The sequence below is a fragment of the Streptomyces sp. NBC_01283 genome (genome assembly GCF_041435335.1).
Classification (GTDB): domain Bacteria; phylum Actinomycetota; class Actinomycetes; order Streptomycetales; family Streptomycetaceae; genus Streptomyces.
The window spans coordinates 8,637,630-8,693,999 of record NZ_CP108430.1 but is presented as its reverse complement, the minus strand read 5'-3'; the positions used below and the strand labels follow the sequence as shown (position 1 = coordinate 8,693,999).

The 56,370-nt window shown below is 70.5% G+C and carries 52 protein-coding genes and 1 pseudogene (1 of these 53 cut by a window edge); 23 read left to right on the top strand and 30 right to left on the bottom strand.

What is annotated here, in order from left to right:
* Positions 1–101: the start of a LysR family transcriptional regulator gene (locus OG302_RS39270; protein WP_371749524.1), read on the bottom strand. The gene continues 781 nt to the left of window position 1, outside the view; only the first 101 of its 882 coding nucleotides appear in the window; its start codon is at positions 99–101; its stop codon lies off the left edge, out of view.
* An 81-nt stretch (positions 102–182) separates the two neighbouring features.
* Here OG302_RS39270 and OG302_RS39265 point away from each other — a divergent pair, with 81 nt between their 5' ends.
* The 3 genes from OG302_RS39265 (at position 183) to OG302_RS39255 (ending at position 3,240) form a co-directional block, all read left to right on the top strand.
* Positions 183–1,397 (top strand): MFS transporter, encoded by a 1,215-nt coding sequence (locus OG302_RS39265; protein WP_371749523.1) that lies wholly within the window; start codon positions 183–185, stop codon positions 1,395–1,397.
* Between the two features lie 32 nt (positions 1,398–1,429).
* Positions 1,430–2,071 carry an NAD(P)-dependent oxidoreductase gene (locus tag OG302_RS39260; RefSeq protein WP_371749522.1) on the top strand — a complete coding sequence of 214 codons (642 nt, stop codon included), beginning with the start codon at positions 1,430–1,432 and terminating at the stop codon, positions 2,069–2,071.
* Between the two features lie 140 nt (positions 2,072–2,211).
* Positions 2,212–3,240 (top strand): hypothetical protein, encoded by a 1,029-nt coding sequence (locus OG302_RS39255; RefSeq protein WP_371749521.1) that lies wholly within the window; start codon positions 2,212–2,214, stop codon positions 3,238–3,240.
* Between the two features lie 29 nt (positions 3,241–3,269).
* Here the strand turns inward: OG302_RS39255 and OG302_RS39250 are convergent, their stop codons facing one another.
* Both OG302_RS39250 and OG302_RS39245 read right to left on the bottom strand, forming a co-directional pair.
* Positions 3,270–3,725: an iron chaperone gene (locus OG302_RS39250; protein ID WP_371749520.1), complete on the bottom strand. Its 456-nt coding sequence runs from the start codon at positions 3,723–3,725 to the stop codon at positions 3,270–3,272.
* Positions 3,726–3,790: 65 nt separating this feature from the next.
* Complete coding sequence (locus tag OG302_RS39245; protein WP_371749519.1) at positions 3,791–4,246, bottom strand: carboxymuconolactone decarboxylase family protein; 456 nt, start codon at positions 4,244–4,246, stop codon at positions 3,791–3,793.
* 228 nt (positions 4,247–4,474) lie between these two features.
* Here OG302_RS39245 and OG302_RS39240 point away from each other — a divergent pair, with 228 nt between their 5' ends.
* A complete protein-coding gene (locus OG302_RS39240; protein WP_371749518.1) occupies positions 4,475–6,922 on the top strand; it encodes a tetratricopeptide repeat protein in 2,448 nt (815 codons plus the stop codon).
* Between the two features lie 3 nt (positions 6,923–6,925).
* On the opposite strand, the gene OG302_RS39235 is transcribed toward OG302_RS39240, so the two are convergent.
* The 11 genes from OG302_RS39235 to OG302_RS39185 form a co-directional block, all read right to left on the bottom strand.
* Entirely contained in the window at positions 6,926–7,717 is a 792-nt protein-coding gene (locus OG302_RS39235) for an ATP-binding protein (RefSeq protein ID WP_371749517.1), read from the bottom strand.
* Positions 7,718–7,784: 67 nt separating this feature from the next.
* On the bottom strand, positions 7,785–8,489 hold the full coding sequence (gene fabG, locus OG302_RS39230; protein WP_371749516.1) for a 3-oxoacyl-ACP reductase FabG: 705 nt from the start codon (positions 8,487–8,489) through the stop codon (positions 7,785–7,787).
* Complete coding sequence (locus OG302_RS39225) at positions 8,489–8,710, bottom strand: hypothetical protein (RefSeq protein WP_371749515.1); 222 nt, start codon at positions 8,708–8,710, stop codon at positions 8,489–8,491. Before OG302_RS39225 ends, fabG begins: the two co-directional genes overlap by 1 nt.
* A 4-nt stretch (positions 8,711–8,714) precedes the next feature.
* Positions 8,715–9,155 (bottom strand): hypothetical protein, encoded by a 441-nt coding sequence (locus tag OG302_RS39220; RefSeq protein WP_371749514.1) that lies wholly within the window; start codon positions 9,153–9,155, stop codon positions 8,715–8,717.
* A 277-nt stretch (positions 9,156–9,432) separates the two neighbouring features.
* Positions 9,433–10,443, bottom strand: coding sequence for an AvrD family protein (locus OG302_RS39215; protein ID WP_371749513.1), 1,011 nt, complete (start codon positions 10,441–10,443; stop codon positions 9,433–9,435).
* A 192-nt stretch (positions 10,444–10,635) separates the two neighbouring features.
* Positions 10,636–11,121 (bottom strand): MarR family winged helix-turn-helix transcriptional regulator, encoded by a 486-nt coding sequence (locus OG302_RS39210; protein ID WP_371749512.1) that lies wholly within the window; start codon positions 11,119–11,121, stop codon positions 10,636–10,638.
* Positions 11,122–11,317: 196 nt separating this feature from the next.
* Complete coding sequence (locus tag OG302_RS39205; protein WP_371749511.1) at positions 11,318–12,982, bottom strand: MFS transporter; 1,665 nt, start codon at positions 12,980–12,982, stop codon at positions 11,318–11,320.
* 137 nt (positions 12,983–13,119) lie between these two features.
* The gene (locus OG302_RS39200; RefSeq protein ID WP_371749510.1) at positions 13,120–14,970 is read right to left on the bottom strand and encodes an FAD-dependent oxidoreductase; all 1,851 of its coding nucleotides are present in this window, start codon (positions 14,968–14,970) and stop codon (positions 13,120–13,122) included.
* A 61-nt stretch (positions 14,971–15,031) separates the two neighbouring features.
* Positions 15,032–16,432 carry a hypothetical protein gene (locus OG302_RS39195; RefSeq protein WP_371749509.1) on the bottom strand — a complete coding sequence of 467 codons (1,401 nt, stop codon included), beginning with the start codon at positions 16,430–16,432 and terminating at the stop codon, positions 15,032–15,034.
* A complete protein-coding gene (locus OG302_RS39190) occupies positions 16,429–17,133 on the bottom strand; it encodes a FadR/GntR family transcriptional regulator (protein ID WP_371749508.1) in 705 nt (234 codons plus the stop codon). The genes OG302_RS39195 and OG302_RS39190 overlap by 4 nt, the downstream gene beginning before the upstream one ends.
* Positions 17,134–17,252: 119 nt before the next feature.
* Positions 17,253–17,675 (bottom strand): secondary thiamine-phosphate synthase enzyme YjbQ, encoded by a 423-nt coding sequence (locus OG302_RS39185; protein WP_371749507.1) that lies wholly within the window; start codon positions 17,673–17,675, stop codon positions 17,253–17,255.
* A 101-nt stretch (positions 17,676–17,776) separates the two neighbouring features.
* On the opposite strand from OG302_RS39185, the gene OG302_RS39180 reads away from it, so the two are divergent.
* The 6 genes from OG302_RS39180 (at position 17,777) to OG302_RS39155 (ending at position 23,174) form a co-directional block, all read left to right on the top strand.
* Positions 17,777–17,860 (top strand): putative leader peptide, encoded by an 84-nt coding sequence (locus OG302_RS39180; protein WP_349817350.1) that lies wholly within the window; start codon positions 17,777–17,779, stop codon positions 17,858–17,860.
* A 120-nt stretch (positions 17,861–17,980) separates the two neighbouring features.
* Positions 17,981–18,922 carry an ABC transporter permease gene (locus OG302_RS39175; protein WP_371749506.1) on the top strand — a complete coding sequence of 314 codons (942 nt, stop codon included), beginning with the start codon at positions 17,981–17,983 and terminating at the stop codon, positions 18,920–18,922.
* Complete coding sequence (locus OG302_RS39170; protein ID WP_371749505.1) at positions 18,895–19,692, top strand: ABC transporter ATP-binding protein; 798 nt, start codon at positions 18,895–18,897, stop codon at positions 19,690–19,692. The genes OG302_RS39175 and OG302_RS39170 overlap by 28 nt, the downstream gene beginning before the upstream one ends.
* Before the next feature lie 56 nt (positions 19,693–19,748).
* Complete coding sequence (locus OG302_RS39165; RefSeq protein WP_371749504.1) at positions 19,749–20,792, top strand: ABC transporter substrate-binding protein; 1,044 nt, start codon at positions 19,749–19,751, stop codon at positions 20,790–20,792.
* Positions 20,793–20,794: 2 nt separating this feature from the next.
* Positions 20,795–22,003 (top strand): LLM class flavin-dependent oxidoreductase, encoded by a 1,209-nt coding sequence (locus tag OG302_RS39160; protein ID WP_371749503.1) that lies wholly within the window; start codon positions 20,795–20,797, stop codon positions 22,001–22,003.
* Between the two features lie 61 nt (positions 22,004–22,064).
* Positions 22,065–23,174, top strand: coding sequence for an NAD(P)-binding domain-containing protein (locus tag OG302_RS39155; RefSeq protein ID WP_371749502.1), 1,110 nt, complete (start codon positions 22,065–22,067; stop codon positions 23,172–23,174).
* Between the two features lie 47 nt (positions 23,175–23,221).
* Here the strand turns inward: OG302_RS39155 and mltG are convergent, their stop codons facing one another.
* Complete coding sequence (gene mltG / locus OG302_RS39150) at positions 23,222–24,046, bottom strand: endolytic transglycosylase MltG (protein ID WP_371750367.1); 825 nt, start codon at positions 24,044–24,046, stop codon at positions 23,222–23,224.
* 46 nt (positions 24,047–24,092) lie between these two features.
* Positions 24,093–25,910 (bottom strand): ABC transporter ATP-binding protein, encoded by a 1,818-nt coding sequence (locus OG302_RS39145; RefSeq protein ID WP_371749501.1) that lies wholly within the window; start codon positions 25,908–25,910, stop codon positions 24,093–24,095.
* Positions 25,911–26,067: 157 nt separating this feature from the next.
* Between OG302_RS39145 and OG302_RS39140 the strand changes: the two genes are divergently transcribed.
* From OG302_RS39140 to OG302_RS39130, 3 genes are all read left to right on the top strand, one after another.
* On the top strand, positions 26,068–26,511 hold the full coding sequence (locus tag OG302_RS39140; RefSeq protein WP_371749500.1) for a MarR family winged helix-turn-helix transcriptional regulator: 444 nt from the start codon (positions 26,068–26,070) through the stop codon (positions 26,509–26,511).
* A gap of 9 nt (positions 26,512–26,520) precedes the next feature.
* Positions 26,521–29,439, top strand: a complete 2,919-nt coding sequence (locus OG302_RS39135; protein WP_371749499.1) for an FAD-binding and (Fe-S)-binding domain-containing protein — start codon at positions 26,521–26,523, stop codon at positions 29,437–29,439.
* 154 nt (positions 29,440–29,593) lie between these two features.
* Positions 29,594–31,054: a Gfo/Idh/MocA family protein gene (locus tag OG302_RS39130; RefSeq protein WP_371749498.1), complete on the top strand. Its 1,461-nt coding sequence runs from the start codon at positions 29,594–29,596 to the stop codon at positions 31,052–31,054.
* Here OG302_RS39130 and OG302_RS39125 read toward each other — a convergent pair.
* From OG302_RS39125 to OG302_RS39115, 3 genes are all read right to left on the bottom strand, one after another.
* Positions 30,993–32,438 (bottom strand): cation:dicarboxylate symporter family transporter, encoded by a 1,446-nt coding sequence (locus tag OG302_RS39125; protein ID WP_371749497.1) that lies wholly within the window; start codon positions 32,436–32,438, stop codon positions 30,993–30,995. The genes OG302_RS39130 and OG302_RS39125 overlap by 62 nt on opposite strands.
* Positions 32,439–32,595: 157 nt before the next feature.
* Positions 32,596–34,200: a peptide-N4-asparagine amidase gene (locus OG302_RS39120; protein WP_371749496.1), complete on the bottom strand. Its 1,605-nt coding sequence runs from the start codon at positions 34,198–34,200 to the stop codon at positions 32,596–32,598.
* Between the two features lie 82 nt (positions 34,201–34,282).
* Positions 34,283–35,011: a L,D-transpeptidase family protein gene (locus OG302_RS39115; protein WP_371749495.1), complete on the bottom strand. Its 729-nt coding sequence runs from the start codon at positions 35,009–35,011 to the stop codon at positions 34,283–34,285.
* Between the two features lie 265 nt (positions 35,012–35,276).
* On the opposite strand from OG302_RS39115, the gene OG302_RS39110 reads away from it, so the two are divergent.
* From OG302_RS39110 to vph, 3 genes are read left to right on the top strand one after another with little or no spacing between them, the layout of a single operon-like run.
* Positions 35,277–37,127, top strand: coding sequence for an ABC transporter transmembrane domain-containing protein (locus OG302_RS39110; protein WP_371749494.1), 1,851 nt, complete (start codon positions 35,277–35,279; stop codon positions 37,125–37,127).
* Complete coding sequence (locus OG302_RS39105; protein WP_371749493.1) at positions 37,124–38,905, top strand: ABC transporter ATP-binding protein; 1,782 nt, start codon at positions 37,124–37,126, stop codon at positions 38,903–38,905. Before OG302_RS39110 ends, OG302_RS39105 begins: the two co-directional genes overlap by 4 nt.
* 1 nt (position 38,906) lies before the next feature.
* Positions 38,907–39,845 carry a viomycin phosphotransferase gene (gene vph, locus OG302_RS39100; RefSeq protein ID WP_371749492.1) on the top strand — a complete coding sequence of 313 codons (939 nt, stop codon included), beginning with the start codon at positions 38,907–38,909 and terminating at the stop codon, positions 39,843–39,845.
* 74 nt (positions 39,846–39,919) lie between these two features.
* On the opposite strand, the gene OG302_RS39095 is transcribed toward vph, so the two are convergent.
* On the bottom strand, positions 39,920–40,714 hold the full coding sequence (locus OG302_RS39095) for a metal-dependent hydrolase (RefSeq protein ID WP_371749491.1): 795 nt from the start codon (positions 40,712–40,714) through the stop codon (positions 39,920–39,922).
* A gap of 121 nt (positions 40,715–40,835) precedes the next feature.
* On the opposite strand from OG302_RS39095, the gene OG302_RS39090 reads away from it, so the two are divergent.
* Together OG302_RS39090 and OG302_RS39085 are read left to right on the top strand one after the other, a co-directional pair.
* A complete protein-coding gene (locus tag OG302_RS39090) occupies positions 40,836–43,349 on the top strand; it encodes a DEAD/DEAH box helicase (protein ID WP_371749490.1) in 2,514 nt (837 codons plus the stop codon).
* Positions 43,350–43,408: 59 nt separating this feature from the next.
* Positions 43,409–44,314, top strand: a complete 906-nt coding sequence (locus tag OG302_RS39085; protein ID WP_371749489.1) for an acyl-CoA thioesterase — start codon at positions 43,409–43,411, stop codon at positions 44,312–44,314.
* Between the two features lie 312 nt (positions 44,315–44,626).
* Here the strand turns inward: OG302_RS39085 and OG302_RS39080 are convergent.
* Positions 44,627–44,871 (bottom strand): annotated as a pseudogene (locus OG302_RS39080) (MMPL family transporter); the annotation flags it as partial.
* A gap of 100 nt (positions 44,872–44,971) precedes the next feature.
* On the opposite strand from OG302_RS39080, the gene OG302_RS39075 reads away from it, so the two are divergent.
* The gene (locus OG302_RS39075) at positions 44,972–45,469 is read left to right on the top strand and encodes a tetratricopeptide repeat protein (RefSeq protein ID WP_371749488.1); all 498 of its coding nucleotides are present in this window, start codon (positions 44,972–44,974) and stop codon (positions 45,467–45,469) included.
* 37 nt (positions 45,470–45,506) lie between these two features.
* Here OG302_RS39075 and OG302_RS39070 read toward each other — a convergent pair whose 3' ends face one another.
* Together OG302_RS39070 and OG302_RS39065 are read right to left on the bottom strand one after the other, a co-directional pair.
* Entirely contained in the window at positions 45,507–46,511 is a 1,005-nt protein-coding gene (locus tag OG302_RS39070; protein WP_371749487.1) for a DUF6397 family protein, read from the bottom strand.
* A gap of 110 nt (positions 46,512–46,621) precedes the next feature.
* On the bottom strand, positions 46,622–47,035 hold the full coding sequence (locus tag OG302_RS39065; RefSeq protein ID WP_371749486.1) for a roadblock/LC7 domain-containing protein: 414 nt from the start codon (positions 47,033–47,035) through the stop codon (positions 46,622–46,624).
* A 93-nt stretch (positions 47,036–47,128) separates the two neighbouring features.
* Between OG302_RS39065 and OG302_RS39060 the strand changes: the two genes are divergently transcribed.
* Positions 47,129–47,557: a PPOX class F420-dependent oxidoreductase gene (locus OG302_RS39060; protein ID WP_371749485.1), complete on the top strand. Its 429-nt coding sequence runs from the start codon at positions 47,129–47,131 to the stop codon at positions 47,555–47,557.
* 46 nt (positions 47,558–47,603) lie between these two features.
* Here OG302_RS39060 and OG302_RS39055 read toward each other — a convergent pair whose 3' ends face one another.
* From OG302_RS39055 to OG302_RS39035, 5 genes are all read right to left on the bottom strand, one after another.
* On the bottom strand, positions 47,604–48,206 hold the full coding sequence (locus OG302_RS39055; protein WP_371749484.1) for an ATP/GTP-binding protein: 603 nt from the start codon (positions 48,204–48,206) through the stop codon (positions 47,604–47,606).
* On the bottom strand, positions 48,187–48,600 hold the full coding sequence (locus tag OG302_RS39050) for a DUF742 domain-containing protein (protein WP_371749483.1): 414 nt from the start codon (positions 48,598–48,600) through the stop codon (positions 48,187–48,189). Before OG302_RS39050 ends, OG302_RS39055 begins: the two co-directional genes overlap by 20 nt.
* Before the next feature lie 19 nt (positions 48,601–48,619).
* Positions 48,620–49,054: a roadblock/LC7 domain-containing protein gene (locus OG302_RS39045; RefSeq protein ID WP_371749482.1), complete on the bottom strand. Its 435-nt coding sequence runs from the start codon at positions 49,052–49,054 to the stop codon at positions 48,620–48,622.
* Positions 49,051–51,603 (bottom strand): nitrate- and nitrite sensing domain-containing protein, encoded by a 2,553-nt coding sequence (locus tag OG302_RS39040; protein ID WP_371749481.1) that lies wholly within the window; start codon positions 51,601–51,603, stop codon positions 49,051–49,053. Before OG302_RS39040 ends, OG302_RS39045 begins: the two co-directional genes overlap by 4 nt.
* Positions 51,604–51,675: 72 nt before the next feature.
* Positions 51,676–52,449: an MHYT domain-containing protein gene (locus tag OG302_RS39035; RefSeq protein WP_371749480.1), complete on the bottom strand. Its 774-nt coding sequence runs from the start codon at positions 52,447–52,449 to the stop codon at positions 51,676–51,678.
* 151 nt (positions 52,450–52,600) lie between these two features.
* On the opposite strand from OG302_RS39035, the gene OG302_RS39030 reads away from it, so the two are divergent.
* On the top strand, positions 52,601–53,200 hold the full coding sequence (locus OG302_RS39030) for a class I SAM-dependent methyltransferase (RefSeq protein ID WP_371749479.1): 600 nt from the start codon (positions 52,601–52,603) through the stop codon (positions 53,198–53,200).
* Positions 53,201–53,364: 164 nt separating this feature from the next.
* Here the strand turns inward: OG302_RS39030 and OG302_RS39025 are convergent, their stop codons facing one another.
* On the bottom strand, positions 53,365–54,120 hold the full coding sequence (locus OG302_RS39025; RefSeq protein WP_371749478.1) for an alpha/beta fold hydrolase: 756 nt from the start codon (positions 54,118–54,120) through the stop codon (positions 53,365–53,367).
* A gap of 102 nt (positions 54,121–54,222) precedes the next feature.
* On the opposite strand from OG302_RS39025, the gene OG302_RS39020 reads away from it, so the two are divergent.
* The gene (locus OG302_RS39020; protein WP_371749477.1) at positions 54,223–54,744 is read left to right on the top strand and encodes a PadR family transcriptional regulator; all 522 of its coding nucleotides are present in this window, start codon (positions 54,223–54,225) and stop codon (positions 54,742–54,744) included.
* Here the strand turns inward: OG302_RS39020 and OG302_RS39015 are convergent.
* Positions 54,733–55,638 (bottom strand): oxygenase MpaB family protein, encoded by a 906-nt coding sequence (locus OG302_RS39015; protein ID WP_371749476.1) that lies wholly within the window; start codon positions 55,636–55,638, stop codon positions 54,733–54,735. The two genes, OG302_RS39020 and OG302_RS39015, sit on opposite strands and share 12 nt — an antisense overlap.
* A 101-nt stretch (positions 55,639–55,739) precedes the next feature.
* Here OG302_RS39015 and OG302_RS39010 point away from each other — a divergent pair, with 101 nt between their 5' ends.
* The gene (locus tag OG302_RS39010) at positions 55,740–56,018 is read left to right on the top strand and encodes a hypothetical protein (RefSeq protein ID WP_371749475.1); all 279 of its coding nucleotides are present in this window, start codon (positions 55,740–55,742) and stop codon (positions 56,016–56,018) included.
* Positions 56,019–56,370 lie beyond the last annotated feature (352 nt).

Here is a 56,370-nt window from a genome sequence, read left to right as displayed (position 1 = left end):
TGGCTGAGCGCGGACTGCACCACCAGACACCGCTCGGCGGCCCGGGTGAACCCGCCCGTCTCGGCGACGGCGACGACATAGCGCAACTGCTGCAACTCCATGCCATCCATCGTGCTGCGCGATCGTTCGCATGACAAGGATGTGTTGGACTCATCAGTCAGGTCCGCCGCAGGCTGACTGCCATGACACAGACGGGACTTCACCACTCCGGCGCCGCGGAGCCGGCGGAGCACGACGGCCCGCGCCGCGGCCTGCTGCTCCTCATGGCCGTCGCCACCGGTCTGTCCGCCGCGGGCAACTACATCGCCCAGCCGCTGCTCGACCTCATCTCCCACGACCTCCGCCTCGGCAGCGTCCTCGCGGGACTCGTCGTCACCGCCTCACAGGCGGGGTACGCGCTCGGTCTTCTGCTGCTCGTCCCACTCGGCGACGTCATCGACCGGCGCCGCCTCGCGGTGACCCTCTTCCTGGCCACCGCAGGCTTCCTCGGCGTCTCGGCCCTCGCCCCCAGCGGCCCGGTCCTCCTCGCGGGCACCGTCCTCGCGGCCCTCACCTCGGTCGGCGCCCAGGTCGTCGTCGCCCACGCCGCCGCTCTCGCCTCCGCCACGACCCGGGGCCGTGCCGTCGCCACCGTCATGTCGGGCGTCCTGCTCGGCGGGCTGCTGGCCCGCACCGCCGCGGGCGGACTGTCCGAACTGGGCGGCTGGCGCACCGCGTACTGGGTGCTCGCCGCCCTCATGACGGGCGCCGCCGTCGTCCTCCACCGCCGCCTGCCCTACCTCGCGGTCACCGCCGACCTGCGCTACCCCGCCCTGCTTCGCTCCACCCTGTCCTTGCTGCGCGAGGAGAGCGTGCTGCGCCGCCGGGCCCTGCTGGGCGCCCTCTCCTTCGCTTCCTACAGCGTCCAGCTCACCGCGCTCACCTTCCTGTTGGCCGGGGCGCCCTTCCACTGGTCCGCTCCCGCGATCGGCGGGTTCGGCCTGGTCGGCGCCGTGGGCATCCTGTCGATGACCCTCGCGGCACGCCTCAGCGACAGCGGCCATGTCCAGCTGGTGACCGGCGGCGCGACCGCCCTGCTGCTCACCGGCTGGCTGATCCTGCTGGCGGGAGAGCGTTCCCTGGTCTGGCTCGCGGTCGGTGTCGTCGCCCTGAACATCGGCCAGCAGGCGGTGCTCAACAGCAGCCAGACCATCCTGTTCGCGCTCAACGCCGAGGCCCGCAACCGCATCAACTCGGCGTTCGCGACGAGCCTTTTCCTCGGCGGCGCCCTCGGGTCCGCGCTCGCCTCCGTCGTCTGGGCGGCCGCCGGCTGGCCCGGCACCTGCGCCCTGGGCGCCGCGCTGGCCGCCGGAGCCGTCGCCGTATGGGCCTGGGACCACACCCGCCCCTCCACATGACCTGCCGTTCAACCTACTTGAGGAGCACCCCCATGAACATCACCGTCTTCGGAGCCGCGGGCAACGTCGGCCGCCGCGTCGTCGCCGAGGCCGTGCACCGCGGGCACGAGGTCACCGCGGTCGTCAGGGACCCGGCCCGCGCGGCCGGACTGCCCTCCGTCACCGCGATCCGCACCGGCGACGCCGCCGACCCGCGCACCGTCACGGCACTGGCCGCGGGACAGGACCTGGTGGTCTCCGCAACTCGCCCCGCCCCCGGCCGCGAGCCCGAACTGGCCGCTGTCACCCGGGCGTTGCTCTCCGGGCTGCACGGAACCGGCGTACGGCTCCTGCTCGTCGGCGGCGCCGCAGGTCTCACCGTCCCCGGCACCGGCGGCACGATGGTGGTCGACGCCCCCGATTTCCCGCCGTCCCTGCGCCCCATCGCGCTGGCCTGCAACGAACAGCTCGACGCCTGCCGCACCACCGGGCACGACGTCGACTGGGCCTACGCCAGCCCGCCCGCCCTCCTCGAACCGGGCGTGCGCACCGGACGCTTCCGGCTGGGCACCGACGAACTGATCGTCGACGCCGACGGTGTCTCCGCGCTCTCGATGGAGGACTTCGCGGTGGCCCTCCTCGACGAGGCCGAACGCCCCAAACACCACCGCGCCCGGTTCACGGCTGCGTACTGAGTCCTGAGGGGCTGTGGCGGTACGGCGGGCTGTCGCAGTGGGTCGGATGCGTTTGGCGGCGATGAGGGGTGCTCCATCGAGTAGCCCTCCCCGCGCTCGCCCGCACGGAACGCGCGGCCGGCATCCGTAACGTGACGGCCATGGTGAGGAACACACCCAACGCGGCCGACCGTCACTTGATCCGCGTCGCGGCCGCCTCGGGGCTGGAGCTGAGCGCGGCCCGGCTGGAGCGGTGGCGGGCCGCCGGACTCATCCCCCGGCCAGGACCGGACACGCTGATCCGGATCGGCAGCGCCCGGGTCTATCCCCTGGAGACCGCTGCCCTCGTGATGGGTCTGCTGGAATGTGCCAAGCGCTGCCGTACGGTCGACGACTTGGTGCTGCTCGCGTTCTTCAACGGCGTCCCCGTACCGGCTCCTCCCGTACGGGTCGCGCTGGCCAGGACCTACTTCGGGTCCTACCTCCAGCAGCGGGACGAGGAGCAGACTGTCCTGGACAGCGTTCCGGCGCAGCACCGCGAGGCGGACCCGCCCGAGTACAACTGGGCGGAGGTCGCCGCCGAGCTGGACATGGCCCGGCACCGGTACGCCGTACGGCAGATGAGGGCGAACCTGAAGCGGCGGCGTGACCTCGCCACGGCCACGCGCGCGGAACTCGACGAACGGGTCCGCGGTGTACTGATCTGGCTCAACGCGCCCGCACTGCCCACTCACGACGCCGTCTTCATGGCGGACCTGCGCAGCGCGATGGCCTTCGACGCCGCGCCCGAACGCTCCCGCGCCGCCTGGCTGCTGGCCGCCCTGTGCCACGGGCAGCAGCGGGCGGAACGCCGGGAGACTTGCGGGGAGGAACGGCTCGCGACACTGCTCTCCGTCCCGGACGACGACCTGACCGGCCTGCGCGAGCAGGTGAGCGAATCGCTTGACGCCATGTGGTTCATGGCAACCGAGGGCCGGCGCCGCCACTACGACATCGAGTCGGCCGCGACGGCCCGCCTCGCGGGCGGCATGCTCGTGGAGTGGGTCAGCGCCCGCCAGGTGTATCCCCGCGGCTCCCGGCCCGCTCAGGTCCTGGTGGACAGCCTGCGCAGCCTGTGGCTCATCGCGGCCGAGACGCACGGCGAGGGCCGGGCCGCGTTCCAGCGAAGGACACGCCGACCCGGCCACTGAGGCCCCCCACAACCCCCGTGGGCCTCCCCTCAGTTCACCGCCTTCTTCACCAGCTCCGCGATCCTCGCCTCGCCCTCGGGGGTCAGCTCCTTCAGGGCGTACGAAGCCGCCCACATGGTGCCCTCGTCGAGGTTCGCCTTGTCGCTGAAGCCGAACGTCGCGTACCTCGCACCGAACTTCTCCGCACTCTGGAAGAAGCAGACGACCTTGCCGTCCCTGGCGTACGAAGGCATCCCGTACCAGAGCTTCGGGGACAGCTCCGGCACGTTCTCCTTGATCACGGCGTGGATCCGCTCGGCCATGACGCGGTCCGCCTCCCGCATCTCGGCGATCTTCGCGAGCACGGCCGTCTCCTCCGCCGCCGCCTTCTCGGCACGTGATCCGCGGCGCGCGGACGCCTTGAGCTCCTGGGCGCGCGCCTTCATCGCGCCTCGCTCCTCGTCCGTGAATCCGTCGAACTTCGCGGGCTTCTGCGTGGTCGTCATGGCGGGGTTCCTCACATGTGTGATGTGGCTCGGGAGAGGCAGGGGAAGCGGCGTGCGACGGGAGGTCAGCCCCACGCACCGGCGATCTGGCGGGTCGTGGCGTTGAGTCGGTTGAACAGGTTGGTGACACCGATCATGAGGACGATCGCGGCCAGCTGCTTCTCGTCGAAGTGGGTGGCGGCGGCGTCCCACACCTCGTCGTTCACCGCGTCGGCGCGGTCGGCGAGGCGCGTCGCGGCCTCGGCGAGTTCCAGGGCCGCCCGCTCGGGCTCGGTGAAGTACGGGGTCTCGCGCCAGGCGGCGACCGTGGCGAGCCGCTCGTCGCTGACGCCCGCCTTGCGGGACGACTTCACGCCGCCGTCGACGCAGGCGCTGCACCCGTTGATCTGGCTGACCCGCAGGTGCACCAGCTCCAGGGTCTGCCCTTCCACCCCGCCGGAGTGCACGGCCTTGAAGAGGTTCTGGATGGCCGGCATGGCGTCGGACAGGACGACTGCGGGGTTCTGCATACGGGACTGCATCTCGGTGTGCTCCTTATTTCGGGGGCTCCCGGTTCCTTCCGGGGGCTGCCTTGGTGTTCCTTGGTCTTGCTTGGTCGGCCCCCGTTCCCTCGGGGCGTGACTCCATATCAGCCGGATCCGCTCGCCACGACCACGGCGGTGGGACACCGTGGGACAGCTGAAACAGCCTTGAGCAGCGACGACATGGCCCGGTAGATTTCCGGCGACACGGGACACGGGGGGTATCTGGTGGACGAGCCACACCGCACAGGGACGACGGACCCGCAGAACGAGCTGGCGGCGCGGCTGCGCCTGATCCAGGAACTGTCCGGACTCGGCGTACGGGCCCTCGCGCGGGACGCGGGCCTGAGCTCCTCGTCCCTTTCGCGCTACCTCGGCGGCCAAACCGTGCCGCCCTGGCCCGCGGTGATCGCGCTCTGTCGCCTCGTCAAGCGCGACCCCCGCCCCCTGCGTCCCCTGTGGGAACGGTGCTCCAGCCCGCTCCCCGCGCCCCCGAAGTCCAGCCGCCAGGGCAGGCCGAGGCCCCGCAACGACCTCCCGCGCGACGTGCCCGACTTCACCGGACGCGAGGCCCAGCTCGCGGCCGTGCTCGGCGCGGTGGAGAGCCACCGGGTGGTCGCGATCGACGGCATGGCGGGTGTCGGCAAGACCTGTCTGGCGATGCACGCCGCTCACCGGCTTGCCGCCGACTTCCCGGACGCCCAGCTCTACGTGGACCTGCACGGGTTCACCGAGGGCCGGGAGCCGCTCGACCCCGACTCGGCGCTGCGGATGCTGCTCGGCGCGCTCGACGTCCCCTCCGAGAAGGTGCCGCGGGAGGGTGTCGAGCAACTGGCCGCCTGCTGGCGGTCGGAGCTGGCCGACCGGAAGGTCGTCGTGGTGATCGACAATGCCGCCGATGCCGACCAGGTCCGCCCCTTGCTGCCGGGCGCCGGCCCGTCCGTCGCCCTGATCACCAGCCGGAACAGGCTCCTCGGTCTGGACGAGGTGCCGCCGGTGTCGCTCGACGTGCTGAGCCCGCAGGAGAGCGCGGAGCTGCTGGCCCGCGCGAGCGGCGAACCGAATGGCCCCGAGGGCCGCCTCGCCCGCGACCCGGATGCCGCCGCCGAGGTGCTGCGGTTGTGCGGTCATCTGCCGCTGGCCCTGCGTCTCGCCGCGGCCCGGCTGCGGCACCGGCCCGGCTGGACCGTGGGCATCCTCGTCGAGCGGATGGCGGAGGGGGCGAGCGAGTTCGACACCGCGTTCGCCATGTCCGTACGGCAGTTGGACCGGTCACAGGCGCGGCTGTTCCGGCTGCTCGGTCTGCTGCCCGGGGGTTCCTTCGACGAGTACCTGGCGGCGTCCCTGGCGGACGTGCCGCTGAACGCCGCGCGGTCGACGCTGGAGGACCTGGTCGACGCGCACCTCGTACAGGAGTCGACGGCGGGCCGCTACCGCCTGCACGACCTGGTGCACCAGCACGCGCGCCGGGCGGGCGAGGAGCAGGACTCACCGGCCGAACGGCAGCGCGCACTCGGCCGCTTCCTCGACTACTACGTGCACGCGGCGGCTGCCGCCGACGCGGCGATGCCGTTCCTGTCGCCCGGCCGACCGCCCTCCGCGGGACGGCCACCGGCCGCGCTGCCGCGGTTCGCGGACAAGAACGCGGCGTTCTCCTGGCTCGTCGCGGAGTACGAGAACATGGTGGCCGCCTTCGAGACGGCGGCCGCCGTCGGGGCCGACGCGCACGTGTGCGAGCTGCCGCGCTTCCTGCGGTCGTACTTCGCGCGGCGCTGCGGCACGACGCACCTCAACGTCCTGTTCGAACGGTCGCTGGCCGCCGCCGAGCGCCTGGGCGATCCTCTCCAACTGGCCGACGCCCACAGCGATCTGGGCTTCGCGCGCTACAACGCGGGCCGCATGGCGGAGGCCGCCGCCTCGTACGAGGCGGCGCAGCCACGCTTGTCCCAGGCGGGCGACCTGGGATCGGAGGCCGAACTGACCCTGCGGCGCGGCTACCTCAAGTGGGACGAGGGGTACGTCGAGGAGCCGCTCGAACTCTTCAGGCTGGCCGGGAAGTTGTACGAGCGGGCCGGCTGCCCGTCGGGCACGGCCAGTGCCGCCGCGGCGGAGGCCTGGGCGATGCTGCAGCTCGGACACCGCGAGGAGGCGGCGCAGCGGGCCCGGGAGGTCCTGGACATCCCCCACACCGACCCCGCGTCGCCGCCCACGCTGACGGCTCGGATCACCCTCGGCGTGGCCATCGCCGACGAGGAGCCCGACGAGGCGGCGGACCACCTGCATCAGGCGTTGGCGCTCGCCCGCGAGGACGGGCACCTCCACAACGAGGCGTGGTGCCTCAACTGTCTGGGTGTCGCCCTCCGGCGCATGGGCCGCTACGAAGAGGCTCTGGCCAGCCACCGCAAGGCGTTCGCGCTGCTCGACGAGCTCTTCGAGGAGCACTGGAAGATCCACTTCCTCAACGGCTACGCCGAGACGTGCCGCCTCGCGGGCCTGCCCGACGAGGCCCTTCGCCTGCACCGCCAAGCTCTGGAGATCGCCCCGCGCCTGGGGTACCGCACCGAGCAGGCCCTGGCCCACGAGGGCATCGCGATCGTCCTAGACGCGGCGGACCCGGCCACGGCCGCCGAACACCGCGCGGCGGGCCGGGCCGTCCTGCGGGAACTCACCGCGTGACGTTCAGAAGCGCACCGCGTACGAGACGCGCCGCCGCAGGGACTTCTCCCGCTGGGCCTGGTGGAAGCGTGCGTCCTGTTCCAGGGTCTCGGCGGCCTCGCGCACCTTCGCGCCGGCCCGTTCGATCGCTTCGTCGAGCGGCATCACCAGGGGCAGGCCGAAGATATCGACGATCCGCTCCACGCGTTCACGGACGCTGCCGCCCACCACGTGGTACGGGATCTCCAGCTCGTCCAGGGTCTCGATCAGCAGGTCGTCGGACATCTTCCGGAACTTCTCGGAGACCGGCCGGTGACCGTCGGCCTTCATCTCGAATTCGACCGGCAGGTGCACATAGGCGTCGTAGATCCGCTTGGCGCGGGCCTTGGTGACCGCGCCGTAGGCGTCCATGTACTGGCGGTAGAACCGCTTCACCGGGAGCCCGGCGACGTTCTTCACCGCTCGCTGGAGCACGTTCGCCCCGGGGTTGATGCCGACCCGCATGCGTGCCTCGCCGTAGATCCACTCGTGGATCACGGAGCCGTCCGAGATGAACGACCCCTCGCCCGCCTCGTGATGGATCCGCTCCTCTAGGCGGCGTAAGCCGAGCATCGTCAGTTCCATCGCGCTGAGTTCCTCGACCTGCTTGCCAGGGACGAGGTCCCTGAGGATCTCCCGGGCCGTCATCGCGTGCGTGCGGGGGACGCCCGTCGCCATCGACAGCGTCTCGGTCGTGGTGCTCTTGCCGCTGGAGTACGTACCGGAGATCGCCAGGTGCAGACCGCGGTGTGGTGTAGGGGCGCTTGTGTTCCCCATGGGGTGTGCTCTCTTCCCGTCGTGGGTGGCCCGGCCGGGGCCGGGTGTGGGGTGATCGGTGATGTGGTCAGCCGCCCAGGCCGAGGCCTCCGCTGACCGGCAGGACCGCTCCGGTGATGAAGCGGCCCGATTCGCCGGCGAGGAACCGCACGGCGGCGGCGACGTCGTCCGTTTCTCCGACGCGGCCGAGCGGAGTGATGGACAGCAGGTGTTCGCGTCGCTGATCGGTGATCTCACGGCTCATGTCCGTGTCGATCAGGCCCGGCGCGACGATGTTGATCGTGATGTTCCGGGGACCGAGCTCCCAGGCGAGGGAGCGGGCCATGCCGAGCATTCCGGCCTTGGCGGCCGCGTAGTTGACCTGGCCGGGCGCTCCGTACGCGAAGGTCATGGAGGAGATCAGCACGATCCGGCCCCAGCGCGCCCGCACCATGCCGCGCACAGCACGTCGCACGGTACGGAAGGCGCCGTGCAGGTTCACGTCGACGACGTCCGTGAAGTCCTGCTCGTCCATGCGCAGGATCAAGGTGTCCCTGGTGATGCCCGCGTTGACCACGAGCACCTCGACCGGGCCGTGAGCGGCCTCTGCTTTCCCGAAGGCTTCGTCGATGCTGCGGGAGTCCGTCATCTCGGCGCGTACGCCGAGCAGTCCATCGGGTGGTGCGGTGGCCCGGTGGGTGACGGCGACACGGTCGCCGTCCGCCGCCAGGGCGGTCGCCACGGCGAGTCCGATGCCGCGGTTGCCGCCGGTGACCATGACCGAACGTCCCATCACTGACTCCTCGGGGCGGTGGCGCCTTGAGTCTGCCGATCGCGGCCCCGCGCCGTCGGTCGACCGGTGAGCGCCAGGTTCTGGGTGGCTGTCGCGATGATCAGGAGGCCGATCTGCCCCAGGCTGGGGAAGGGATCGCAGCCGCCCGCGGGGTCCGTGTGCGGCTGCCCGGTCTCCGCGGCGAGCGGCGGCGCGTGGTCGGCGGGCCGTATCCGGTTCATCGGATCACCTCGCCGAGCCGGTCGCCGCCGCGCAGGGGTGCGGAGCGTCGGCGAACAGATGCTCCACGGCCGTCGCGAGGCGGTCAGCCGTCAGTGCGTTCGGCAGCAGCCGCCGGGCGAAGCGCGGGCTCAGCGGCGTGCCGTCCCGCCGTTCCTCGGTCAGCAGCGGCGGCAGGAACGCCATCGGCGTATGGGCCAGTTCCGCGTCGCTCTCCGCGAGGAAGCGCGCGGCGCGCTCCCTGTGTGCCTCCGGCAGCCAGTCGAGGAATGGCAGACCGATCTCGACGACCTCGTCGTCCGCGGGCTGTTCGGTGCCTGCGCCCGCCTGGTCGCGCAGCAGCCGGCAGGGCGCGGCCTGCCACTCCTCGCGCAGCATCGGTACGCGGCAGCGGGCCTCGTCGAGCAGGACGAGCAGCGGCCTTTCCCCGTCCAGATGCTCGCGCACCTCGGCACGCTGTTGTTCGTCCGGCCATAGTCCCGTCGGTGTCCAGTGCCTCGTTTCGGAACCGGACGTGTGCTCTTTCCAGAGCATGCGAGCCGGCCCTTCGAGTACGACGAGCACGTCGCCTAATCGGAGCGTGGGCGTAAAGCGCATGATCTATTTCCCCCGTGTGTCTCTTGCATGTTCCTTGCCTGTTTCCTGCCTGTCCCTTGCATGCAATTCTCGCCTTGGAATACATATGAGACCGCGAGAAACTCGGCAGGAATTGGTACGGCGTTCGCTACGCGGCGGCGGGCAGCCGGTGCGCCAGCCAGCAGCGGCCGTCGATCCCCGCGAAATCCTCGACCGCCAGTTCCGCGGTGCGCCAGCGGGCGTCACCCATGGAGAGGAGCCGGGAATTCGCGGTGCGCACGGTCGGCGTGAAGCTGTGCCCCAGGGGGCGCACCGGCGTGCCCGCGCTGATGACGAAGCGCCGCATCCAGAGCGTGTCGGTGTTTCCGCGGGACAGCCCGTCCTGTGCGTAGAGCAGGATCTGGGCCAGCTGGGCCACGCCCACGAGCGCGTCTACCAGGGAGACCGAGGGTCCGTACGCCGCTTCCGCTCCGCAGGTGAGCGCGTCCTCGTCCGTGGCCACGACGCGCTGCAGCCCGCGGACTTCTTGCCGGTCGAGGTCGACGCGGACTTGCTCGGCGGACTGTTCGCGCTGCTTGTAGCCCACGCCGTAGTGGCGGGCCCGGGCCGGCCCGAGTGCCTGCTTCTCGTCGGCGTACGTCGCCGGTGACGCCGCCCCGCCGACCTGTTCGTGCACGAGCGTACAGCGCACTTTCAGGCCCCCGACCCTGCAGGCGAACGTACTGGCCAGCGTGCCGTGTTCGCCCGTCGGGCCGTCGACGGAGATCAGTCTGCCGTGCACCGGAAAGTCCGCGAGGTCTTCGTGCGGCGTGCTGCCGGCCCGTACGTCGGCGCTGCGGAGCCAGATCCTGCGCCGCTCGGCGGCGCCGAGTCCGAAGGCCCGGCCGAGGTGCGTCTCCGCCAGGTTCGCGGCAAGCACCAGCGCGTCGATGCTGCTGAGGTGCGGCCGCAGCTCGTCGGCACCCGACTTGCGGGACCAGTCGCGTGGATAGGTGAGTGTGCCGCGCGCGGTGACGAGCGCACCCGGTGCGGCGGAACCGTCGGTGGTGATGTCCCTGAGGCCTTGCGTGACGCGCTTGTACCCGCTTCCGAAAAAGCGTGAACTGCCAGGACCGAGGCAGCTATCCAGAGATCCGTATAATAATTCCTTGTTTCCCATTCCCCGTTCACCTTCCCCCGTGTCGCGAGCCACGCGGCCCGGACAGAAAAAACACTATCCGGCACATCAAGGGGAAAGCAATTAGTCAAGGGAATCTGTGACGGCCTGCACAGATCGACCCAAAGTAAAGCTCAAATAGGGATTCTTTAATTCCAGTTGCACCGGATCAATTCCGAAATTCAACCGGCGTCGTCACTCGCAGGCGATCACACGCGGCCAGCGGTCGGCGAGCAGATCACCGAGCAGTGCCCGCAGCCGGTCACGGTCCTCGACGGGAACGGCGGAGAGGAAGTCCCGCTCCACGGCGTCGACGGCGTGCCCGGCGCGTTCGAGTGCCTCGCGGCCGCCGTCGGTGAGACTCAGGATGTAGCGCCTGCGGTCCGACGGGTTGCGCCGCCGCTCCACATGTCCGGCCCGCTCCATCTCGTCGATCAGCGCCACCATGGTGGTCGGGTCGAGGTGGAGGAGTCTGCTCAGATCCTGCTGGGACAGGCTCAGGTCACTTTCCAGCGCGGCGAGTACGTAGAAATAGCGCAGGCGCATGCCCTGCGCCATGAGCACCCGCTCCGCGTCCTCCATCAGGATCGATCCGGCCTTGTTCAGCAGATAGCCGGTCCTGCGGACGAGGGGGAAGTCGAGTGCGGCGGGTTGCGCCGGGACGGGCGTCGCCTCTGTCATCCGGGCCGTTCCCCTTTGCTGCTGAGATCTCGGTGAAGCGACCGGACCAGGGGGTGTTTCTCGGTGAAGCCGAACATCCCCCGCGCCGATCGTCGATCACGTCAAGGGTACTGGCGGTGGCACCGGCCTCCAAGGCCGGTGCCACTCAGGGTGCCGCGTCCGATCGGGGCGGGTAGCCCGGCCGTATCCGACCGGGTTACCCATCTCCCCCGGCATGAACGGACTGTGCCACGACCGGCGCACCGGCACTCTCGTCGTCCAAGTGCCCTTGTCCGCCAGTGCTGTTCAGCACACCCCGGGTCTCTGCGTCCACGGTGTCCGCGGTGTCGCCCCGTGCGCTCTCGTGCAGGTCGCGCGTACGGATGAAGACGAATCCCACGACCGCGCCGACGGCGGCGACGGCCGCGCACACGAGCATCACGTCCGTCAGTCCGTCCACGAAGGCGGCGCGGGCCGCCGCTTCCAGTGCCGGGCCCATCCCCGAGGGGGCACGGCCGGCGGCTTCCGCACCACCGCCCGCCGCCACGGCGTCTCCGAACTCATGGGCTGACGACCCCAGTTGCCGCCCCGCGCCGGACCGCGCGAAGAGGTCGCTCACCCTGCCCTGGAAGGCCGCACCGAATCCCGCGATGCCGATGGCGACACCCACCTGCTGGAACGTCTCGTTGATCCCCGATGCCATGCCCGCCTTGGACGGTTCCACGACGGCGATGGACAGCGAGGCGCGCGGCGGATTGAACAGCCCCATGCCCAGGCCGATCCCGAACATGCTCGGCAGCAGCGCGGTCCAGGAAGTGTCCGGGCCGGTGAGCGCGACCAGGGCGAGCCCGATCGCGATGAGCGCGAGGGACGTTCCCATCAGGAGCCGCTGCGGCACCCGGGTGGTCAGTGATCCCGAGATCGCGGCCGCGACGAACAGCGTCCCGGTCAGCGGAAGGAAGCGCAGGCCGGTCTCCCACGGCGAGTACGCCAGCACGTTCTGCACGTACGACACCAGGAGGAAGATCGCGGACATGGTCGCGGCGGCGCACAGCAGCGTCACCACCGACACCCCGTTGAACGTCCGGTTCCTGAACAACGACAGCTGGAACATGGTCCGTTCGCCTCGCTGCCTCTCCACGACACCGAACACGCCGAGGAGCAGCACGGAGGCCACGAACATGCCGACGATGGGCGCGCTGCCCCAGCCCTCGGACTCGCCGCGCAGCAGCCCGAGGACGAGCAGGGTCAGCGCGCCGGTGAAGAGCACCATTCCCCACCAGTCCACGGCGGGGGCCGACTCCGCACGGGACTCGCGCATCCGCAGGGTGCTCACGGCCATGGCGAGCAGCCCGACCGGAACGTTCACCAGGAAGATCCAGCGCCAGCTCAGCCCGTCGGTGAGCGCGCCCCCGATGAGCGGCCCGAAGGCGATGGACAGACCGACCACGCCGCCGAAGACGCCGAAGGCCTTGCCCCGGTCCTTGCCCTGGTACTCCTGCCCGATCAGCGCGGGCCCGACGGCGAACAGGACCGCTCCCCCGAGTCCTTGGATCCCCCGGGCCACGGACAGGACAGCGGCGTCGTTCGCGAGGCCACAGGCGAGCGAAGCCACCAGGAACACGACGAAGCCGACGTTGAAGACCCGCTTGCGCCCCAGGCGGTCGGCCAGCGATCCCGCTGTCAGCAGAACGGCGGCGAGACCCAGGGCATACGCGTCGAGCACCCACTGCAGCGAGGTGAAACTCGCGTCGAAGGCGTCCCTGATGTCGGGCAGCGCCACATTCACCACGGTCAGGTCGAGCAGCAGCATGAACGTGGCCACACACACCACGGCCAGGGTCCACCCTCGCCCGCCTGCCGTCGTCGTTCGTCCGGACATCGCTCCCCCGAGATCGGAATGATCTATTTCTCAAATCATCGATGTTTCCAACGATTTGAGAATCTACGAAGGCCCCGGAGACCTGTCAACGGACCGCCCATGTCTCGGCCATGATCCGAACGCGATCCGGCCGGAATTCACCGGACGTGCGCCTCGGTGACCGCCAATGCCCCGGCCATGATGGACAGTTGCGGATTGACTTCGGGGCAGCCCGGGAGGAGTGACCCGTCGGCGATCAGTACGCCGTGGACTCCGCGCAGCCGGCCCTGCGGGTCGGCGGGCGCACGCTGCGGGTCGCCGCCCGCGGCCACGGTTCCGGAGGGATGAAACGCCGACAGGTGCAGCTGACGGGCACTCACCCCCGCCAGCAGGGCGTCGAGTTGGGCCAGCGAGCGGGCGCGCGGCGCCGTCGGGATGCCGGTCAGCACCTCCTCGGCACCGGCCGCGAAAAGGAGTCGGCCCATGGCCCGTACGGCGGTCATGAGGCGGCCCGCGTCGCGGTGGTCCAGGTCGTAGCGGAGCAGGGTGCGGCCACTGCCCAGGACGCGCCCCGACGGCCGGTCGGCGATTATGGCGCCCAGCGTCGCGAGATGTCCCGCGAACTCCAGTTCCCCCCGCAACTCCCGCCCCACTCCGGGCAGCACGAAGCTGCCCATGCCCGGCGGTGTGGCGGTCGCCTCGATGAGGATGCCCGCAGAGTGCAGCTCCTCCACACCGGCACTCTGCAGCACGCCTTCCCAGGCGGTGACCTCCTGGGTGAACCGCCCGGCCACGCTGGTGGCCGGGTGTACGGAGAGGTTGCGGCCGAGCCGGGGATGGCGGCCGAGCCCGGACCTGCGCAGCAACTGGGGTGACTGCAGGGCGCCCGCGGCGACCACCACGCAGGAGCTCAGGATCTCCAGCTCGGTGCCGTCGGGGCGCCGGACGCGCACCCCGGCGGCATGCGGCACACTGCCGGGCCGGTCCGGGTCCGTGAGGATCCGCAGCACCCGCGCACCGGTGACGATGCGCGCCCCGGCCGCGCATGCGTCAGGCAGCACCGACAGCTGCACGCTCTGCTTGGCACCCGTCGGGCAACCCACCACGCACTGACATGAGCCTCTGCAGCCGGGGGCGTTACGGCGCAGCGGGCTCGCCCGCCAGCCGAGCCGCTCGGCACCGGCCAGGGCGAGGCGACCGTTGTTGCCCAGGACATCGAGCGGCTGGGTGGCCACGCGCAGGGTGCGTTCGACCTCGTCCAGGCAGGGACCGAAGCGATCGGCGAGACCGAAGCCGAAGTGGGTGCGCCAGTGCTCAAGGACATGCTCCGGCGTGCGGTAGCAGGTACCGGAGTTGACCACCGTCGTGCCGCCCACGGCCCGTCCCACCGGCAGGACCAGCGGAGGTTGTCCCAGGGCCACGCTCGCGCCGCCGTCCCGGTACAGCTCCCCGAACCGGTCAAGCGGTGCCCGGCGCCCGAACGACGCCGTCGAGTGGTGCTCTCCCTCTTCGAGCACCACCACGCTCAGTCCGGCCCGTGCCAGGGTGCGTGCGGCCATGGCGCCGCCGGCTCCGGAGCCGATGACCACCGCGTCGGCCGTGGACCGGGCGGGCCAGTGGTGGGCCGGAGTGCAGTCCAGCGGCGGATCGTCCGGCGCGGCGAACGGCAGGGAGCGTACGCCCTGTTCCAGTATCCGCTCGGTCCCGGCCGCGAGCAGCACCGGGACCTTGAGCACGTCGAGCAGGGGAAGCAGGGCCGGGCGGGCGGCGAGCGAGGTGATGACGGACTCGCGCTCGCCCGCACCGAGCGCGCCGATGCGGCGCCCGGTGCGGGCGAGTGCGTAGCCGTCCACGGCGGTGGCGGCGACACGGACGCCCGCGCGGGCGGGGGCGGGCATGGTGGCCAGTACTGATTCGAGTCGCCTGGGTACGCCCCTGGTCCATGGCGTGGTGCCGTCGTCGCCGAGCAGTGCGGCGACCAGACCGGTCAGGGCGGTTGAGCTCGGCACAGGGAAGTCCTTTCGGGGATCCGGATCGGCGGATACACAAGGGGGCCCGTGGGCCGCCGGTTCAGCGGGCTGCCGGGCGCTGCCCGACCTCGGCATGCGCCGTTCCGTCCAGCTCCCAGCGGGCCTCCGTCCGCCACTGCCCCCACCACCGCTCGACGAGCACCACCGCGTCCGCCGCCTCGCTGTTGCGGCACACGGAAGGCGCTCCGTCCGGGTCGGTGTAGTCCAGGGACAGGGTGCGCTCGGCGGGCTGGGTGACCTGGACGCGGATCCGGCGCAGCCCGGCACGGCCGTTCACCGTCCAGACGGGCAGCCCGATCCGTGCCGTGAAGCGCCCGGCGCCCGCCCACCCGAGCGCGGTCCGCTCGGCACGCCGGGGCCAGGTCCGCCCCGCCGTGCGCAGGCGCAGGAAGACCAGCGGCGGAAGGCGGCGCAGGCCCGGCCGCATGGACACGGCGGCGACGATCTCCAGTGCGTCCCCGCCACCGAGGTCGGCGTGCAGCCAGGCCCACCGGCGGGCATGGCCGTGCCCGTAGATCCGGGCGGAGGCCCCCGGCGCACCTCGGAGCGTCAATGTCCGCTCTCCATAGGTGAGATGACCGTCGTACGTGGCCGTGACCGCGGGCAGGATCTGGCTGGCGGGCAGCAGCGCCCGACGCCACGACCAGCGCGGAAAGGTGTAGAGCGGCTCACCTGTGGGGTGCTCGGTCAGCTCCCAGTGGAAGGCGCCGGCCGATCCGCTCAGCCGCTCGGGGCCCGCCACGATCCCCCGCGCGGCGAATCCGGCCGAGGGGCGGGTCCACGGCTCGGGCCCGAAGCGCACGTGTTCCACCGGGCCGTCCTTGGGGAACACGGCCGCCCAGCCGTGCGCGAAAGGCGGGGATCCGTCGTGCGGAGCGGTGAGTTCATGGTGCAGCCACACGCCGGTCCCGGTGTCCGGGTCGGTCAGCGTCGAGTACCAGACCTCGGTCCGGCCCGGTTCGCCCTTCCAGCGGGGCGCGGAGAGTCCGGCGGTGTCCTCCCGGCGGGGAAACCGGAAGCTCGCCAGGAACGGCACCAGGCTTGTGGCCACGCGGAACCGCAGGGTGCCCTCGCCGACCCGCGCCCCGTCCTCGTACAACACGAACGGCAGTACGGTCATCGAGCTCAGCGGGCGGCGTGCCGACACCGACTTCCATCCGTCGAGTTCGATCCGGCGCCCCTCCCCCGTGAAGGTGAGCCGGTAGCGGATCCGGCGGCGGGCCACGGGGGATATCTCCAACTCGCCCTGGGAGTCCCGGTCGTCGACCCGCCCGGCTATGCGCACCCGGCCGGTGAGTCGTGCCCCGGTCGTGCGCAGGGGGTGCATCCCCCGGTCCGCGTCGGCCCGCAGATCGAGGCGGACCGCACGGTCCCGGTTCTCGCCCTTCAGCCGTACGTGGCCGGACATCGCCTCCGCGAAGACCGCTCCCCTGCCGCTCACTTGCCGCCCCCGTGCGCCCCGAGCCCTTCGAGCATGATCCGCTCGGTTGCCGTCAGATACGCGTCGGCCGCCGCATGCGCTGCCTCCGCATCGTGCGCGGCGACCGCATCGACCACCGGCCGCAGTCGCTCGTACGCGGCCTTCGGGTCGGCGAACGGTTCCACGAGTGCGGCCCGCATCGGCAGATACGCGTTGAAGAGCGTGTTGGTCAGCAGGGCGTAGACCCGGTTGCCGGTGGCCCGCGCCAGGGCCCGGTGCACTTCCACGTCGGCCAGTTGCGCGGCGTCGCCGTCCTGGGCCTCCGCCACGGCGGCAAGGAGTTCGCGCAGCTCGCCGACCTGGGAGGTGCTCGCCTTCGCCGCGGCCCGCGCGGCGATCAGGGCGCCGATGCTGCGCCGGACCTCGAAGACCTCGCTCATCCAGTCGGGGCTGTGGCGCACCAGCATCGGCAGCAGGTCGGCGCCGCCGAGGCGTGCGTAGTCGCGCACCCGGGTTCCCACCCCGTGCCTGGTCTCCAGGAGTCCCGCCTGGATCAGCCGGCCGAAGGCGTGCTTGAGGGTGTTGCGGGTGACGCCGTAGCCCCCGGCCAGCTCGCGCTCCGACGGGAGGTAAGTGCCCGCCTTATGGCGGCCGCTGAGGATGTCCTCTCGCAACCGGCCCTCCAGGACGTCGACGATGCTTTCGCGCGGCAGTGTCTCCACGTCGGCCCCTTTGGTGGCTCATTGGTTGAGTGGATCAGTGGATCACCCACTCAACCAGCAGGCGTGTCACCGGGTCAAGAGCCGGGGCAGCTCCGGGCGGCGAGGCCGCCCGGACACCATCACCCCAGGAACGACAGACGGACCTCCCGCCGCGGATTGTCCTTGTTGGTGTCCACCAGGCACACCGACTGCCACGTCCCCAGCTCTAGGCGGCCCCCCAGCACCGGCAGCGTGGCGTGCGGCGGCACCAGCGCCGGCAGGACGTGGTCACGGCCGTGGCCGGGGCTGCCGTGGCGGTGCTGCCAGCGGTCGTCGGCCGGGAGCAGGATGTGCAGCGCGGCCAGCAGGTCGTTGTCGCTGCCCGCCCCCGTCTCCAGGATCGCGACACCGGCGGTCGCATGGGGGACGAAGACGTTGAGCAGGCCGTCGCGGCCTGCCGCCGCCTCGCCCAGGAAGTTCTGGATGTCGTCGGTGAGGTCGAAGACCCGCTCGGTCGAGCCGGTGGTGACGTTCAGGACACGTGTGGTGAAAGCATCGGACATGGGCCCATCCTCTCTCAGGTCGCTCCCATTCTCTGATATGCGGCGTCCGCCTTTCGAGACGGCATTGACCGTACGCAGACGATCTGGCTACGTTCAGCGGCATGTTGCGTTCAGCTCTGCTCACCACGCGCGGTCACATCGACCTGCTGCGGGTGGCTTCTGCTGCGTGTCGTCGCGGCTGCTGACGTCTCCTCAGCGCGCTTCTCTCCTTTCGCACTTCTCTGCCCCGCTGCCGTCGCGCGGTTGATTTCGCCGTCCCGCGCGTAGGCCCTTCGGGCATCCCTCCCTCCTGCCGTGGAGCACCCATGAGCATCAGCCATGCCCCGCCGGATTCCGCATCCGACATTTCGGGAATATCCAAGTCCGACGATCCCGCCCGGGACGACGGGGACGCCAGAGACCTCGCTGGCACCAAAGGCGCCGAAGACGCCCGGCCGACCGCGCCCGAACTCGTCCCCCTCGTCCCGTCATCCACCCGCCGCACCCGCGTCCCCCGCTGGCTGCGCCGCACCTCCGGCCCCCTCGGACTGCTCGCCCTGTGGCAACTCCTCAGCTCCACAGGGGTGTTGACCCCGGACGTACTCGCCTCGCCGGGGACCATCGCCGGCGTCGCCCGTGATCTCCTCGGTGACGGATCGCTGGCCTCCGCCATGGGGGTCTCCCTGCAGCGGGTCGCGGTGGGGCTGCTGCTCGGCACGGTCGTCGGGACCGCGCTCGCACTCGTCTCCGGACTCTTCCGGGTCGGCGAGGATCTCGTCGACGCCAGCGTGCAGATGCTGCGCACCGTGCCCTTCGTCGGGCTCATCCCGCTGTTCATCATCTGGTTCGGCATCGGCGAGGCGCCCAAGGTCGCCATCATCACGCTGGGCGTCTCCTTCCCGCTCTATCTGAACGTGTACGCGGGAATCCGCGGGGTCGACTCGCAGCTCATCGAGGCCGGCGAGTCCCTCGGGCTCTCGCGGTGGGGGCTCGTGCGGCACGTCATCCTGCCGGGCGCGCTGCCGAGCGCGATGACCGGCCTGCGGTACTCCCTGGGCATCGCCTGGCTCGCCCTCGTCTTCGCCGAACAGATCAACGCGGACTCCGGGATCGGCTTCCTGATGGTCCAGGCGCGTGACTTCCTGCGGACCGACGTGATCGTCGTCTGCCTGATCGTCTACGCCTTCCTCGGTCTCATCGCCGACTTCATCGTCCGCACCCTCGAAAGGCTGCTGCTGCAATGGCGACCGACGTTCACCGGCCGGTGACCCCGACCGACCCCACGGCCACCGCACCCACGGGACAGGCACCACAGGCCACATCGGCCGTACGGGTCGCGGGGCTGACCCGCTCCTTCGACGGGCGTGCCGTCATCGACCACCTCGACCTCGACGTGCGGCCGGGCGAGTTCGTGGCGCTGCTCGGGCGCAGCGGCTGCGGCAAGTCGACCCTGCTGCGTATCCTCGCCGGCCTCGACCGGGACATCGAGGGCACGGTCCTGGTGCCGCGCCGCAAGGCCGTCGCGTTCCAGGCACCCCGGCTCATGCCGTGGAAGCGCGTGTGGCGCAACGTCCTGCTCGGGCTGCAGGGCAAGCCCGAACGCGCGGTCGCCGAGCGGGCGTTGGAAGAGGTCGGCCTCAAGCACCGTACGAACGCCTGGCCCAAGACGCTCTCCGGCGGCGAGGCCCAGCGCGCCTCGCTGGCCCGCGCCCTGGTGCGCGAGCCCGATCTGCTGCTGCTCGACGAGCCGTTCGGCGCGCTCGACGCGCTCACCCGCATCAAGGCCCAGCGTCTCGTGGACGAACTGTGGCAGCGGCGCGGCTGCGCCGTCCTGCTCGTCACGCACGACGTCGAGGAGGCCGTGCTCCTCGCCGACCGGGTGCTCGTCATGGACGACGGGGTCATCGCGTACGAGACGGAGATCGACCTCGACCGGCCGCGCGGCATCTCCGATCCGCGCTTCGGCGAGCTGCGTGCCGAGCTGTTGCAGCGCCTGGGCGTCGACGCGCCCGACCCCGCGGAAGCCGCCGCGGCGTGAACCTCCCACCTGCCAACTCCCCTGTGAACAGCACGAACAGACCGAACGGACTCACCATGCGACGGCACCTCGCCGCCCCCGCCCTGCTCCTCCCCCTGGCCCTGCTGCTCGCCGCCTGCTCGGGCGCCTCCTCCGCGAGCACCTCGTCCGCCGGCTCGGGAGGCGGCACCGACGGCCATGGGTCGCTCACGCTCAACGTCGGTGACCAGAAGGGCGGTTCGGAGGCCGTGCTGCGCGCGGCCGGGGAACTCGACGACCTGAAGTACAAGATCCGCTGGTCCACCTTCACCTCCGGGCCTCCTCTCCTGGAGGCCGTGAACGCCAAGGCCGTGGACATCGGCGCCGTCGGCAACACGCCGCCCGTCTTCGCCGCCGGAGCCAACTCGAAGATCTCCGTGGTGGCCGCGTACCACGGCACCGCGTCGGGCGAGGCGATCCTCGTCCAGGACGGCTCGCCCCTGAAGAAGACGGAGGACCTCAAGGGCAAGTCCGTCGCCGTGGCCCAGGGTTCGTCGGCGAACTACCAGCTCATCGCGTCCCTCAAGGAGGCAGGGCTCAGCCTCAAGGACGTCAAGGTCAAGTATCTGCAGCCGGCCGACGCGCTGGCCGCGTTCACCAGCGGCAAGGTGGACGCCTGGGCCGTCTGGGACCCGTACACCTCACAGGTCCTTGAGAGCAAGAAGGGCCGTGTCCTGACGGACGGAGACGGCCTGGTGAACGGCCTCTCCTTCCAGGTGGCGGCGCCGGCCGCGCTCAAGGACAAGAAGAAGTCCGCGGCGGTCGCCGACTACCTCAAGCGGCTGCGCAGGGCCCAGGACTGGGTCTTCGAGCACCCGGAGGCGTGGGCGAAGGTCTGGGCGAAGGACACCGGCCTGCCCTACGAGGCCGCACTCGCCGCCGTCAAGCGCAGCAACGGCACACGGGTCCCGGTGGCCGTGGACAAGAAGGTGATCACGTCCGAGCAGGCGATCGCGGACACCTTCACCGACCAGAAGCTCATTCCGCGCCGCGTCGACTTCGCCGACTTCGTCGACACCCGCTTCAACGGCGACCTGCCGCCCTCGACCAGCAAGCCCCGCACGTACCGCAAGGAGTCCTGACGATGACCGTCCACCTCAACTGGTTCCTGCCGACCGGCGGCGACGGCCGCACCCTCGTGGACCGGCACGCCTACACCGACGGCGGCATCTCGCGCTCCCGGGTCACTCCGGTCAGCGGGGTGCGGGCGCCCGACATCGACTACCTGATCCAGATCGCCAAGGCCGCCGAGCAGTTGGGCTTCGAAGCGGTGCTGACCCCGACCGGCACCTGGTGCGAGGACGCCTGGCTGACGACGGTCGCGCTGGCCCAGCACACCGAGCGGCTGAAGTTCCTGGTGGCGTTCCGGCCCGGCGTCATCTCCCCCGTCCTGGCCGCGCAGATGGCGGCCACGTATCAGCGCATCACGCGCGGGCGCCTGCTCCTGAACGTCGTGACGGGCGGCGACTCGACCGAGCAGCGGCGCTTCGGCGACCATCTCGACCACGACCGCCGCTACGAGCGTACGGATGAGTTCCTGTCGGTCGTACGAGGGGTTTGGGGCGGTAAGCCCTTCGACTTCCGCGGCGAGCACTACGACGTGGAGGGCGGTCTGACCGCGCTGCCGCCGGACCCGCTGCCGGAGATCTTCTTCGGTGGTTCGTCAGCCGCGGCCGGGCCGGTCGCGGCGCGCCACACGGACGTATATCTGACGTGGGGCGAGCCGCCGGAGCAGGTCAAGCAGAAGATCGACTGGATTCGCGGACTCGCCGAGGAGCAGGGGCGCACGGTCCGGTTCGGCATCCGGCTGCACACCATCTCGCGTGATTCCGCCGCCGAGGCCTGGGCCACCGCGCACCGGCTGCTCGACGACCTCGACCCGGACACCATCGCCGCCGCCCAGCAGGCGCTCGGCCGCAGCGAGTCCGTGGGCCAGCAGCGGATGCTCGCGCTGCACGGCGGTTCCCGCGACGACCTGGAGATCTCGCCGAACCTGTGGGCAGGCGTCGGTCTCGTACGGGGCGGCGCGGGCACCGCGCTCGTCGGCAGCCACGCGGACGTCGCCGACCGGATCGAGGAGTACCACGCGCTGGGCGTCGAGCACTTCGTCCTGTCGGGCTATCCGCATCTGGAGGAGGCGTACTGGTTCGGCGAGGGCGTGATCCCGGATCTGGCGGCGCGCGGCCTGCTGCCCCGGATCCCGGCATCGCAGCTGGCCGGGGTGCCCGCGGCGAACGGCCGCCCGGCGTCCGCTCCGGGCGGCGCCCCGCTCCTGGTGGCGGGCGGGCGCTGACCCGAACGGCACAGGGCGGCGAGGCGGGAAGATCCCGGGCCCCGATGGAGTTAGTAGAAGCGTGAACGACATCGGGGCACGGGACGCGGCCGCACACGAAGCGGCACAAGAGGTGGACGCAGTCGTCATAGGCGCCGGGCAGGCGGGCCTGTCCAGCGCCTATCACCTGCGCAGGGCCGGTTTCGAGCCGGACCGGGACTTCGTCGTCCTGGACCACTCGCCCCGGCCCGGCGGTGCGTGGCAGTTCCGCTGGCCCTCGCTCACGTACGGGAAGGTGCACGGGATGCACGCGCTGCCCGGCATGGAGCTGACCGGCGCCGATCCCGCGCGGCCCTCGTCGGAGGTCATCCGGGAGTACTTCGAGGAGTACGAGCAGCGCTTCGGCCTGCGGGTGCACCGGCCCGTCGATGTACACCAGGTGCGCGAGGGCGACGGCGGGCGGCTGCTGGTCGAGACGTCGGCCGGGGCCTGGGCGACGCGCACGCTGATCAACGCGACGGGCACCTGGGACCGGCCGTTCTGGCCGCGCTATCCGGGGCAGGACACCTTCCGCGGGCGGCAGTTGCACACGGCCGTCTATCCGGGGCCCGAAGCCTTCAAGGGGCAGCGGGTGATCGTCGTGGGCGGCGGCGCCTCGGGCACACAGCATCTGATGGAGATCGCCCCCTACGCCGCCGGGACCACCTGGGTCACCCGGCGTCCGCCCGTGTTCCGCGAGGGGCCGTTCGACGAGAACTGGGGGCGCTCGGCCGTGGCCATGGTCGAGGAGCGGGTGCGGCAGGGGCTCGCGCCGCAGAGCGTGGTGTCCGTGACCGGGCTGCCCGTCAACGACGCCATCCGGCAGGCACGGGCCGACGGCGTGCTCGACCGGCTGCCCATGTTCGACCGCATCACGCCGAGCGGCGTCGAGTGGGACGACGGGCGGCACGTGGACGCCGACGTCATTCTCTGGGCCACCGGATTCCGGGCGGCGATCGAGCACTTGGCGCCGCTGCGGCTGCGCGAGGCAGGCGGCGGCATCCGCATCGAGGGCACCCGCGCCGTCGCCGACCCCCGGATCCACCTGGTGGGCTACGGGCCATCGGCCAGCACGATCGGCGCGAACCGTGCGGGGCGGGCGGCGGTGCGGGACATCAAGCGGCTGCTGGAGGACGTGCCGGTCACGGCGTGACACGGGGGCACGGCGTCCGAGGCCGGCACGATCCTGTTCCCGCTGTTCTAGCTGTTCTCGCTCTTGTTCTTGTTGAACTCCGCCACGTGCTTCTGGTGTTCCTCGAAGTTCGACGTGAAGCGGGTGTCCCCCGGCTTCACGGTCACGAAGTAGAGCCAGTCGCCCTGCGTCGGGCTGGTCGCCGCGCGCATGGCCTCCTCGCCGGGGTTGCCGATCGGGGTGGGCGGCAGACCCATGCGCGTGTACGTGTTGTAGGGGCTGTTGATCTTTGTGTCGCGGTCCCGGGTGTTCAGCGTGGAGCGGTTCAGGGCGTAGTTGATCGTCGAGTCCATCTGCAGCGGCATGCCCTGCTCGAGGCGGTTGTAGATGACCCGGGCCACCTTGCCCATGTCCGCCTTGGAGCCCGCCTCGGCCTCGATCATGCTGGCGATGGTGACGGTCTGGTAGATGTTCACGGCGTTGCGGTCGGCGCCCGCCGTGACCTGGCTCCCGCTGAACTTCTTGGCGGCCGTGTTCACCATGTACGAGAGCACGGACTCGGGAGTCGACTTGTCGTTGATGGGATACGTCGCCGGGAAGAGGTAACCCTCGGGGTTGCCGCGGGCGTCACCGGGGAGTTTGAGGTGCGCCTTGGGAAGCGCCTTCTTCGTGGTGCCCGCCGGCACACCGAGGGCTTTGTCGACGGCCCCGTACACCTGGCTCGTTCGCCAGCCCTCCGGGACGGTCAGCGATTCGGGGCCTCCACTGTCGTCGGGGAGCAGCAGCGGCACCGCCACGGCGGTGACCGCCGCGACGGCTCCGGTCGCGATCAGGGCGATCCGGCCCCGACGCGTCAGTCGAATCGTGCCCCGGCGCGGAGTCTTGGTCTGCAGCATGCGGTCACATTATCCCGCAAATGCAGACATTCCGTGCATATCTTCATGTCGCCGGCTCCAGCTGGGCGTCTCTTCGGACCAGGGCGGCGTAACGGCCGTCCTTCTCCAGGAGCTCCTCGTGGGTGCCCCGCTCAACGGTGCGCCCAGCGTCCAGGACCACGATCTGGTCGGCGCCGCGGACCGTGGAGAGCCGGTGGGCGATCGTGAGCGTCGTCCGGTCGGCGGACAGGGCGTCGATGGCTTCCTGCACGGCATGCTCGGTGTGCGTGTCCAGGGCGCTGGTCGCCTCGTCCAGGATGAGCACGGGCGGATCGCGCAGGATCGTACGGGCGATGGCGAGGCGCTGCTTCTCGCCCCCGGAGAAGCGGTGGCCGCGCTCGCCGACCACCGTGTCGTATCCGTCGGGCAGGGACGCGATGTGGTCGTGGATCTGGGCGGCACCGGCGGCCGCGATCAGTTCCTCGTCCGTGGCGTCGGGCTTCGCGAAGCGCAGGTTCTCGGCGACCGAGGCGTGGAAGAGGTACGTCTCCTGGGAGACGACGCCGACCGCACGGGCCAGCGTGTCGAAGTCCAGGTCCCGCACGTCGACGCCGTCGATCGTGACTCGGCCGCCCGTGACGTCGTACAGCCGCGGCACCAGGTAGCTGAGGGTCGACTTTCCCGAGCCGGTGGGGCCGACGACGGCCAGGCTGTCGCCGGCCGGGACGGTGATGTCGATGCCGTCGAGGATCGGTGCGCTGCGGCCGTCGTCGGCGTCGTAACGGAACTCGACGCCCTCCAGGCGGACTTCGCCCTTGATCCGGTCCAGGCGCACCGGGTGCTCGGGCTCGGTGATGTCGATGGGCAGGTCCAGATACTCGAAGATGCGCTGGAAGAGCGCGAGCGAGGTCTGGATCTGCACGCCGGTGGAGAGCAGGCTCACGGTGGGCCGGAACAGGCCCTGCTGGAGCGAGACGAAGGCGACGAGCGTGCCGATCGAGACCGTCGGGCCGCCCATCTGGAAGGCGAGGCCCGCGGTCCAGTAGATGACGGCGGGCATGGCGGCCATGACGATCGAGATGACGGCCATGCGCCAGCGACCCGCCATGTTCGAGCGGACCTCGAGGTCGACGAGCCGCTCGGACTCGTCGGCGAAGGACTTGGTGAGCGAGTCGGCGCGGCCCATCGTGCGGCCGAGCAGGATGCCGCTGACGGAGAGCGACTCGGTGACCGTCGCCGCCATCGCGGCCATCTGCTTCTGCCGCTCGGTGGCTATCTTCTTGCGCTCGCGGCCGACCCTGCGGCTGATCCACACGAAGACGGGCAGCAGGAGCAGCGACACGACGGTCAGCCGCCAGTCGAGGGCGAGCATCGCGACGATGGTGGCGATCACACTGGTGAGGTTCGAGACCAGGGAGGTGGCGGTGGAGGTGACCGTCGCCTGCATGCCGCCGATGTCGCTGGCGATGCGGGACTGGACCTCTCCGGTGCGGGTCCTGGTGAAGAAGGCGAGCGACATGCTCTGCAGCCGCCCGTACACCGAGGTACGCAGGTCGTGCATGACGCGCTGGCCGACCGTCGTGCTGATCAGGGTCTGCAGGACGCCGAAGACGCTGGTGACGACCGCGCTCAGGACCATCCCCAGGGCGAGCAGGCTCAGCAGGCCCGTCCGGCCCTGCGGGATCGCGGTGTCGAGGATCTCCTTCAGCAGGAAGGGGGTGGCGACGGAGACCAGGGAGGCGGCGCCGACCAGCAGGCCGACGATCGCGAGGCGGGCGCGGTAGGGGCGGAAGAGGCGCAGGATGCGGCGGATCTGCCGCGGCTGTTCCTCTTGACCGGGGGCCAGGGGCTGCGGTGTCCACTTGGGTTCGTCGTGAGGCATGGGCTCCTACGGGAGGTGAGACGGCGGCCGGCGTGCGGGCCGGCGGGGGCAGTCGGCAGGGATACGGCACTGCGGAACTACAGCCGACGATGACTGAGGGAGCATAGCTCACTGTTACCTATACTCACAATGCACAAGGTCCTGATAATGTTCCCGCATGACCACCCCGGACGCCGACGGACTGCTCGCCGAACAGCTGCTGCGGCTGAGCCGCAGGCTGCACCGCATCCAGAAGCGCCATCTGGTGCCGATGGGCATCACCCCGGCCCAGTCGCGCCTCCTGCGCACTCTCGTGCACTACGAGACGCCGCCCCGCATGGCCGATCTCGCCCAGCGGCTCGAAGTGGTCCCGCGCGCCGTGACGAGCCTGGTCGACGGACTGGAGGCCAGTGATCTGGTGCGCCGCGTCCCCGATCCGACCAACCGCCGGGTGATCCGCATCGAGCTCACCGACGCGGGACGCAAGGCGCTGAAAGAGCTGCGCGGCGCGCGCCGGGCCGCCGCGGAGGACATCCTGGCTCCATTGGACGCCGCGCAGCGCGAGCAGCTGGGCGGCCTGCTGAACGCACTGTTCGACGTGCCGGACGTCCGTAGCTGCTGAGGAGAGCTCATGCCGTTCCTGGAGCCCAAGCCGGAAGCCCTGCGCCCCGCCGCGCGCCCGGAGGGCCCGGCGCACGACCGGGTGCCGGACCGGCAGGCCAGCGGCACCCCCGAGCCGCTGCGCTCGGAGCTGTCCGCCCTGCTCGGCGAGGACAAGGTCCTGACGAAGATCTCCGACCTCGTGCGGTACGCCTCCGATGCGAGCCCCTACCGTTTCGTGCCGCAGGTCGTGGTCGTCGCCGAGGACATCGACGACATCTCCGCCGTCCTGTCGTACGCGCACGGCAGGAGCCGCGAGGTCGTCTTCCGCGCGGCGGGCACCTCGCTCAACGGCCAGGCCCAGGGCGAGGACATCCTGGTCGACGTGCGCAAGCACTGGGCGGGCGTCGAGGTCATCGGGGACGGTGAGCGGGCCCGCATCGGTCCCGGGACGACCATCCTGCGGGCCAACGCCACGCTCGCCCGGCACGGGCGCGTGCTCGGCCCGGACCCGGCGAGCGCCATCGCCTGCACGATCGGCGGGGTCGTCGCGAACAACGCGTCGGGGATGACGGCGGGCACCACCCGCAACTCGTACCGGACGGTGGCCTCGCTCACCTTCGTCCTGCCGACGGGCACGGTCGTCGACACGGCGGACCCGGACGCGGACGAACAGCTGGCGCACGCCGAACCTGCCCTGTGCGAGGGCCTGTTGGCGATCAAGCGGGAGATCGAGGCGGACCAGGAGCTCACCGCCCGCATCCGCGCCAAGTATGAGATCAAGAACACGAACGGCTACCGCCTTGACGCGTTCCTGGACGGCACGACACCCGTCGAGATCCTGCGCGGCCTGATGGTCGGCTCCGAGGGCACCTTCGGGTTCATCTCGGAGGTCGTCTTCGACATGCTTCCGCTGGACCGGCAGGTCACCACGGGCCTGCTGTTCTTCCCCTCCCTGCCGGCCGCGGCGGCGGCCGTCCCCCTGTTCAACGAGGCGGGCGCGCTCGCCGTGGAACTGATGGACGGCAACACGTTGCGCGCCTCGACCAGCGTCGCGGGGGTGCCGGCCGACTGGGCGCGGCTCCCGAAGTCGACGGCCGCGCTCCTGGTGGAGTTCCGCGCCCCGGACGAGGCCCGCCAGGAGGCGTACGAAGCGGCGGCCGCCAAGGTCGTCGAGGGTCTCGAACTCGTCACGCCGGTCGACTCGGTGACCAACGCCTTCACCCGCGACCCGAAGACGATCGGCGGCTACTGGAAGGCCCGCAAGGCCTTCGTGACGGCGGTCGGCGGCTCGCGTCCCTCCGGGACGACGCTGATCACCGAGGACTTCGCGGTGCCCCCGTCCCAGCTGGCCGACGCCTGTGCGGCCCTGCTCGAACTGCAGACGCGGCACGGCTTCGACGCGGCCGTCGCGGGACATGCCGCGCACGGCAATCTGCACTTCCTGCTCGCCTTCGACGCGGGCCTGCCGTCGGACGTGGAGCGCTATGCCGCCTTCATGGACGAGTTCTGCCGGCTGACCGTCGAGCGCTTCGACGGCTCGCTCAAGGCCGAGCACGCGACGGGGCGCAACATCGCTCCGTTCCTGGAGCTCGAATGGGGCCCGCAGGCCACGGAGTTGATGTGGCGCACCAAACAGGTCATCGACCCGGACTGTGTGCTCGCGCCGCGCATCGTCCTCGACCGCGACCCCAAGGCCCATCTCCGGGGTCTGAAGACGATCCCGAAGGTGGAGCTGATCGCGGACCCCTGCATCGAGTGCGGATTCTGCGAACCGACCTGCCCCAGCGAGGACTTGACGACCACTCCGCGCCAGCGGATCGTGCTGCGCCGCGAGATGATGCGCCAGACGCCCGGCTCCCCGGTCGAGGACGGCCTGGTCGAGGCGTACGGATACGACGCCGTGGACACCTGCGCCGGTGACTCGACCTGCAAGCTGGCCTGCCCGGTGGGCATCGACACGGGCGCCCTGATGAAGGACTTCCGGCACGCACGGCACTCGCCGCGCGAAGAGAAGGCCGCTGCCGTCGCCGCCAGGAACTTCAAGGCGGTCGAGGCCGCCGCACGGCTCGCGGTGGCCGCCGCCGACCGGATCAGCGACCGGCTCCTGACCACGGTGACGCGCACCGCGCGCAAGGCCGTGCGCCCCGATCTGGTGCCCGAGTGGCTGCCGGACATCCCCGGTGCCGCCGCCCGCAGGCTGCCGCGCACCGCACGCGTGGGCGCCAGTGCCGTCTACTACCCGGCGTGCGTCAACCGCATCTTCGGGAGCCCGGGTGACCGCTCCGTGCCGGAGGCGGTCGTCGCCGTCTCCACGCGCGCCGGGAAGCCCGTGTGGATTCCGGACGATGTCGCGGGGACCTGCTGCGCGACGATCTGGCACTCCAAGGGGTACGACGAGGGCAACGTGGTGATGGCCAACCGCATCGTCGAGGCGGCCTGGGGCTGGACGGCGGGCGGCAGGCTGCCCCTGGTGGTGGACGCCTCGTCCTGCACGCTCGGCATCGCGCACGAGGTCGTGCCCTACCTCACCGCCGACAACCGGCAGTTGCACCGGGAGCTGACCGTCGTCGACTCCCTCGTCTGGGCGGCGGACGAACTGCTCCCCCACCTGACCGTGCGCCGCACGGTCGGCTCCGCCGTCCTGCACCCCACCTGTTCGATGAGCCATCTCGGCGACGAGGCCCAGCTCCGCGCCCTCGCCGAGGCCTGCGCGGACGAGGTGGTGGTCCCGGACGACGCGGGCTGCTGCGCCTTCGCGGGTGACCGCGGCATGCTGCACAAGGAGCTGACGGAGTCGGCCACCCGCAAGGAGGCGGCCGAAGTCACCGCACGCCCCTTCGACGCGCACCTCTCGGCGAACCGCATGTGCGAGGTCGGCATGGACCACGCCACGGGCCGCGCCTACTACTCCGTGCTCCTGGAGCTGGAGCGCGCGACGCGTCCATGAACGCCGGCGGTCCTCTTCGGTAAAAGCCCTTCGGTAAAGGCCCCTCGGTAAAGGAAAGTCCAACTCCCTGGCCACTTCGGTCCCTTGCGCCACGCCCGTTCCGCCATCAGGGTGGCATCCGTTCCAGCGCAGGCACCCCAGCCACGGAGGTCCGATGCACGACGAGCACGCGATTCCGAACCCTGACGACTCCGCGACCCCTGACGACTCGGCCGACGGCGCCTCCCGCCGTGCCGTGCTCCGCACCGCCGGCCTCGCCGGAGCCGGGCTCGGCCTCGGTGCCCTCTCTGGCGGCCCGGCCCACGCCGAAACCCCGCAGGGAGCGTCCGCGGCCGCCGCCACGGCCGCGGAGGCGCCGCCCCGCAAGGGCAGGACCATGGTCGGCGTACCGTTCGAGCGGCGTTCCACGGTGCGCGTCGGCATCGTGGGGCTCGGCAATCGCGGCGGCAGCATGATCGACCTGTTCCTCGCGATCCCCGGGGTGAAGGTCGTCGCGCTCTGCGACCCGGTCAAGGACAAGACGGCGGCCGCCGCGAAGAAGGTCACAGCCGCGGGCCAGCCCGCCCCGGCGACGTACACCAACGGCGATCACGACTTCGAGAACCTGTGCAAGCGCGGGGACATCGACTTCGTGTACGTGGCGACGCCCTGGGACTGGCACTTCGACATGGCCAAGACGGCGATGCTGAACGGCAAGCACGTCGGCGTGGAGTGTCCGATCGCCCTCCAGCTCGATCAGCTGTGGGAGCTGGTCGACCTCTCCGAGCGGACCCGCAGACACTGCATGCAGCTGGAGAACTGCTGCTACGGCAAGAACGAGATGCGCGTCCTGCGCATGGCCCACGCGGGCAAGTTCGGCGACCTGCTGCACGGGGCCGGTGCCTACAACCACGATCTGCGCGGCCTGATGTTCGACCCGGACTACTACGAGGGTCCGTGGCGGCGCCTGTGGCACACGCGGCTGCGCGGTGACCTCTACCCCAACCACGGCTTCGGCCCGGTCTCCAACTACATGGACATCAACCGCGGCGACCGCGTCACGCACATCTCCAGCTTCGGCACGCCCGCCCTCGGCCTTGCCGAGTACCGCAAGGCGCACATGCCGGCAGGCGACCCGAGCTGGAAGGAGACGTACATCGAGAGCGACCGCACGATCAGTCTCGTCCAGACGGCGAAGGGGCGGGTCATCCGCCTCGAACACGACGTCAGCACCCCGCACCCCTACTCCCGGATCAACAGCCTCGGCGGCACCAGGGGCGTCTTCGAGGACTACCCCGAGCGCATCTACATCGAGCCGGACCACACGAACGACGAGTGGGGCGACTTCGGCAAGTACGCCGAGGAGTTCGACCACTGGCTGTGGAAGGAGCACGCCAACCCGCCGGGCGGGCACGGCGGCATGGACTACATCATGATCTTCCGTCTGATGCAGACCATGCAGCTCGGCCTCGTACCTGACTTCGACGTCTATGACGCCGCGACCTGGACGTCGCCCGTCCCCCTGAGCCATCTGTCGATCAAGGCGAAGGGCGCGCCGCAGGCGATCCCTGACTTCACTCGCGGGCTGTGGAAGAAGGCCCGTCCGGGAGTGGACTCGGAGAAGCCGAAGGCGTGAGCGACTTGGGCCCGGCGGTGCCGTCCTGCGCGCCGCCGGGCTCCTTCGTCGGCGCCACGACCGCCACCGGCTCCGCCTGTTCCGGCACGAACGCGATCTCGCCGGAGAGGACCTTCTTCGCCTGAGCCGTGTCCAGTGCGCCTTCCCAGCGCGAGACCACGAAGACGGCGACGCAGTTGCCGAGCAGGTTCGTGGCGACGCGCATGGCGTCCATGATGCGGTCCACGCCGAGCAGCAGGGCGACCGCGCCCGCCGGGATGACCCCGAGCGCGGAGGCGGTCGCGGACAGCGCGAGGAACGCCGAACCGGGCACGCCCGCCATGCCCTTGCTGGTCAGCATCAGGACGAGGACGACCGTGAGCTGCTGGCCCAGGCTCAGGTCCACGCCCACGGCCTGCGCGATGAACAACGTACCGACGGAGAGATAGATCGAGGCGCCGTCGAGGTTGAAGGAGTACCCCGTCGGCAGGACCAGGCCCACCGCGTCGTCGCGGCAGCCGGCCTGGCGCAGCTTCTGCATCATGCGCGGCATGACGGCCTCGCTGGAGGCGGTGCCGAGCGCGAGCAGCATCTCCTCGCGCGTGTAGCGCACGAACTTCCACAGGCTCAGGCCGGTCAGCGCCTTCAGGGCGACCCCGAGCAGGACCAGGAAAAGCAGGGCCACCGCGTAACAGACGCCGATGAGCTTGCCGTACGTCGACAGGGCGCCGAGCCCGTACTCCCCCACCAGGTGTGCGGTCGCGCCGAAGACGGCGAGCGGTGCCAGCTTCATGATGAAGCCGACGATCGCGAAGACCACCTCCTGGCCCTGCTCGATGGCGGGCAGGATCGCGGGGACCTTCGTGTTGCCCAGGTGCAGCAGGGCCGCGCCCACCAGGCAGGACAGGACGAGGACTTGGAGCAGCGAGTTCTCGGCGAAGGCGCCGATCGCGCTGTCGGGCAGCGAGTGCAGGATGAACTCGCTGGTCGAGGGAAGCTCGCCGCCGCCGGTCTTCGCGTCGACGGCCGACGCGTCGAGTGTGGCGGGGTCGACGTTCATGCCGGTGCCGGGGCTGACGAGGTTCCCGGCGACCAGGCCGACGACGAGGGCGACCGTGGTCGCGACCTCGAACCAGATGAGGGCCTTGATGCCGATGCGGCCGAAGGCCTTGAGGTCTCCGGCCTTGGTGATTCCGGCGACGACCACGCAGAAGACGAGCGGGGCGATCATCGCCTTGATGAGACGGACGAAGCCGTCGCCGAGCGGCTGGACGGCGGTGCCCGCGTCGGGCCACAGCCGTCCGACGAGGACTCCGAGCACCAACGCGCAGGCGACCTGCGCGAACAGTGAGGTTCGCAATGTGCGTGCTACGCGTCGCGGTATGGACGGTACGGACTGCGGCACGGGCACTCCTGTGGTGAGACTTCAACTGACTTCTGCCATACGGAACTTTCCTTCCGCGAGGCGCCACTATGGCGGAGTGCCCGCTTCCGCAAAAGACCTGCAGATCACATCGACGTAAATCTTGGATCTTGCTCCAAACGGAGCTCTGTGAGGTGGCTCAGCAGCGCAGCCGGTTCACTGTCAGGGCACCTTGCTCAGTGGCCAGCGTGCGGTCGTAGCAGCCGCCGTCGCCATACACGCGGAAGCGCTCGCGGGAGGTGCCGACCGCGTGCCGGTCCTCGCGCGGGACGTTGGCGGTGTACGTCGCGTCGCCCTCGTAGCGGTCGTCGGTCACCGAACGGGCCGTGCGCCGACCGGCGTTGGAGACAGCCGTCTCCGCGCGGTCGCCGAGGGCGATCTCCGTGCGCAGCCGGTCGCCCGCACCGAGTGTCGTCGTGCCGTCCATCGTGTACGTCCGGTCGGTGCGGGTCGCGCGTCCGTCCCGGGTGACCGTCTCGCGGTCGGTCCAGGTGGCCCTGAGCGCGTCGGTGGACTCGCCCTCGGTCCAGCGGTGCACGGAGGTGTTGGCGAGCGCGCGGGTGACGGTCGTCTCGACGCGGCCGTGGGAGGTGTCGACGTATCCCGAGACGCTCAGCCGGTGGCCGCCCTTGGTGTCGAGGCGATGCAGCCGCTCGGGCGAACCGGGCGTGTACGTGGCCTTGTTGGCCAGGTCGCCCGCCGTGTGGCCGGTCAGCTTGCCGGTGACGTGCTCGCGCTTCTCGTCCTGCCAGACCAGGACGTTGGCCGGGGTGTGCCAGCCGGTCGTCGCCTCCGGCCGACCCGCGACGGACACCTCCACCTGGTGCGGGCGGCCGTCGTTGAGCAGCCCCGCGAAGGGTGTCAGGTCGTACTCGATGGGCTTGATGTCGAAGGCGCGCGGGCCGGGTATCACGTACCAGAGGAAGGGGTTGGACCAGCCGCCCGTCCACACCGTCGGGAACGGCGCGGCGATACCGGCGAGTTGGCCGTCGACCGTGACCTGCACCTCGCGGTAGGGCCCGCCCTCGGCCTTGCAGGAGTACGGCGCCGCGTCCGGGACCGTCAGGTACCAGTACTCCTCGCAGCCGCCGCCGGAGCCGGTCGCGTAGACCTCGGCGACGATGCGCTCACTGTTGCGCGGAGTGGTGAGGGTGGTGCTGTCACCGAGGGGCAGGACGCGGTCCGGGGGTGCCTGCTCGCGCTGTGCGCTCTTCTCGGCCGCGTAGAACGTCAGGATCGCCTTGACGTCGATGATGCCCGTGTACGTCTCGTTGACGACGTTCCCGATGAGCATCTCGACCTGCTGGTCGCGCCCGAGGGTCTCGCGGTAGCGCGTGACGTCCTTCTCCACGGACCACGCGATGCCGTCGGCGGACGGCTCGGGGGTGGACGTACGGAAGACTTCGACGCCGCCGATACGGAGATAGCCGAGGCGGTCGTACTGCCGCCCCTTGACCTTGCCGTCGAGGCGCAGGACCACCTTGCCCCAGTCACCGGCGCCGCACTTCCGGGGCGGGCTGTAGCTGCCCTTGTACGGCGTGAAGTCCTTGAACTGCGCCTCGGCCACGGTCACTTCGCACGACTTGGCGTGTGGCTTGGGGACGGGCGGGGCGGCCGTGACCGGGTCGTGCCAGTCGTTGCCGAACTCCGGTGGTGGAGTGTCGGCCGCCGCCGGGCCCGCGCTGAGGAGTGTGCTCGCCGCGAGGGTGACCCCGACGAGCATGGACATGACGCGTCTTCTCATGGGGGTTTTCTACGGGCAGTCGACGATCACCGCAACGACTTCCGGGAAGCCCGGCGGACCCGCGTGGGACCGGCCCACGGGCCTAGCCCTCCAGGTTCGCCTTGTCGCCCATGAGCACCACCGGGTGCTGCTTCGGGTCGAGGCTCTTGAGGAGGTACTCCATGCCCTGCTTCGACAGGCTCACGCAGCCCGACGTACCGCTCCCATGGTCCATGTGCAGCCAGATGCTGCCACCCTTGGACTGGCCCTGCGGGCGGGTCGGGTCGTTGGGCGGAGTGCCCTTGGCGCGGTTGTAGTCGATGGCGATGACGTAGTCGAAGTCGTGCCAGTGCGACTTCGACCAATAGCGCGGGGCCTGGATCGACGCGCTCTGGGTGTACGGGAGTCCGGCACCCGGATCGGCGAGGACGCCGCCCGCGTCGGTGAGCGTGAAGACGCCGACCGGGCTGCGCTTGTCGTTCTCGCGGTGGTCGGTCGTCCAGCCCTTCTTGCCGTTGTGCGCGGCCCAGCTACGGGTCTTGTCCCAGGTCGAGCCGGACTTCTCGTACAGGACGACGGTGGACTTCGCCGAGTCCTCGCCCTCTCCGTAGACCGCGACGACCTGCCGGGAGTTCTTGGGGATCTTGTTCTGCAGGCGGTCCCCCACATCGGGGATGCGCTTGAGGTCGGTCGTGGCCGATGCCCCGGCTCTCTTCGCCCGGCCCGCGCCCTCGTCGTTCTTCGCCCCCTCGTCCGAGGTTCCACAGGACGTCAGAAGAACACCGCAGGCCGCGAGGGCGGCCGCCGTTCGCACCGCACCGGCTATACGCATCCGTCCATGGTCGCATTCTGTTCGTGGAAGCCGTCCCGACGCCCGGCCGCGGGCGCAGAAGGGGCCGAATCTTTACTCCCCGACGGAAAACCGTTTGCTTCGCGCCACCGTCCGAGGCGAACCTTTCACGGCCTGTTACCGCCGCTCGATGTCAGGCGCCTCCGCCTTCGGAGCCGCTCCCCCACCCGCTCACCACCGTCCGTTCCCGCCGGCACGCTCCGCCGAACCGACGGTCTGTCTCTCCGACCCTGGGACGTCACTCGTCATGCAGATTCGCGATCTTCCGTTCACCGACCCGGGCATGCCGGATGCCCGCTCGGGCCCTCACTTCCTGCGCTGGCTGGGGCGGAACCAGCTCGGCGGCCAGCTGAAGTCGCTCGCCTGGGGTCTTCTGCACTTCGGCTCCATCGCGGTACTCCCCTACCTGGTCGGCTTCGCCGTGCAGGCCGTGGTCGACCGCTCCGGCGGGCGGCTCGCCGTCGCGGGCGCGGTGATGGCGCTGTGCGGCATCACCATCGCCCTGGGCGACACCATGCTGCACCGCACCGCGGTCACCAACTGGATCACCGCTGCCGCCCGCGTCCAGCAGCTCCTGGCCCGCAAGACGGCACAGCTCGGCTCGGCGCTCACGCGGCGCGTCGCCGCCGGTGAGGTGGTCGCGGTCTCCACCGGTGACGTCGAGAAGATCGGCTGGTTCGTGGAGGCGGCCTCGCGGTTCGCCGCCGCCGCGCTCACCGTCGTCCTCGTCTGCGTGGGCCTGGTCGTGTACCAACCCGCGCTCGGCGTCGTCGTCGCGGTGGGGGTGCCGGTGCTCGCGCTCGCGGTGCTTCCGCTGCTGCCGCGCGCCACCCGGCGGGCCGACCACCAGCGCGAGAAGGCCGGGCGGGCGACCGAACTGGCCTCGGACACCGTGGCGGGGCTGCGGGTGCTGCGCGGCATCGGCGGCGAGGAGCTCTTCCTCGACCGCTACCGCCGTGCCTCGCAGGAGGTGCGTACGGCCGCCGTGCGCAGCGCCCGGATGTGGGCGGTGATCTCGGCGGTCCAGGTGCTGCTGCCCGGACTGCTCCTGATCGTGGTCGTCTGGCACGGCGTGCACCTGGCCCGGGACGGCCGGATCACCATCGGTGAACTGGTCACCGTCTACAGCGCGGTCACGATGCTGACCTACCCCTTGCGGCACTTCGAGGAGATCGCGATGGCGTACAGCTTCTCGCGCCCCTCGGCCAAACGCGCCGCGCGGGTGCTCTCGCTCCAGCGCACGACGCGTGCCGGCGACGAACGGACGGCAAGTACCCAGCTTGCCGACGCCGAGATCCCCTCGGGTGATCTCTACGACCCGGCGACCGGGCTGCTCGCCCCCGCGGGCCGTCTCACCGCCGTCGTGTGCGGCGACCCGGACGAAGCGGGACGGCTCGCCGAACGACTCGGCGGGCACGCGGCGTTCGACGACGCGGAGAAGCTGCCGTCCGTGCTGCTCGGCGGCGTGGCACTCGACGAGGCGCCGCTTTCCGCCGCCCGCACCGCCGTGCTCGTCCAGGACAAGGACCCGGTGTTGCTCTCCGGCACGCTCCGCGGACTCCTCGACGTACCGGCGTCGGGTGCGGTGAGTGCCGACGAGGCCCTGGATGCCGCGCAGTGCGCCGACGTCCTGGACGCCTTGGCGCAGGCCTCGGTGGGCGAGGCCCCGCTGGACGCCCACGTCACCGAGCGCGGACGGTCCCTGTCGGGCGGCCAGCGGCAACGGCTCGCGCTGGCACGCTCGTTGATCACCGACCCCGGGGTCCTCGTGCTGGACGAGCCGACGTCCGCCGTCGACTCGCACACCGAGGCGCGGGTCGCCGACGGCATCAAGGGGCTGCGCAAGGGGCGTACGACCGTGGTCCTCACGTCGTCGCCACTGCTCCTGGACCGGGCCGAGCGCGTGGTCTTCCTCCACGAGGGCGAGGTCGCGGCGGTGGGCGCGCACCGCGAACTGGTGCACAGCGAGCCGCGCTACCGGGCGGTCGTGACACGGGAGACGGACGAGGAACGAGCACCGTCCTCGCCGCCGGGCGGCACCGACGCCGACATCAGCACCATCGACGACATCGACATCGACATCGAGGAGACGGCATGATCGGCCTGGCGCCACCGGAGTACGACCCGGCGGCCCCGACCACCGCGGACACCCTGCCCGTGGGCGCGCCCGCGACGGTAGGAGCCTACGTACGCGAGCTGGTCAGGCGGCACCGCCGGGCCTTCGCCCTGCTCGTCACGGTCAACACCTGTGCCGTGATCGCCTCGATGGCCGGTCCCTACCTGCTGGGCGATCTGGTCGAGAACGTCGCGGACAGCGCCCGTGACCTCCATCTGGGCCGCACCATCGGCCTGTTCACCGTCGCGCTGCTCGTGCAGGCCTTCTTCGTCCAGCAGGTGCGGCTGCGCGGCGCGATGCTCGGTGAGCGGATGCTGGCCGACCTGCGCGAGGACTTCCTCGTGCGGTCGGTCGGGCTGCCGCCGGGCGTGCTGGAGCGGGCCGGGACGGGGGATCTGCTGTCACGGATCACCACGGACGTCGACCGGCTCGCGAACGCCATGCGGGAAGCGGTGCCGCAGCTCGCGATCGGCGTCGTGTGGGCCGCGCTGCTGATCGGCGGCCTCGCCGTGACCGCGCCGCCGCTTGCACCCGCCATCCTCGTCGCGGTGCCGCTGCTCGTCGTCGGCTGCCGCTGGTACTTCAAGCGGGCACCCTCCGCCTACCGTTCGGAGGCCGCCGGGTACGCCGCCGTCGCCGCCGCCCTCGCCGAGACCATCGACGCGGGACGCACCGTGGAGGCGCACCGGCTCGGGGAGCGCCGCGTACAGCTGTCGGAGCGTCGCATCAAGGAGTGGACGGCATGGGAACGGCACACGCTGTACCTGCGCTCCGTCCTCTTCCCGGTCATCACCTTCACGCACACCATCGTGCTGTGCTCCGTCCTGATGATCGGCGGCGTGTTCGTCCTGCAGGGCTGGATCGGTGTCGGCCAGCTGGCCACGGGCGCCCTGATCGCACAGATGCTCGTCGATCCGCTGGGCATCATCCTGCGCTGGTACGACGAGCTGCAGGTCGCCCAGGTCTCGCTGGCCCGCCTGGTCGGCGTACGGGACATCGAACCGGACGCGGGTGACGGCTCCGTCACTCCCGACGGACGCGACGTGCTCGCGGACGACGTGCACTTCGGCTACCGCGCGGGCGTCGACGTCCTGCGAAAGGTGTCACTCGCCGTCGAGCCGGGTTCGCGCGTCGCCCTGGTCGGCCCGTCAGGCGCGGGCAAGTCCACGCTCGGCAGGCTGCTCGCCGGGATCTACGCCCCGCGTGACGGCCGCGTGACGCTGGGCGGGGCGGAGCTTTCGGCCATGCCCGCCGAAGACGTCCGCACCCACGTCGCGCTGGTCAACCAGGAGCATCACGTCTTCGTGGGCTCCCTGCGCGACAACCTCCTGCTCGCAAGGACCGGGGCGCGGGACGCCGAGCTGTGGGCGGCGCTCGGCGCGGTCGACGCTGACGGCTGGGCACAGGCTCTCGGTGAGGGCCTGGACACCGAGGTGGGCTCGGGCGGCTTCGCCCTCACCCCGGCACAGGCCCAGCAGATCGCGCTGGCCCGCCTGGTGCTCGCCGACCCGCACACCCTGGTCCTCGACGAGGCGACCTCGCTCCTCGATCCGCGCGCGGCACGCCACTTGGAACGCTCCCTCGCGCGTGTCCTGGACGGCCGCACGGTCGTCGCCATCGCCCACCGGCTGCACACCGCGCACGACGCGGATGTCATCGCGGTGGTGGAGAACGGCCGGATCAGCGAGCTGGGCAGCCATGACGAGCTGGTGGGGGCGGACGGTGCGTACGCGGCGCTCTGGCGGTCCTGGCATGGCTGACGTGAACGACATGAATGACATGTCCGACGTGGATGATGGCTCGCTCGGGGCGGTCCCGAGCACGTCCTGCTTCGTGCCCGGCGTATCGCATCAGGCACTGCTGAGCCGCCTGTTGCCGGGTGAGGCGGTGTCCGGGCGCCCCGTGATCCAGGGGCAGTTCCACCATGTCGTGATCGGCTCGCACCGGGTGGTGCGCCTCGCCCGCACCGAGGCGGCAGCCGCCCGGCTGACCGAGGGGGCGGCCACGCTGCGCGTGCTCGCCGGTCTCGACCTCGGCGTCCGCACGCCCGTACCCCTGATGGCCGGCGGCACTCCCGGCACGGATGAGCCACCGTTCCTGGTGCTCAGCCGAGTCCCCGGAGCACCGCTCGCGGACGGCGTGCTCGACCGGCACGGGGCGGCCGCGTCAGTGGCGGCGCAGTACGCCGCGCTCCTTGCCGCCCTGGCCGCGGCGGGCGCCGACCCCGAGGTGCGGGCGGCACTGCCGCACGCGCCCGAGGGCGAGTGGCGGCGGTTCGCGGCGGACGTCCGCGCGGAGCTGTACGGCCTCATGTCCGACGCGGGGCGGCTGCGCGCCGAGCGGGAGCTCGCGGAGCTCGACGGCCTCCCTCATCTCACCGGGGCGGTGGTGCACGGGGACCTCGGCGGGGAGAACGTGCTGTGGGAGGACTCCGGGGGACGGCCGCGGCTGATCGGAGTGGTCGACTGGGACGAGGTCGCGCTCGGGGACCCGGCGGAGGACCTCGCGGCCATCGGCGCGAGCTGTGGCGAGGAGCTCCTGGACCGGGTGCTCGCGCGGGGCGACCGGTCGGCGGCGGACGACGGGACGGCCGCGCGTGCCGCCACGATCCGCGGCACGTTCGCCCTGCAGCAGGCGCTGTCCGCGTATCGCGACGGCGACGAGGAGGAGCTGGCGGAGGGGCTGACGGGATACGTATAGGGGTGCTTGCCCCGAGGTAGGACTGCCTGCCTGAGATCTGAGGGAGGTGACCGTCCTCAGATGAAGTACCGCCCTCAGATGAAGTTGAGCGCCGCCGCGCCGCCCACTCCCCCGAGCAGCATGAAGGCCGGCATCAGCACCTTCAGCTCGATCCAGCTGCCCGCACGGAAGCGCATCAGCTTCGGCGGTCCGACGGGGTACCAGCGCTTGCGGCCGATGGGGATGGGCCACAGGATCGGGCAGCCGGAGACCGTCAGCGCGTCCCCGATGTCGTGCACCAGGGCGCCGAGGACGATCGGCAGGCCCAGCCACAGGTACTCCTGGCCCGGCGCGGTGAACAGCCAGTCCGCGCCGTTCCCGGGCTTGTCCAGGATTCCGGCGAGGATCCAGGCGCTCGTCGCGGCGAGCAGCCACACCAGCACATCGCTGCTCGACCCGCGCGCGGCCCGCCACAGCAGGCCTTCGATGGCGAGCACCATATGGACGAAGAGAAGCGCGAGGACCGCCCAGCGACCGCCGAAGATGGCGAGGGCGGACGAGCCCGCCCCGATGAGGACGGCCCACAGCCAGGTGTGCGTGAGGGTGCGGTGTCCGCCGGCCCTGCGCGGGTCGCCCTGCTTGCGGGTGGCTTTGTAGACGGCGGCCGAGAGCTTGTCGACGATCTCGCACAGGCCCCGGGAGACGGGACCGAAGGCCCGCGAGATGGTCGCCGACTTGTGGTCGAGGTCGGGTGCGAGCGCGGCCCCGGCGCAGATCAGGGCTCCGACGAGGAGGACCGGCCAGGGCATCGTGTGCCCCGCGGCCGCCGCGGCCGCTCCGACGCCGAGCCAGGCCGCCGCCCCCGACAGTGAGTGTGCCGGACCCATCATGGCTGTTCCCCGCCCCATTTCCGTTGAACTGACGCCCCGTTGGCGACACAGCGTAGCGTTCGTGATCTTCGTGCGGACCGCCGGTTCCCTGATCGGGTGAGAAGGAAGGCAAGATGGGGGTGTGACACTCATTGATCAGCTGCCGCCGGATGCCGACCCCGATGCCCTCTTCGAAGCCTTCTCCTCGTGGGCCGAGGAGACGGGGATCACTCTCTATCCGGCTCAGGAGGAGGCGCTGATCGAGGTGGTCTCCGGAGCCAACGTGATCTTGTCCACTCCGACCGGCTCCGGAAAGAGCCTGGTCGCGGCGGGCGCGCACTTCACCGCACTGGCCCAGGACAAGGTCACTTTCTACACGGCCCCGATCAAGGCGCTGGTGTCGGAGAAGTTCTTCGACCTGTGCAAGCTCTTCGGCACCGAGAACGTCGGCATGCTGACCGGTGACGCGTCCGTCAACTCCGACGCCCCCGTCATCTGCTGCACGGCCGAGGTCCTCGCGTCGATCGCGCTGCGGGACGGCAAGAACGCCGACGTCGGCCAGGTCGTGATGGACGAGTTCCACTTCTACGCGGAGGGGGACCGCGGCTGGGCCTGGCAGATCCCGATCCTCGAACTGCCGCAGGCACAGTTCATCCTCATGTCCGCGACGCTCGGCGACGTGTCGATGTTCGAGAAGGACCTGACGCGCCGCACGGGCCGCCCCACCTCGGTGGTGCGTTCGGCGACACGCCCGGTCCCCCTCTCGTACGAATACCGTCTGACGCCCATCACCGAGACGCTCACCGAGCTCCTGGAGACCAAGCAGGCGCCGGTCTACATCGTGCACTTCACGCAGGCACAGGCCGTCGAGCGCGCGCAGTCGCTGATGAGCATCAACATGTGCACCCGCGAGGAGAAGGACAAGATCGCCGACCTGATCGGCAACTTCCGCTTCACCACCAAGTTCGGCCGCAACCTCTCGCGGTATGTGCGCCACGGCATCGGCGTGCACCACGCGGGCATGCTGCCCAAGTACCGGCGGCTCGTCGAGAAGCTGGCGCAGGCCGGTCTGCTGAAGGTCATCTGCGGCACGGACACGCTCGGCGTCGGCGTCAACGTCCCGATCCGCACGGTCCTCTTCACCGCCCTCACCAAGTACGACGGCACGCGTGTACGGACCCTGCGCGCCCGGGAGTTCCACCAGATCGCGGGCCGCGCGGGACGCGCGGGCTTCGACACGGCGGGCCTCGTCGTGGCGCAGGCGCCCGAGCACGTCATCGAGAACGAGAAGGCGCTCAACAAGGCGGGCGACGATCCGAAGAAGCGCCGCAAGGTGGTGCGCAAGAAGGCCCCCGAGGGCTTCGTGGGATGGACCGAGGCCGGCTTCGAGAAGCTCATCGCCTCGGAGCCCGAGCCGCTGACCTCCCGCTTCCGCGTCACGCACACGATGCTCCTCGCGGTGATCGCCCGTCCGGGCAACGCCTTCGAGGCGATGCGTCACCTTCTTGAGGACAACCACGAGCCGCGCAAGCAGCAGCTGCGCCACATCCGCCGCGCCATCGCCATCTACCGTTCGCTCCTTGACGGCGGAGTGGTCGAGAAGCTCGACCAGCCGGACGCCTCGGGCCGCATCGTGCGGCTGACGGTCGACCTGCAGCAGGACTTCGCGCTCAACCAGCCGCTGTCGACGTTCGCGCTCGCCGCCTTCGACCTGCTGGACCAGGAGTCCCCCTCGTACGCCCTGGACATGGTGTCCGTCGTCGAGTCCACGCTGGACGATCCGCGTCAGATCCTCGCCGCCCAGCAGAACAAGGCGCGCGGCGAGGCCGTGGCCCTGATGAAGGCGGACGGCGTCGAGTACGAGGACCGCATGGAGCGGCTCCAGGACGTCACCTATCCCAAGCCCCTGGAGGAGCTCCTCTTCCACGCGTACAACACCTACAGGACGAGCCACCCGTGGGTCGGCGACCACCCGCTCTCCCCCAAGTCCGTGATCCGCGACATGTACGAACGGGCGCTGTCCTTCACGGAGTTCACGTCCTTCTACGAGCTCGCCCGCACCGAGGGCATCGTCCTTCGCTACCTCGCGAGCGCGTACAAGGCACTTGAGCACACCATCCCGGACGACCTGAAGTCCGAGGACCTGGAAGACCTCATCGCCTGGCTCGGTGAGATGGTCCGCCAGGTCGACTCCAGCCTCCTCGACGAGTGGGAGCAGCTCGCCAACCCCGAGGTCATGACCGCCGAGGAGGCCCAGGAGCGCGCCGACCAGGTCAAGCCGGTCACCGCCAACGCCCGCGCCTTCCGCGTCCTGGTCCGCAACGCGCTCTTCCGCCGCGTCGAGCTCGCCGCGCTCGACCACGTCGAGGAGCTGGGCGAGCTGGACGCCGATTCCGGCTGGGACGCGGACGCCTGGGGCGCGGCCATGGACAAGTACTGGGACGAGTACGAAGATCTCGGCACCGGTCCCGATGCGCGCGGCCCCAAGCTGCTGCTCATCGAGGAGGACCCGGAGCACGGTCTGTGGCGCGTCCGGCAGACGTTCGCCGACCCGAACGGCGACCATGACTGGGGCATCAGCGCGGAGGTCGATCTCGCGGCCTCCGACGAGGAGGGCCGCGCCGTCGTCCGCGTCACGGACGTCGGCCAGCTCTGACCGCTGACCACTGACCGCTCATCTCGCCGAGCTTCCCCCGGACAGGAGTCGAGGACGCCATGAACAACCCCGCCGACCGGCTGGTCGACGTGCTGGATCTGGAGCAGATCGAGCTCAACATCTTCCGTGGCCGCAGCCCGCAGGAGTCCCTGCAGCGGGTCTTCGGCGGGCAGGTCGCCGGGCAGGCGCTTGTGGCCGCCGGCCGCACCACGGAGGGCGAGCGTCCGGTGCACTCGCTGCACGCGTACTTCCTGCGGCCCGGCCGTCCGGGCGTGCCGATCGTGTATCAGGTCGAGCGGGTACGGGACGGGCGCTCCTTCACCACGCGGCGGGTGACCGCGGTCCAGCAGGGCCGCACCATCTTCAACCTCACCGCCTCCTTCCACCAGCCCGAGGAGGGCGCTTTCGAGCACCAGCTGCCGCCGCGCATCACGGCTCCCGATCCCGAGACGCTGCCGACGGTCGCCCAGGAGATCACCGAGCATCTGGGTGAGCTGCCCGAGCAGCTGGAGCGCATGGCCAGGCGCCAGCCCTTCGACATCCGTTACGTGGACCGGCTGCGCTGGACCACCGAGGAGATCAAGGACGCCGAGCCGCGCAGCGCGGTCTGGATGCGGGCGGTCGGCCCGCTCGGCGACGATCCGCTCGTCCACACCTGCGCGCTGACGTACGCGAGCGACATGACGCTCCTGGACGCCGTGCGCATCCCGGTGGAACCGCTGTGGGGCCCGCGCGGCTTCGACATGGCTTCGCTGGACCACGCCATGTGGTTCCACCGCCCCTTCCGCGCGGACGAGTGGTTCCTGTACGACCAGGAGTCCCCGATCGCGACCGGCGGCCGCGGTCTCGCGCGCGGCCGTATCTACGACATCGAGGGCAGGCTGCTGGTCTCGGTCGTGCAGGAGGGGCTCTTCCGCGCCTACGGGGAGCGGCACATGGACGGCCGCCCGTCGACGGGGGCCTGAGGCGCGTCGGTGCGTAGCCGGCCGCCGCGACGATCTTCGTCGCGGCGGCCGCGATGGCGCCGGTCTCCGGCGGACACCAATGTCGTACTCCTGGGCGCCGCGCTCCTGTTGAGCGGTGGCGGCATCGACCTGGTCATGGTTCCCGCCACGGCGGGAACCATGCGGGACATGCCAGGGTCGGTGATTCCACGGTCCAGTGCGGCGAATTACTTCTGCGTTTTCTGCGTGCGGGTGCCGGCGCCCTCGCCCTCGGCATCGATGTGCGGGAGGATCCGGTCCAGCCAACGGGGCGCCCACCAGGTGGACTTGCCCAGGAGCGTAGCTCTCGATCGGGACCTTCCCCGAGACGCCGAGCGCCGGTCCGCCCCACCTCCACTGGAAGACGGCCACCACGACCCCGTACGAAGCGGCGATCGACAGGACGTTGAGCACTGCGGCCTTGACCGCGACGAACAGACCGCGGAACACGACGAGGATGACGAGGAAGGCCAGGGCCACAACCACCGCGATGATCAGGGGCAGCTTCTTGGAGCGATCTCCAGGAAGTCGGCCTGCGCGGGGTGCCTCCGTTCGCTTCGGACTTCAGACTTTGGGCTTCGGGTGGGTAAGGCAGAACGAGGTGTAGAGAGGGATGGGGCATTGATGAGGGACGAGGACATGACCGCGCACCGTGACCGGCTGCTCGCCGAGGCCGTACGGCTCCGCGAGGCGGGGCACCGTGAGGAGGCGCGGGAGCGTCTGCTCGCCCTGTGCGAGCAGTTCCCCTTGGACCCGGAAGTGGCGTACCAGACCGCGTGGGTGCACGACACGCTCGGCCTGGAAGCCGAGGCGGTGCCGCACTACGTCCGCGCGGTCGAGGAACCGGGCCTCTCTCCTGATGACCGCCGGGGAGCACTCCTGGGGCTTGGCAGCACCTATCGCGTCCTTGGCCGGTATCCGGAGGCCGTCACCACCTTGAGCGACGCGGCGGCCGAGTTTCCCGGTGACGCCGCCCTCAAGACGTTCCTGGCCATGGCTCTCTACAACACCGGCCAGGCCCACGACGCCATGGAGATCCTGCTGACCCTGCTCGCCACCACGAGCCAGAACCCGGACATCGCCGGCTACCGTCCCGCGATCGAGCACTACGCCAAGGACCTCGACGCGACCGTGTAGCGGCACCCGCAGCCGGGCCTGTCCTCATGCTGCGTGGCTACGCTCCCCTGCGGCGCATCCACTTGAGCAGACCTCGTGGCTCCGGCAGCCGCGCTGTCTTCCCTTCGTCGGGCAGTGCGGCGGCCTGTGTCCCGTGCTGCGGGGTGAAGAGCGGGATCCCCTGGGCCTCGGTCTCGGTCTCGGTCTCGGTCTCTGCCCGAGGCCCATGGGCGGCATCGGGCGTCGGGGCGGACTGGGGCTTCGGCGCGGGCCGTGGCGCTGGGCGCTCTCCTCGGGCCTGGGAGAGGCTGATGGTGAGGTGCGCCCGCAGCCAGCGGATCTCGTTGGGATCGTCCGCGGTCATGATCTTCTGGATGATCCGTCCCGCCGGTGACTCCGGTGCGCCCTGGCCGAAGGGCTCGGGCATGAGCCTTCGTACGTAGGCGCGTTCGTACGGATCCTTGATGATCTCCGCGATCTGGACCGGGTCGAGCAGCGAAGCCACGGCCGCGGCGCGCTCCCAGGGATCGTCGGCCTGCTGCAGCAGCGCTCCCGCCCGGCGACCCCGCCAGTTACGTGCCCGCAGGTCGATGCCCGCCTCCAGCTGAGTGCGGATCGTGCTGGGTGCTCGGCCGGTGAGCAGACGGGCGTTGACCTCGGACTCGGCGAAATGCTTCAGCTCCTCGGCCAGATACAGCCAGACCACCGCCCGATAGCGGTTGAGGTAGAACTTCACCGGCATGATGAAGCCTGCGCGGGTGAGCCGGGTGAACCGGGCCGTGGAGATGTCCATGAGAGCCGCGCCCTCCTTGGTCCCCACGGCTCTCATCCGGTCCAGCCATCCCTCAGGAAAGGTGTCCCCCGCCCGGACGCGCTCGATCTCCTCGCGTGTGACGCGGCGCCGCCCACCGACCGTGTCGCTGACGGTGCGGACGCGTCCCAGCATCACGGCGAGCTCGAACTCGCCGCGCTTCAGCCCCAGTTCTCGTGCCGCGTGGCCCTGCGTGACCGATGTCCGCACTGCCGTTTCGGCGGATTCCTGGGTGATCGTGTGACCTGTCATGGTGGTTCTCCCCCGTGAGGCGTCTTTGCTCTCGGGAAAAACCGTAGCGCGATCACCGCGATCCGCGCCGAGCCTGTGGATAACTCTCGCCGCGTCGATGTTTCAGCTGGTCAGAGGTCTACGACTGGTGTCCGTTCCGGCTGCCGGGCGCCCACACCCAGATGTTCGCCGACCCGATTGACGAGAAGTGTCATCTCGTACGCGACCTGACCGATGTCCGCCTCCGCGGAGCTGAGGACGCACAGGCAACTGCCGTCACCGGCCGCCGTGACGAACAGGACCGCGTCGTCGAACTCGATCATCGTCTGACGCACGCTGCCCGCATGGAAGTGCCGCCCCGAGCCCTTGGCCAAGCTGTGCAGACCCGATGAGACGGCGGCCAGATGTTCCGCGTCCTCGCGCTTCAGTTCCGAGCTCGCGCCGGTCACCAGGCCGTCGTTGGACAGCACGAGAGCGTGCCGTACGGGCTCCATGCGCTTGGTCAAGTCGTCGAGCAGCCAGCCGAGGCCCGTGTTCTGCACCATGTTCCCGTCTCCCCGCCTTCTGTTCCCCCTGCCTGGAGGAACTGACCTGCCAGCCTTCCCCACCATCGGCCCCCCGGCAAGCATGATGAGGGCATGGCACAGAAGATGACCGAGGACCAGTGGCGGGCGTTCCTCTCGCAGGGCACCCGAACCGGCAAGCTGTCGACCGTCCGCGCGGACGGAAGCCCCCATATCGCACCAATCTGGTTCCTGCTGGACGGGGACGAGCTGGTGTTCAACACCGGGGCGGAGACCGTCAAGGGGCGGAATCTGGCGCGAGACGGGCGTGTCGCCCTATGTGTGGACGACGACAAGCCTCCGTTCGCGTTCGTGGTCCTGCAAGGGCAGGCACGACTGAGCGACGATCTCGACGAGGTACGGCACTGGGCCGGTCGGCTCGGCGCCCGCTACATGGGTGAGGGGCGCGCCGAGGAGTTCGGCGAGCGCAATGGCGTGCCCGGTGAGCTGCTCGTGCGCGTCAAGATCGACAAGGTGATCGCTCTCGGCTCGGTCGCCGACTGACGACACCTCAACTCACCGGCCGGCCTCAGCGACTGAACGGCCGGCCTCAACCCACCGTGTCGAGCAGCCGGGCGGTATGCATCCGCCCGGCATACTCGACCAGGCGTATCAGCACCTCCTTTCCCGAATCGCGGTCCCGTGCGTCGCACAGCACCACGGGGGTGCCGCGGTCGAGGTCCAGGGCCCGTGACACTTCCTGTGCACCGTACGTACGGGCGGTCGCGAAGCAGTTGACGGCCACCACGAACGGGATGTGCCGGTGCTCGAAGTAGTCGACGGCGGGGAAGCAGTCCTCGAGCCGTCGGGTGTCCGCGAGGACGACGGCACCGAGCGCGCCCTGGGACAGCTCGTCCCACAGGAACCAGAAACGGTCCTGGCCAGGCGTACCGAAGAGGTAAAGCGACAGGCCCGACCTGATGGTGATGCGGCCGAAGTCCATGGCGACGGTCGTCGTGGTCTTGCGGTCGACTCCACCGGTGTCGTCTACCGACTGGCCCGCCTCGCTGAGGAGTTCCTCGGTGCGCAGCGGGCGGATCTCGCTGACCGCGCCGACCAGGGTGGTCTTGCCCACCCCGAAACCGCCCGCGACCAGAATCTTCAACGCCATGGCGGTCGTGTCGTCGTCGGCGTCAGAGCGCTCGGAGCCCATCGATCACCTCTCGCAGGATCTTCTCGTCGGGTAGCTGTGCCGGTGGCACGGGTCGGTTCACCTTCACGCAGCCCATTTCCAGCAGGTCGCCGAGCAGTACTCGGACCACGCCGACGGGCAGATCGGCGCCTGCCGCCAGTTCGGCGACCGACTGGGTCTCGGTGCGGCACAGTTCGATGAGCGACCTGTGCTCCGGGCCGAGTGCGGTGCCGTCGCCGGATGACGGCGCGTTCTCGGCCAGCGTGACGAGTGCGATCAGATCGAAGCGCACTCCGCTGGGGCCCGGTTGGGTCCGCCCGCCCGTCATCGCGTAGGGACGGACCAGTGGTCCGGCTTCGTTGTCGTACCACTGGACGCCCGCGTCGCGGGGGGCGCCGCTCCTGTCCTCGGTCATCTGTGTCGACCGCCCTGCGTCATCCGACGGTCGGCGGCTGCGCCGCGAAGCGCGGTGGCGTGTAGAGATGCTCGCCCACCCGTTTGACCAGGCGCGCCATCTCGTAGGCGACCAGGCCGATGTCGGCGGTCACAGAGCTGAGTACGGCGAGGCAGGAGCCGTCGCCCGCCGCTGCCACGAACAGGAAGGCGTCGTCCATCTCCACCATGGTCTGCCGCACTCCCCCGGCTCCGAAGTGCCGGCCCGCGCCCTTGGCGAGGCTGTGGAAACCGGAGGCGACCGCGGCGAGGTGTTCGGCGTCCTCCCGGGTGAGGGCGGTCGAGGCGCCGACGGCGAGCCCGTCGTTGGAGAGCACCACGGCGTGCCGCACCTCACCGACGCGCAGCACCAAGTCATCGAGCAACCAGTCGAGTTCGCCGGTTCTGCCGGCGGTGATGCTCTGATCCTGGATCATGCGAGATCTCCTTCGGTGCTGTCACTGGCCGGTGCGGACCCCGGGATATCGGGGAGCGCGCCGACGATGCCCGGCCGTCGGCCGCCGCCGCGGGCCCAGCCGTCGCGGTAGGCGGTCATGCGGTCCCGTACCTGTTCGGGACTGCGTTCGGTGTCTTCGCGCACGCTCACGGATCCGGCCTCGTCGGCGTGGGGGCGCTCGCGCAGCTGGGGGGCCAGGCTGGCCTGGCGCACGCGGCGCGGGAGATCGTCCGAAGGCTCCGGGGCGCTCTCGGGTTCCGGGCCCGGGGGCTTGTGCAGGCGGAGAGCCGTGACGCCTGGGGGCGTCGCCGCCGGGGTCTCGGTCGACGGGGCCAGTGCGGGGCGGGCGGCCTTGGCGGGCACGGAATTGCCGTTTATCGGTGCGGCATCGGGCACGCGTGTGTGCCCGTCCTGTTCACGGTCACGTTTCATGGTGTGGGCTCCGGGGCTCTCCGGCGTGGTGCTCTGCAGCAGTGCGGTGGGCAGAAGGACGACCGCTGTGGTGCCGCCGTAAGGGGACGTGCTGAGGTGCACTTTGATCCCGTGCCGCGCGGCGAGCCTGCTGACAACGAAGAGGCCCAGCTGGTCGCTGTCGAACAGATCGAGCGCTTCGGACTGCTCGATGCGATGGTTCGCCTCGGCCAGGGTCTCCGCGCCCATGCCGAGGCCACGGTCCTCGATCTCCAGGGCGTAGCCGTTGCCGACCGGTTCGCCGTTGACCCGCACCTTGGTGTGGGGCGGCGAGAACTGGGCTGCGTTCTCGACCAGTTCGGCCAGGAGGTGGGTGAGGTCGGCGACGGCCGTGCCGACGACTGCGGCGACGGGGAGTTGTCGTACCTCCACGCGCGCGTAGTCCTCGACTTCGGAGACGGCCGCACGGACGACGTTCGTTAGGGGTACGGGCAGGCGCCATGCGCGTCCCGGAGCGGCTCCGGAGAGGATGATCAGGCTCTCGGCATGTCGCCTCATCCGGGTGGTGAGGTGGTCGAGCCGGAAGAGGTCGCTGAGTTCGTTCGGATCGTCCGACCTGCGCTCCATGTGGTCGAGGAGGCTGAGCTGGCGGTGGACGAGGACCTGGCTCCTCCGGGCGAGGTTGACGAAGACGCCCGAGATGCCGCTGGCGAGTTCGGCACGCTCGATGGCGGCGTGCAGGGCGGCACGGTGCACCGTGCCCAGCGCTTCGTAGACCTGTCCCGTCTCATCCTCCGCGGGCGGTCCTGGTGGTGCTTCGACGTGGATGTCGAGCTCCTCGCCGGCGCGCAGCCTCTGCATGGCCTGCGGGAGTTTGTGGCGGGCGATCTCCAGGGCACCGTTGCGCAGACTCACCAGCTCGACGACCAGGCCTCGCCCGATGCGTACGGAGATGACGAGCGAGGCGGCGACGGCCAGGAGGCCGAACAGCACGGCGGCGCCCGCCGAGGTGAGCAGCCCACGGGTGAACGGGTCGGCCCGGCCCGCGGCGCTGCGGCTCGCGCCCACGTCGATCGCGTGCAACTCGTCCCGTACCGCCGCGTGCGCGCTGTCCCACTTCACGGTCGATGACGCTTCAGCGGCTTTGCGGCCCGGCGGTGCGACGAGCACCTTGTCCTCGACGGCGCGCACGTCGGCGTACGCGCTCCCCTCCGCGAGGTTCTGCCAAGCTGCTCGTTCGGGTCCGCGCAGGTCCGCCACAGCCGTGTCGGTCAAGGTCCGCCGGGTGTCGACGGCTCCGGTGAACTGCCGCAGCCTCTCGCCGTTCAGGGAGCCGTCGAGCCGGGCGCTGGACAGAACGACGTCCTCGCGCGCCAGCATTTCGGCGGCCCTGGAGAATTCGAGCAGCACGCGCGCGTCGGAGCCGAGTTCGGCGTCCTGAATGCCGGTGAGGGCGCCGCCGACCCCGAAGGCGTCCGAGATGGTCTTCGTGTACTGGCCGTAGGCCGCGTCCCAGCCGGAGCGCCCGTCGAGCACGTCGGTCCGCAACGTACTCAAGCCCTCGGCGGCGGAGACGAACGATTCAAGCCTGGACGCCACGCCCGTTGGCAGGTCAGCGCCATCGGCGACCGTCCGGCCCTCGCCACGCCGCAGCTTCGCCACCGCGCGGTCCGTGCGCACCGCGTGCCTCTTGAGTTCGCTGCCACCGTCGGGGGCGGGCCGAGTGGCGTAACGCACGGCTGTCGCACGCTCGGCCTGCAGTGCGGCGATGGCTGTCTCGACGGGGCCGCGGACCTCCGCGTCGACGCGCTGCAACTGCCGCAGATGTGCGACGTCCTGGGCCGTGCGGACCGTGGCGTACCCCCACAGACCGAGCAGGGAGACGACCGGCACCATCAGCAGGCACACGATCTTGGCTCGTACGGTGCGTGGGCGTGGCCACCGCGAGCGCTCGCGCGATGCCGGGGTCGTCCGTGGTGCGGGCCCCAAGGGGGCTTCCGCGTCGTGCCGTTCGTCGGCGGGCGGACCCGCGTGTGCGCGTCGGCCGCGTGCCGGGGCCTCGGACTTCGGCGGCGCTATGCCGTCGGCCGGGTCGGGGGTCCTACGGGGTGTACGCATGGCCTCCTCGCTCGGAAAGATTTCGGGGTGTGTCCACCGGACCGTGTTCGGCCGGACGTGACCGGTGCGCCGCTATCCGGCGGCACGCTCCACCGGTCGCTGGGCCGCAACGGATGCCGCACGCTCCCCCGAGGTCGGGGAGAGCGCGACGAACGCCGAGGTCAGGAAGAGATAGGAGCCGAGGCCGACCGCGAGGGGGAAGATGAACTGCATGGTCGTCGCCCCGGGCAGTGCCGCACCCGACTCAGTGACCCGCACGCTCACGGCCAGCATTCCGGTGTAGTGCATGCTGCTGACCGCACCGCCCATGACAAGTGACGCGACGGCGACGGCGAGAGGCGACTTGATGTTGAGCGCCGCCCACAAGGCCGCGGTCGCGGCGACGACGGCGATGACCACGGAGAGGCCCACCAGCAGAGGGTCGTAGTGCACGTCGCCGTGCAGGCGCAGCGCGGCCATGCCCAGGTAATGCATGCTCGCGACGCCGAGCCCGGTGGTGAGCCCGCCGAGCGCGAGCGCACGCCCGCGTGCGCGGCCGTAGCCGACGGCGAAGACGCCGACTCCGACGACGGCCATCGCGACGACGAGGCTCAGGATCGTCAGGGGCACGTTGTAGTGGATCCCGGTGCCGGTGACGCCGAAGCCGAGCATGGCCACGAAGTGCATCGTCCAGATGCCCGTGCCGATGGCGGAGGCCGCGGTGATGAGCCAGTTGCGGCGTGAGGTGCCCGTGGCACCGAGCGCACGGACGGTGCAGCGCAGCCCCAGGGCGGCGCCGATACAGGCCATCGCGTACGACAGCACGGGGGTCAGCCAGCCGAAGGTGGCGTGGTCCAGGTGTCCCATGGCTCCGGGACGCTAGTCCTGACAGGGGCGCACGACGGGGGCGCAGTTCGAAAGGTTTTGGAATGTGACAGAGAGAGGGCCTTGAACGATCGCGTCACGCCCGAACATGTGCCCCCGACGCACATGCGAGTCGTTGAGCAATCATGGCCACATGAGCGATGACCACACGCGTGTCCGTGACTTCTTCTCCGCCCGAGCGGCCGACTGGGACAGCCGGTTCCCCGATGACGGGCCCGCCTACCGGGCTGCCGCGTCCGAACTCGGCCTGCGCCCTGGGGGCCGAGTCCTCGACGCCGGGTGCGGCACCGGGCGTGCGCTGCCCGCACTCAGGGAGGCCGTAGGAGCGTCCGGAGTCGTCCTCGGGCTCGACCTGACGCCTGCCATGCTGGAGGCCGCCACACAGGCGGGCAGGGACCGCGCGGGGCAGCTCCTGCTCGCGGACGTGACCCGGCTCCCGGTGCGTGACGCCTCGCTTGACGCCGTCTTCGGCGCGGGCTTGATCTCCCATCTGCCCGATCCGGCGCAGAACCTGCGGGAGTTGAGGCGCGTCGTGCGTCCCGGAGGGCTCCTCGCCCTCTTCCACCCCATCGGCCGGGCGGCGCTCGCGGCGCGGCAGGGCCGTCAGATCACCCCGGACGATCTGCGGGCCGAGGCGACCCTCCGCCCGCTGCTCGCCGATGCGGGCTGGGAGCTGACGTCGTACGTGGACGAGGACACGCGGTTCCTCGCTCTGGCGGTACGGAAGGACTAGGCCGGGACGGCGGGACGGGTAGCACCGCATGTGTGGGTGCGCCCTCTCTCTCCGTGGTCGGGCTCATCACGGACGGGCGATCGACGTAGGTGCCGAGACATCATCGAAGGGTGTTATCGAACGCGACCCCACCGGGGTGTCGGGCCGTGAACATCTTTGGTGGATCACCGGCGTCCGGCGACGGCGGCGGCGAACGCCTTCGGGTTGTCGAACATGACGTTATGCCCCGCCTTGGGCACGGTCACCACCCGCACCCCGGATGCCACCAGCTCTTCTGCACCCATGAGTTCGCCGCTCCGTGCGCCCTGCAGGAAGACACGCTCCACATGCAGCTCCATGAGCATCGCGCGCATCGTGGGCATCGTTCCTCTCACCAGTCCCCTTGCGCTGCGGTGCAGGGCGCAGGGGTCGGCGAGCCGCATGGTCGCCGCCCACAGAGGGCCGACCTTGTCGAGCACGCGCGCGTGGCCGGTCGCCACGAAGTCCTCCTCTTCGTAGGCCGCGATGCCACTGCTGCCCGCTGTCACGGCCGGGTTGGGGTCGAGGTTGGCCTCGGTGAGGACGAGCCGTGACACCAGGTCGCCGCGGCGGTGCGCGAGCACGATGGCGACGGAGCCGCCCATGCTGTGGGCGACGATCTCCGCTCCGGTCACCCCGGCCTCGTCCAGCGCCGCAGCAAGGGCGTCCGCGTGTTCCTCCAAGGAGTAGCCGAAGTCTGCCGGGCGGTCGCTGATGCCGTGGCCCGGCAGGTCGACGAAGAGCGACCGGCGGCCGGCCAGCTCGGGCCGGGCCGCGATATGCGCGTGATAGACCGTCGACGCCGCGCCGAGCCCGTGCACGTACACCCGGGCCGGGTCGGATCCCTCGCTCTCCGTCCAGCGGACACAGCTGCCCTGCGCGTCGAACCGTGCCTGTCGCATCGCCACTCCCTCACTCGTCCACGCTTGCCCGCCAAGGAGAATACATCGACACCGATGTATTGCGAGGATGAGGTACAGCGTCGGTACGGCAGAATGCACGGCATGCTCGAATTGGCCATCCTCGGATTCCTCTACGACGCGCCCCTGCACGGCTATGAGCTGCGCAAGCGCATCACCGCACTGACCGGGCACGTACGCCCGGTCGCGGAGAGCACGCTGTACCCCGCCATCAAACGGCTGGAGAAGGCCGACCTGCTGGCCCGTGAGACACAGCCCGGCGCCGTGGCGGCCCCGCGCCATGTCCTGAACCTCACCGACGAGGGCAGGAGCGAGCTGCGCCGCAGGCTCACGGAGCCGCAGCGGACCGACATCACCGACGAGAACCGCTGGTTCACGGTCCTCGCCTTTCTCCGCCACGTCGACGACAAGGCGGCCCAGGCGGCGGTCCTCGAACGCCGCCTGGCCTTCCTCGATGAGCCGGCCAGCTTCTTCTACGACGGCGAGCACCCGCTGCGCGCCGAGGATCTGGACGACCCGTTCCGCCGCGGCATCCTCACCATCGCCCGCGCGACGAGCCGTGCGGAACTCGCCTGGCTACGGACGACGCTGAGCTCACTCCGCTGAGGTGGCCTCCGCTTCACCCGTGTGCGCCACCGGGCAGCCACGAACGCCGGGCACCGGGAAGGTGCCGAGCTCGCCGACCCGGTACCCCTTCGGGTAGCCCTTGATCTCCCAATTCTGCCGGGCGTAATGCGGTGCGTCACGGGGCGGCATCAGACGCACGGCACGGCCGCGCAACCGCACCGCTCGCCTGACCAGCGTGCGAGTGACGGGGCTCGGCGGTTCGTAGCGGAAGGCCCGCAGGAGGGGCTCGTCGAGCAGGGCGAGGGTCGAGGCACGCAACAAGGGCGCCAGCGGGCGCGGGTACCAGGAGGCCATGAGGTCGAGGGTCGAGTCGGAGACCTGTCGCGCGCCCTCGTCCCACGCGAAGTAGGCCTCTTCGTAGGCATCGAGACACTTCTCGAAGGCTTCGTAGGAGTCCGGGATGTCCTGGATCCCCATGTGCCGCCCCAACGTGCGGTAGTAGACGGCGGCCGCGGTCGTCTCGTGGCGTGAGAGCTTGCGCCATCCGTAGGCGTCGATCCAGCGCTTGGGCATCACCACGAACGTGCACAACACGTAGCGCATGTCGTCGTTGCTGATGTCGTAGCTCCGGTGCATCTGGTTGATGCGGCGGATCGCGGTACGACCCTCGTCCGTTCCGAAGCCGTGCTCCACGACGGTGTCCAGGAGCAGGGCCGTGTCGTCGTACCGCTTCTGCGTACGGTCCGTCAGTTCCGCCGTCTCGGCGAGGAGTCGGCCGATGCTGGGCACGGCGTAGGTGCGGTAGAGCGCGAGCTCGAGTGCGCGGGTGAAATCCCAGGGGAACTCGTACGTCGCGGTGAGCCGGTAGATCGTGAGGGCGTCCCTCTCGGGGTTGAGACGCCGAATTTGCTTGAGCCGGTCATAGCGCTTCACCGCACGGCCCCCCTTCTGTCGCCGGAGCTACAACCCTACGTTGGAGTACGGCAAGTGAGTGGTCATCAGCGGCAACCGCAACCCGGGGGAAGGTGGCCCACATGTTCGGCAAACTCAGCAAGCTGTGGCGCACGGACGAAGCGGTTCGCAGCAAGGCGGAGCGCCCGCACAACCTCTTCGAGGCGGCTGCCGTCTACGTGGCCGCGTGCGCCGAGGACGACCAGGACCGCATGGACCAGGCCACGGGCTGGGTGTCGCCGGAGGCCCTGTCCTTCGGTGTCAGCGAACTCGCCTGCCGAGCCGTCATCGCCCTCGCCCGGGAGCGCGACGAGACGCCGAACGACGTGGCGCGTACGCTCCTCGGCCTGCCTGCCGCCTGACGTCCGTGTGCGTGGGATCGGGGCAGATCAGCGCCTCGTGGACGGGGCTGCCTTCATCGGCCGCGTGTGCGAGGCGGTCCCGGACCTCGCGCAGGGTGCGTGGGCGGTAGCCGGGGCCGTCGCCGCAGCAGCCCTGCCGGAAGCGGAGTCCCGACAGCAGGACCGCGCTCAAGGCGCGCCAGGCCGCCTTGTCGCGGCGCTTGGGCACGGCGAGCGCTGAGCCCGCGTCGAACAACTGGCCTCCGCACTGCGGGCAGATGTCGGCACGCGCGTGGCCGTGGTCGGCCGACTTCTTGAAAGAAGCGCGGCACGGCAGGCATACGAAGTGCGAACTCGCTCTGGGCATGACAGC

Coding starts and splice junctions, on each gene's coding strand:
- OG302_RS39165 (WP_371749504.1), top strand. CDS start 19,749: ATGCGACGGCACCTCGCCGCCCCCGCCCTGCTCCTCCCCCTGGCCCTG.
- OG302_RS39135 (WP_371749499.1), top strand. CDS start 26,521: ATGCCGTTCCTGGAGCCCAAGCCGGAAGCCCTGCGCCCCGCCGCGCGC.
- OG302_RS39020 (WP_371749477.1), top strand. CDS start 54,223: ATGCTCGAATTGGCCATCCTCGGATTCCTCTACGACGCGCCCCTGCAC.
- OG302_RS39145 (WP_371749501.1), bottom strand. CDS start 25,910: ATGCCTCACGACGAACCCAAGTGGACACCGCAGCCCCTGGCCCCCGGT.
- OG302_RS39045 (WP_371749482.1), bottom strand. CDS start 49,054: ATGATCCAGGATCAGAGCATCACCGCCGGCAGAACCGGCGAACTCGAC.
- OG302_RS39085 (WP_371749489.1), top strand. CDS start 43,409: ATGAACAACCCCGCCGACCGGCTGGTCGACGTGCTGGATCTGGAGCAG.
- OG302_RS39185 (WP_371749507.1), bottom strand. CDS start 17,675: ATGTCCGATGCTTTCACCACACGTGTCCTGAACGTCACCACCGGCTCG.
- OG302_RS39225 (WP_371749515.1), bottom strand. CDS start 8,710: ATGAACCGGATACGGCCCGCCGACCACGCGCCGCCGCTCGCCGCGGAG.
- OG302_RS39060 (WP_371749485.1), top strand. CDS start 47,129: ATGGCACAGAAGATGACCGAGGACCAGTGGCGGGCGTTCCTCTCGCAG.
- OG302_RS39035 (WP_371749480.1), bottom strand. CDS start 52,449: ATGGGACACCTGGACCACGCCACCTTCGGCTGGCTGACCCCCGTGCTG.
- OG302_RS39130 (WP_371749498.1), top strand. CDS start 29,594: ATGCACGACGAGCACGCGATTCCGAACCCTGACGACTCCGCGACCCCT.
- OG302_RS39180 (WP_349817350.1), top strand. CDS start 17,777: ATGTTGCGTTCAGCTCTGCTCACCACGCGCGGTCACATCGACCTGCTG.
- OG302_RS39175 (WP_371749506.1), top strand. CDS start 17,981: ATGAGCATCAGCCATGCCCCGCCGGATTCCGCATCCGACATTTCGGGA.
- OG302_RS39235 (WP_371749517.1), bottom strand. CDS start 7,717: ATGGGGAACACAAGCGCCCCTACACCACACCGCGGTCTGCACCTGGCG.
- OG302_RS39255 (WP_371749521.1), top strand. CDS start 2,212: ATGGTGAGGAACACACCCAACGCGGCCGACCGTCACTTGATCCGCGTC.
- OG302_RS39040 (WP_371749481.1), bottom strand. CDS start 51,603: ATGCGTACACCCCGTAGGACCCCCGACCCGGCCGACGGCATAGCGCCG.
- OG302_RS39075 (WP_371749488.1), top strand. CDS start 44,972: ATGACCGCGCACCGTGACCGGCTGCTCGCCGAGGCCGTACGGCTCCGC.
- OG302_RS39245 (WP_371749519.1), bottom strand. CDS start 4,246: ATGCAGTCCCGTATGCAGAACCCCGCAGTCGTCCTGTCCGACGCCATG.
- OG302_RS39160 (WP_371749503.1), top strand. CDS start 20,795: ATGACCGTCCACCTCAACTGGTTCCTGCCGACCGGCGGCGACGGCCGC.
- OG302_RS39260 (WP_371749522.1), top strand. CDS start 1,430: ATGAACATCACCGTCTTCGGAGCCGCGGGCAACGTCGGCCGCCGCGTC.
- OG302_RS39050 (WP_371749483.1), bottom strand. CDS start 48,600: ATGACCGAGGACAGGAGCGGCGCCCCCCGCGACGCGGGCGTCCAGTGG.
- OG302_RS39210 (WP_371749512.1), bottom strand. CDS start 11,121: ATGACAGAGGCGACGCCCGTCCCGGCGCAACCCGCCGCACTCGACTTC.
- OG302_RS39105 (WP_371749493.1), top strand. CDS start 37,124: ATGATCGGCCTGGCGCCACCGGAGTACGACCCGGCGGCCCCGACCACC.
- OG302_RS39140 (WP_371749500.1), top strand. CDS start 26,068: ATGACCACCCCGGACGCCGACGGACTGCTCGCCGAACAGCTGCTGCGG.
- OG302_RS39095 (WP_371749491.1), bottom strand. CDS start 40,714: ATGATGGGTCCGGCACACTCACTGTCGGGGGCGGCGGCCTGGCTCGGC.
- OG302_RS39070 (WP_371749487.1), bottom strand. CDS start 46,511: ATGACAGGTCACACGATCACCCAGGAATCCGCCGAAACGGCAGTGCGG.
- OG302_RS39025 (WP_371749478.1), bottom strand. CDS start 54,120: ATGCGACAGGCACGGTTCGACGCGCAGGGCAGCTGTGTCCGCTGGACG.
- OG302_RS39030 (WP_371749479.1), top strand. CDS start 52,601: ATGAGCGATGACCACACGCGTGTCCGTGACTTCTTCTCCGCCCGAGCG.
- OG302_RS39115 (WP_371749495.1), bottom strand. CDS start 35,011: ATGCGTATAGCCGGTGCGGTGCGAACGGCGGCCGCCCTCGCGGCCTGC.
- OG302_RS39055 (WP_371749484.1), bottom strand. CDS start 48,206: ATGGGCTCCGAGCGCTCTGACGCCGACGACGACACGACCGCCATGGCG.
- OG302_RS39010 (WP_371749475.1), top strand. CDS start 55,740: ATGTTCGGCAAACTCAGCAAGCTGTGGCGCACGGACGAAGCGGTTCGC.
- OG302_RS39205 (WP_371749511.1), bottom strand. CDS start 12,982: ATGTCCGGACGAACGACGACGGCAGGCGGGCGAGGGTGGACCCTGGCC.
- OG302_RS39250 (WP_371749520.1), bottom strand. CDS start 3,725: ATGACGACCACGCAGAAGCCCGCGAAGTTCGACGGATTCACGGACGAG.
- OG302_RS39170 (WP_371749505.1), top strand. CDS start 18,895: ATGGCGACCGACGTTCACCGGCCGGTGACCCCGACCGACCCCACGGCC.
- fabG (WP_371749516.1), bottom strand. CDS start 8,489: ATGGGACGTTCGGTCATGGTCACCGGCGGCAACCGCGGCATCGGACTC.
- OG302_RS39065 (WP_371749486.1), bottom strand. CDS start 47,035: ATGGTGCAGAACACGGGCCTCGGCTGGCTGCTCGACGACTTGACCAAG.
- OG302_RS39120 (WP_371749496.1), bottom strand. CDS start 34,200: ATGAGAAGACGCGTCATGTCCATGCTCGTCGGGGTCACCCTCGCGGCG.
- OG302_RS39110 (WP_371749494.1), top strand. CDS start 35,277: ATGCAGATTCGCGATCTTCCGTTCACCGACCCGGGCATGCCGGATGCC.
- OG302_RS39215 (WP_371749513.1), bottom strand. CDS start 10,443: ATGGGAAACAAGGAATTATTATACGGATCTCTGGATAGCTGCCTCGGT.
- OG302_RS39265 (WP_371749523.1), top strand. CDS start 183: ATGACACAGACGGGACTTCACCACTCCGGCGCCGCGGAGCCGGCGGAG.